Origin of the sequence: Thomasclavelia sp. (assembly GCF_047249845.1) — a bacterium.
In the GTDB taxonomy this organism is placed as follows: Bacteria; Bacillota_I; Bacilli_A; order Erysipelotrichales; family Coprobacillaceae; genus Thomasclavelia.
Map to the genome: position 1 here is coordinate 1 of NZ_JBKTWO010000007.1, position 57,671 is coordinate 57,671.

Consider the following 57,671-nt stretch of genomic DNA (forward strand, 5'->3'; position numbering starts at 1 on the left):
GTTTCAAAAAAAAGAAAATATTAAAATGAACTAAAATTAGTTTATTCTTATAAAACTTACCGGCGTAAAAGTCGGTAAGTTTTATTGTGGAATAAATTACTACATGCTGCAGATGTATAGTTAAAGGTTATCTAAATAGAAAACATTTAAAGAATCTAATTTGTTAGTTGTAAAAAGTAATGAGGGGATCAGTCTATAAAAAACAAAAAGGTTATTATATAAACATACCGTAAAGTATTTAATTTTAAACTTGTGGAAGCGTTAAAAGGTATGGTAATATCAATAATTTCTGATTAAAGCACAAGTATGAAATATAAATTTTAAAACAGGTAGTTTTGAACAAAAGGATATTTTGTGGATACAGGGAAGAGTATAAAAAGTATATTTAAAATTAGTTGGCAAAAGGATAGAAAAAATAAAGTGAAAAACTCATAATTAAATGGACTATTTAAATGGTTATATTTTTAAAATGGTTGAATAAAATTAAATTTTATATTTTTTTACTATAAAATGTAGAATTTTACTATTAAAAGTATAGTATAATAAAAGTATATTAAATAACTTGTTTTTGTCCAAATTTAAAAGTGGAAAGGGGGATAAGATTATAACTTTTGGCATTAAGATATAAAAAGAAAGGAGAAGAATATGAAAATATTTGAAATGTTTAAACATAGGCAAATAAAAACTAATTTGAAATGTATAGGATTATATTTATTAAGCTTCTTTATTACAATGAGTTGTTGTTTTGGTTTAAGCTCATCTATTTATGCAGAGGAAATAGTAAATGTAGCAAAGTATGGTACTGCTTATGCTGATTCAGAGAATACATCAATAAATTTGTTAAATGATGAAAATATTAATAATCTTTGGATTGCAGGTAGTCCCAATTGTCCAATTAATGCAGGAATTAAATTAGATGGGATTTATGATGTTAGTAGTGTTAAGATTTATTTTGAAAAGCAAAAAGATATGAATCAAAAAATTAGATTTACGCTCTCTTATTTAGATAATACAACAAATGAGTATATTGAGTTTTATCAAGGACTAAATTTTAACGCAGAAACTAATGAATATAATACAGAATTCATTTTTGGTACGCCAGTAAAAACCGATGATATAAAGGTTACTATCACAGAAAGACTTGAAGGAACAACTATTTGGCCTGCTATTTCTGAAATTGAAATCTATGCCATTGATACTATTGGAAATCATGGAGATAAAATAACTAACATTGCATTAAATAAACCAGTTGAAGTTAGTGCAGGAACTAATGGGTCTGTTATAACTGATGGACAAACTAGTGCTTTTTGGGATGGTGGTGCGGCACCATCAGAATTTATCATTGATTTAGGGACAGGACACTTTGTTTCTAAATTTAAAGCATTAACATATTATGGTGATAATAGATATTATCATTATGAAATCTACGGAAGTTTAGATGGATTAAATTATAAATTATTAGCTCAAAAAAGTAATAATAATTCTGCTACTAGTAAAGGAGAAACTTATGAATTAAGTGAAACAGCTAATATACGGTATGTACAGGTTGTGATGACATATAATTCTGCAAATCCTTCTGTACACATGAAAGAGTTTGAAGTTTGGGGATATCCTGATCCTGATTATAAGGAGCCGGAAATTACGTCTGATACAAAATATCCCGATAATATTGCATATGGAAAACCAGCAAGGTGCCATGTATCAGATAAAGGAATAGAGAAGGTGACAGATGGTTCAGATTCAACTTATTATACTGGTGAATTTTATCCAGCGGCTATTGATGTTGACTTAATGGAAGAATATGATTTAAATAAGTTAATTATTAATTTTCCTGTAAAAGAAGGTAGATATTACTATTATACAGTTTATGGAAGTAATGATTATTCTACTTTTGATGAACTTTATCAAAAAAGAGATCAGGTCTCAACAACATTTGATGGAGATATTATTGATTTATCAGTTTTAGAAGGATTAAAAAATAAGACCTATCGATTTATTCGAGTGTATTTAGAATATTGTAGTGATGCTGGAAGTGCTCGTGTTAGTGAAATTAGAGCTTTTGGGACACCAACAGGAGAAAATACAGAGCAATTACGAACAGGATCAATTGAGGATATTTTAGGAATTAAACCATTTAATGAAACTGAATATGCATCAAAAATTACAGAAAATGAAACAATTGAAAATGTTTATGGTATTATTGACCGTACTGTAGGTAGTCAGTATCGAGAGTGGTTTAGTTTTGAATTAATAGATATTTCTGAAAATGAGGATGATTTTTATGAATTATCAATGAAAGATGGAAAGATACATATAAGTGGTAATGAAGGTGTAATGCTTTCAGCAGGATTAAATTTTTACTATAAAAATTATTGTAATGTAAATATTTCTGAACAGGCAAATCAAACTAGAATGCCAGATTCTATTGTAGAGGTATTACCTGTCCGTAAAACTACTCCTTATAAAGTTCGTTATGCATTTAATTATTGTACAATGGATTATACTTTTGCATTTTTTGGAGCCGATGATTTCCAAAAAGAATATGACTGGTTAGCTTTAAATGGAGTAAACGTAGTGCTTGATCTTGCTGGTCAAGAGGCCGTTTGGATTAACTTTTTAATGAATTACAACTACTCTTTTGACGAGGCAAAAGACTGGTTATCAGGGCCATCATATTATGCTTGGCAGTTTATGGATAATCTTGAAGTATTTGGAGGTCCGGTATCTGATCGTTGGGTAACAGGACGTCTAGAGATGGCTCGTGAAAATCAGCGTTGGAAAAGATCTTTGGGTATAGATACAGTATTACAAGGTTATGCAGGAATGGTGCCGACCAATTTTGTTGATCATCAACCAGATGCTGAAATTTTAGAACAAGGTGGCTGGTGTGGATTAAATCGACCAGATATGATTCGCACTGATAGTCAACTTTATGATGAGTATGCAGCTGCTTTTTATAAAGCACAAGAATGGGCATTTGGTAATACTAGTGATTATTATGCGGCTGATCCATTTCATGAAGGTGGAATTCGCCCAAGTGATTTATCGGATGAAACAATAGCCACAGAAGTACTTGATTCATTGTTAAAATATGATCAAGATGCAGTTTGGATGGTACAAGCCTGGTGGAGTAATCCAACAAACGATTTATTAAAAGGAATGGGAGAATATCGTCAAGATCATGTGATGATTCTTGATTTGACAGGATTGGAAGCTCCTAAATGGGATAAAACAAATTATGGTAGTACAAATTTAGATGCCCCAGAATTTAATGGGACAGATTGGGTATGGTGTATGTTAGAAAATTATGGTGGTAATCCATCTATGGATGGGCAACTTGCTAAAATTGCAAAAGATATACCAAATGCATATAAAGAAGCCAAACATATGAAAGGAATAGGAATAATTGCTGAAGCACAATATGATAATCCTGTTATTTATGACTTGATTTGGGATATGGCATGGGAAACTGAACCAATTGATATTGATGACTGGTTAGATAGTTATGTGATTAGAAGATACGGTGCTGAAAGTGAAAATGCTAGAAAGGCCTGGGATCTTTTAGAGGAATCAGTATATAGAAGAAGCGGAAATACTCCATATACATTAGCACGATTACCTGAAAATGTTGGTACACAATCGGTTGGTTATAATACAGAAAAATTAGAACGTGCTTTAAAACTATTATTAGAAGATTTTGATACATTAAGCTCTAGTGAAGCATATCTTTATGACTTAACAGAAATTATGAGACAAAGTGTTAATAATTATGCTGTTGCCCAATATAATAACGTTATTAAAGCATATAACGAAAAAGATTTAGAAAGATTCCGAGTGGAAAAAGAAAAGTTCTTAAATTCTTTCGATGTATGTGATGCAGTACAAAGCACCCAAGTAGATCAACTGGTTGGAGAATGGATTGGAAAGGCAGAAGATTGGGCAGCAAATGATGATGATTTTTCTAAAAATTTATTACCAATGAATGCTAAAGCATTGATAACTACGTGGGCTGGTGCAGCTAGTGCTAGTGCTCTACCAGATTATGCATATCGTAATTATCAAGGGATGATGATAGATGTATATAAAACAAGATGGGAAACATTTTTGGATAAAGAAGAGCAATATTTGATTGATAGTACTCCAGTAGATAAACTAAATCAATCACAGTATTTTCACTTTTATTGGCAGTGGGTAATGAATACTCCTGAATATACAAGAGAAGCAAATAATTCTTCTCAGCAGGTATTTGATGTGGCTCAAAAGGTGTTGAATGATTGCTCGGTAATTGTTGAACGACCTGAAAATATAGGTAATATAGCAATTGATAAGAAAATATGGGCAAATGAAGAAAGAAATTCACCAGGTTCAGGTGGTGGATATGCATCTAATGCAAATGATGGAAATCCTGACACATATTGGGATGGTGGAGAATGGGAGACCAATGATCCATGGATTATTTTAGATTTAGGAAAATCTTATATAGTTGATAAAATAAATATTTTACCATATGTTGGAAATCGTTATTATTTATATGATCTTTTTATAAGTAATGATGGTGAAAATTGGACACAAATAGAGCACAAAACTGATCAAACAATTGGAACAGATAAAGGTGATATATACACATATGAAGATGGGTTACAGGCACGATATATAAAGTTAAGTGGTAAATATAATTCTGCTAATGAATCGTTCCATATTAAAGAAATTAGAGCCTATGGTGATGATTATTTAAATAATCTAGAAGAAAAGATTAGTGAAGCTAAAAAAATAAATCTAGAATTATATACAGAAGAAAGTGCAAGTCAGTTAATAAACGCTATTACAAAAGCAGAAATATTAATTAATAGTAGTGTAGTAACAAAGACAGAAGTAGAAAATGCTCTTCAAGAAATTAATGACGCAATTGCATCATTAGAAGAAAAACAGTTAAATAAACTAGCATTGCAAGTAGCAGTAGAAACAGCAAAAGCAGTAAGTGAAGAAACACTTAATGGTGTTGTACCAGCAGTAGCAGCAGAATTTAGAGCAGCATTAGCTGAAGCAAAAGCAATTTTAGCTGATCCAAATGCTGATCAAAATACAATTGATACTTCTTTCTATCGTTTAGCACATGCAATCCAGATGTTAGATTTCATCAAAGGTGATAAGACAGAATTAGAAGCACTGTTAAATTCACTGGAAGAATACAAAGAAGAAAACTATACAGCTGAATCATGGTCAGTACTAGAAAGTGCTAAAGAAGAAGCAGTAAAAGTAATGGAAGATGAAAATGCTTTAGAATATGAAGTAACAGAAGCAGCAAATAAGTTAAAAGATGCAATCGGACAGTTAGTACTGAAAGCAGATAAAACATTACTGCAGACAATGTATGACAAGGTAGAAGGATTAGATAAGACTAAGTATACAAGTGAATCAGTAGCGAAGTTGACAGAACCAATGGAAAAAGCAAAAGAAGTATTGGAAAATCCAAATGCAACTCAGGAAGAAATCAACAAAGCATATGAAGAACTAGTAAAAGCATACTTGGAATTAAGACTAATACCAGATAAAGGACTGTTAGAAGGATTAATCAACAAGGCAAACAGTTTAAAAGAAGCAAACTATACAGCAGCATCATGGTCAGTATTAGAGCCAGAATTAGAGAAAGCGAAAGCAGTATTGGAAAATCCAAATGCAACTCAGGAAGAAATAGAAGAAGCAGTAAAAGGATTAACAAGAGCAATGTCAGGATTAGTGGCTAATTCAACAAACCCAGAAAGTACTGTAAAACCAGGAGATACAAAGGTAAAAGCGACTAAGACAGGAGATAATGTTTTAGCAGGAGTATTTGCAGGAATAGCGATGCTAAGTATAGCGGGAATAAGTATCCTAAGAAAAAAAGACTAATTTATAAAATTAGAAGTATGAAAATCCATAAGGATAATCATACTTCTTTTAAATGTGACGTATATAACTTATTATTTTGGAAAAAATAATTTATGTATGATAATGAATTTATCGTTTTTCTTGACAATGAGTATATTTTATAATATTTTTATATCATACTATTTAGGTATGAAAAGAGGGTAAAGAATGAATGCAAATATTATGAAAATTGGGGCATTATTAATTACATTACTTTTCTTTGGTTTAATATATTTTTTAAAGGAAAGAAAAAGGGTGGATTTTGGAGTATTAACAATTTTAGCAGCTTTTTTAGGAGTTTTGGTAGGAATTTGTTTTAAAGAAAATTATGATTATATTGAAATAATAGGAATAGTTTATTCAAATCTTATAACATCAATAGTGATACCACTATTATTATTTAGTATTATTTCGAGTATAACTAATTTAAATTCATCACTTAAATTAAAAAAAATTAGTTTTAAAACAATGTTTTATTTATTGTTAAATACATTTCTAGCAAGTTTAATAACATTATTTTTTTCTGTAGTGACAAAAATAGGAAGCGGGATCAATTATGAATTATCTACTGGTTATAAAGCGGTTGAAGTACCAACGATTATAGATACAATAACTAGTTTATTTCCTAAAAATATTATTGAAAGCTGGTTAAAGGGAGAGGTAGTTCCAATTTTAGTTTTTGCAATTATAATAGCTATTTCATATAATAAATTGGCTAATAAAAATCAAAAATTAGTTGAACCATTTAAGAACTTTATTGATGCTGGCAATCATGTCTTTGGGGAAGTTGTAAATTTTGTGATTGGGTTTACACCATATGCTATTTTGGCTTTAATAGCTAGAGCAGTAGGGAAAAGTACTTTAAGTGATTTATTACCATTATTAGGAGTACTAGCTTTAGCATATTTATTAAGTATTATTCAAATATTTGTAGTTGAAAGTCTATTATTGAAGATTATTGGTAAAATAAATCCGATTAACTTTTTTAAAGGGATATGGCCAGCAGGGGTAGTCGCTTTTACTTCTCAAAGTAGTATTGGTACAATTCCTGTAACTGTTAGACAATTAGTGAAAAAAATAGGTGTAAATGAAGAAATTGCCTCGTTTGTAGCAAGTTTAGGTGCTAATTTAGGAATGCCAGGATGTGCAGGAATTTGGCCAACATTATTAGCTGTATTTGCTATTAATTTATTAGGTTTAGATTATTCAATCACTCAATATGCATTTTTAGTTGTATTATCAGTAGTAGTATCTATTGGAACAGTTGGGGTACCAGGAACTGCGACAATTACAGCTACAGCGGTATTTGCAGCTGCAGGTTTACCAATTGAGGTAATTGTATTATTAACACCAATTTCTACGATTGTAGACATGGCAAGAACTGCTACAAATGTTATTGGAGCAGCAACAGCAGCAACGTTAGTTGCTAAAACGGAAGATGAATTAGATTTAAGTGTTTATAATATAAATTCGTAATACGGATTTATATTTTTTTAATATGATTAGAATGAGTCTTAATACTGTATTAACTTTTAGTATGTTAGACTTATTGATAATAGAAGGAGGATTTGAATATGTGCTAGTCAACAGATAAACAATGTGGTTATATATCAAAAATATAATAGTACTCTTATTAATAATAGACCATTTATTTTTGATTTTGGAGAGTAGACGAATAATCCGAATTTATTTTATAATTATTTATCATAATAAGTTATATTAAATCATATATTAACGAGAGAAAGCTGAAAAATCTTCTTATATAGTTGTAAAAACATTTGATAAAGGGTTATTAATTCTATTGTAATATGATGCCTATTGTGATATATTGTAAGAAAGTTATAAGATAGAGGCGCGAATAGTTATGATATTTTTATTAGAAGATGCAAACTAGATAAAAATGGGGGAGCTTTCGCCGAAGAGGTAAATGATTGCATGCGTTTATACTCTGGGCTTATAGAGAATATCTATAAGACTGTCATTATCAATATCAATTGATAATGGTGAGCTATCATTGTTCATACATTAATTATGTTGCAATGATACTCATTGCAACTTTTTTTATAAAGGAGAAAGGCGATGGAAAGACTTATTGAGGCAGTAAGCTATGAAGAAGATATTATTCAATTAAGATTAACCAATGTACCAAAACATCCAATGGTAATTGCTAAGATTTTTACTATTTTAAGTGAATGTGATGTTAATATTGATATGATTTCACAAGTAATGATTGAAGATGCTATGCAGATAGAAATTACTTTAGATGAAGGTTATCAAAAAAATTTAAATAAAGCAATAATGCGCTTAAAAGAAGAAGTGAAACAGTTAGAAATCGCAACTAATCGAAAGTATTTTAAAATAGCGGTTGGTGGAAAATTAGTTGAAGTTACACCAGGAGCTGCTGCAAAAGTATTTACGATTTTAGGTGAAAATAACATTCATTTTTATCAAGTTACAACATCGAAAAGAACTATTTCTTTTATTGTTGATAAAAAAGATAAAAATCTTGCAATAAATAAATTAAATGAATCTTTTGGCTTAAAATTATAGGAGGAAATAATATGGCTATTTTTGAAGGAAGTGCAGTTGCACTTGTATTACCAATGCATGAAGATGGAAGTATTGATTTTGATGGTTTTAGAAGACAAGTAAAAAGAATGATTGATGGGGGAGTTAAAGCTTTGCTGGTTAATGGAACTACTGGTGAAACTGCAACTATTCATATCGACGATGAATTTAAATTATTAGATATTACACTTGAAATGGCAAAAGATAAGAACATTAAAGTTATTGCAGGTGCAGGATCAAATGATACGGCTACCGCTTTAAAGAAAGCTAAGTATGCTAAAGAAAAAGGTGCAGATGCTATTTTAGTAGTTACACCATATTATAATAAAACTAGTCAACGGGGATTAATTACACATTATACAACCATAGCTGATACAGTAGATATTCCAATGATTATTTATAATGTACCTGGAAGAACAGGAGTGAAGATAAATGTAGAAACTGTAGTAACATTAGCTAAACATAAGAATATTGTAGCTATGAAAGATGCCACAGACGATATTGCATACGCTATGGAAGTATTAGCTAAAACACAAGGTTTAGATTTTGATATGTATTCTGGATGTGATGATAATATCTTACCATTTATTTGTGCGGGAGGAAAAGGTGTTATTTCAGTATTATCAAATATTTATCCTCAACAAACTGAGAGGTTAGTTCAACTAGCGCTAAAAGGCGATTTACCAAAAGCTCAAGAACTAGCTTATGCTTTAAATCCAGTTACACGTCTTTTATTTATAGATATTAATCCAATTATGCCTAAAGCAGCTTTGGCAAGAATCGGTGTTTGTAAACCAACCTTAAGACTACCATTAATTGAAACTACTGAAGAAAATAAAAAATTATTATTTGATGCTATGGATGCATTCGAGAAGTTGGGGTTATAAAATGAAAGTAATAGTATATGGATATGGATTGATGGGTAAAAAGGTCGCAAATAAAGTAAGAAGTCAAAATGATATGGATTTGACAGCAGTTATAAGTTATGAATTTGATGAAAAAATACCTGAAAAAAGTTTTAATTCTTTAAAAGAGTGTGAAGAAAAAGCCGATGTTATCATCGACTTTTCTCACCCGAATAATTTAGATGATATTTTATCTTATGCTTTAGAAAATAAAACAAAATTAGTTATTGCAACAACAGGATATAGTTTAGAACAATTAGCTAAAATCAAAGATGCTTCAAAACAAATTCCAATTTTTCAATCTTATAATACATCTTATGGTGTACAAATGGTAACTAAGATGTTACGCCAAGTAGCTAAAGAATTCTACGAAGCAGATTACGATATTGAAATACTTGAAAAACATCATAATCAAAAAATAGATGCACCTTCAGGAACCGCTAAATTATTATATGAGGTAATTGAAGAAGAAATTGGAGAAACAACAGCAGTATATGATCGTAGTGCATTACATGAAAAGAGAACACATGATCAAGTTGGAATTCAAGCAATGCGTGGTGGAACAATTTTTGGAGAACATACAGTAATGTTTGCTGGGATAGATGAAATAATTGAAATAAAGCATACAGCATTATCAAAAGAAGTTTTTGTTCAAGGGGCTATTAGTGCAGCTTATGCATTGAAGGATAAAGAAAAAGGTCTTTATACATTAAAAACATTATATTAACTAGGGGGACTATATGGTATTACAAACAGAATTTGCACAAATAAAAAATAATAATTTATACATAGATGAAGTTAAAGCTACTGATTTAGCTGAAAAATATGGAACACCACTTTATGTTATGAGTGAAGGACATATTAGACATCAATTCAATATACTTAAAACAAAAATGATAGACAAGTATGAAAATACTTTACCTCTATTTGCTTCTAAATCATTTTCATGTTTGGCTATTTATAAAGTAGCTAAAGAATATGGGGTAGGAATTGACTGTGTTTCAGCAGGAGAAATTTCTGTAGCTCTAAAAGCTGGGTTTGATCCTAAGAAGATTTATTTTCATGGAAATAATAAACTTCCTTCTGAAATAGAATATGCTTTAAGTAATGGGGTCGAAAATTTAATTATCGATAATTTTCATGAAATTGAATTAGTTCAAGAAATAGCTCAAAAATTAAATGTTGTTGTCAATGGAGTAGTAAGAATTACACCGGGTGTATATGCGGGTGGCCATGATTATATTAGAGTTGGTGCTAAAGATACAAAATTTGGATTTAGTAGCCATGATAATACATACTTAAAAGCAATTAAGAAGGTAATTGATGCACCAAATATTAATTTTGATGGAATACATTGTCATGTTGGAAGTCAAATCGAAGATGTTCAAGCATATGTTTTAGCAATGAATAAATTTGTTGACATTTCATATGAAATATATGACATATTTGGAATTGTTATTAATAAATTGAATGCAGGTGGGGGATTTGGAATAGCATATACAAAAGCTGATAAACCTTTAGAATTTGAAACTGTTGTTGATACAATAATGGAAATTATAACTAAAGGATTTGAGGCACGAGGATTAAAAAGACCAATGGTTTTAGTTGAACCAGGGCGCTATTGTGTTGGTAATGCTGGAATAACTTTATATACTATAGGATCTTCAAAATATATAAAGGATATTCGCGATTATATTAGCGTTGATGGAGGAATGACTGATAACATTCGTTCAAGTTTATATTCAGCCACATATGATGCTATAATTGCTAATAAGGCAGAAATGCCTGCAAGTCATTTGGTTACAGTAGCAGGTAAAAACTGTGAGTCAGGAGATATATTAATAAAAGATATTATGTTGCAAGATTCTCAACCAGGAGATATATTAGCAGTTTTCTCTACTGGCGCATATCATTACTCAATGTCTTCAAATTATAATCAATTACCTAAACCGGCAGTGATATTTACATATAAAGGAAAATCAAGAGAAGTAATTAGAAGACAAACATTTGATGATTTAGTATATTATGATATTGATTCAACATATTAGGAAGCGGCAAAAGCCGCTTTTAATATTAAAAGATATTTAAATTTTATAAAAAAATCTATAAAATCTGACATATTTCTGTGTTATGATTATTTGGAAAAGGGTGATAATGTGAAAATACTAATTGTAGATGATGATCTTATTTTTGGTAAAATGTTAGAAAAAATTATTAATAAAAAATTTAATAATAAGAAGAATGAGATTGTAGTAGTAAAAAGTGTATCTGATATAGATATGAAACAAAAGTATGATTATTATTTTATTGATATTCTATTAGAAGGCGAAAATGGAATAAATTTCGGTAAAAATATAATTAGTAAAAATTATTTCGCTAAGATAATTTATATGTCATCTGAAAATAGTTTAGTTTTTGATACTTTTACAAGTAAAGTTTATTTCTTTTTACGAAAAAGTAATTTAAAAGAAGATTTAGAAAGATTATGGCTTAAAATAGAGCAAGATAGTATAAAAAATACAGATTATATTGAGGTAATTGTTGAACGACAAAGACAAATGATTTTAAAGAAAAATATTATTTATATTGAATCGAATAGAAATAAGTGTAAAATTTATATGCGGGATGATAATATATATGAAGTATATAGAACGTTAAAATCATTTTTGGGAGAATTAGATATTAATAAATATTTTCGTTTAAATAATTATACAATTATAAATCTTGAATATGTTAAAAATGTAAGTGGTAAAAAACTTACATTGATAAATGATACTACATTTGTTCTAAAAAGAAACTATGATGATTTTATCGATGCTTATCACAATAATTTTATGAAGAGGTTTAAACAATGATAATAAATTTTATAGAATCACTAATAGCATCATTTTTCTTTACTAATTATTTTGATTTAAAAATTAATAAATATTTATATTTTATGATAAATTTTATTTTAATTTCTACTGAAATAAATATAGATAATGTTTTTTATTCATATAGTATAACTTTACCTTTAGTAGTTGCTTCTACAGTGGCAGTTATTGCATATTTAACAACTAAAAATAATATTTGGGAAATAATTTTTATTTCGTACCTAGATCAACTTATTGTAGGAATATCTATAATAATGTCTTTAATGTTAGAAAATATAGTAAACAATGATACAAGAGTAATAATTGGAAAAATTTTATATCTGTTATTTGTATGTGGTATATTATTTGTTCATAAAACTAAAAATATAAGATTAAATACCCTCTATTGGAAACTATTGACAATAGTAGTTATTGTTTTTTATTTTGCTTATACAATATTATTGCAATTTTATTTAGGTATGAAATTGAATCAGAGATTAGTTTATATAACTTTGTTGTCGCTTGTTTTGTCAGTTATAGGTATAGCTGTGATAGTATACTATATATCAGAATTAGAACACAAACAACAAGAAACACAGTTTTCATTACAAAAATTAGAAATGGAACAAAGTAACTATAAGCAATTAAATAATGTTTCAAAGGAAGTTAAAATAATGAAGCATGACTTAAAACATGACTATGCATTAATAGAAAATTATTTAAGAGGGAAAAAATATTCAAAAATAAAAGAGATTGTTCAATCGAGAATGCAAGAGTTACAAGAAGTAACTACTACTATTAATAGTGGGAATGATGTAATAAATACTATCATAAATTATAAAATGATGATTGCAAATAGTAAGAATATAAAAGTTGATTATGAAATAAATGTAAGTGATAAGCAGTATATGAAAGATTATCATTTAAATGAATTACTTTCAAATCTATTAGATAATGCAATTGATAATTGTTCAAAGAGTGATCCTAAAATTAAAATATTTATTGAAGAAGATGTGTTTTTATATTTAGAAGTAATTAATCAAATTGATGAATCAGTTTTAAAAAAGAACCCAGATCTTCGTACAAATAAAAAAGGAGATAATCATGGGCATGGAATAAAAAGTGTAAAGAGGATTGTAAATGAGTATCGTGGAAGTGTTAAGTTTTTTGAAAAAGATAATAAATTTCATGTATCTATAATGATTCCAATAAATCATCCTCATTAAAAGCCGATTTGTCCCAAGTTTGTTTAAATATGTCACAAAATAATTTATTATGTAGTGCGAGGAGGTGAAATGATTGATACAAGGTATATCTAATTGGTTTTTAAAAATATATAAGAGTAAAATTAGTTTGGACTATGATGATGAAATATTCACCTATGGTATTGAAGTAATTATTACATCTTTACTTAATATATTTTTGTTGTTATTTATTGGGATAATAAGTGGTACAGTCAACCAAGCGTTAGTGTACTTTGGGAGCTATGCATTTTTACGTAAATTTATTGGTGGATATCATTGCGATACTAATTTTAAATGTATTGCATTTAACGTTTCCAAATATATAATCTTTATATGTATTTACCCGCATATAATGATTAATGAGATAATAATGATGTTAATAATTATGATTACATTACTGCTAATAATATTTAGGGCTCCCTTTGAACATAAGAATAGATTAATTAATGATAATGAAAGACCCGTTTATAAAAAATACTCACTTATAATTGCTTCAATTTATGCAGTAATTATATTATTGTCTAGTACATACAGTCGCATTTTGTCCTATGTTTTAGTTGTCATTGATTTATCGGCAATACCTTGTATTATAGAAAGTTATGGAAAAGGTTCTAAAAATGTTTAGTAAACTAGTTCTAGCTGTTTCTAGTGGAGCTGTCAGTGGCGCTTCTAGATATAGTGATTATCAACCAAAAGAATCAGAAACTTTGAAAAAGTTGAAGAAGTTTTAATTGATTGGGAGAGCTTTCTTATAATCATTTGTCTTCTCTGTTATATGGCCATATTATAATATAAAAAACCGGAAGCTAAAATTATTTTAACAACAAAGTTAATTGTGGGGAGAATAATAATGAAGATGTCAGAATAATTTTAGTAACAAAAAGCTAGATACATAAGTATTTAGCTTTTTTACTTTATATAATTAACTAGTTTTGTTGTTTGCAATGTTTTATATAAAACAATAAAAATAAGAAAACCAATAATTGTTTGCATTGTTAATCCTAATAATGCACCCCATGCAGCAGGCCAAGTAAATAAAAATGCTTCAACAATCGTATAAGCAAAAATTTGGAAAAGCCCCCCTAATACCGCACCAATAATAGGATTAAAATCTTTTTCAATCATACTGGCCATAATCCATGCCATAATGAACTTAATAAATAATGTTGGCACTATCCAGATTGTCGCACCACAAAGCAGATCAGCTAATGCACCTCCTAATGCACCAGCAATACTTCCGTTTCGTTTACCTAGTATGATCACACCCGTAAAAATCATACTATCCCCCATGTGGAAATATCCGCCTGTTGCTGGATTTGGAAATCTAATCGAAAAAGTGCCTACAAAAATTAAAGCAATCATTAAAGCAGTAAGAGCTATATTTTTTGTTTTCTTGTTTACCATATTTAACCTCCCTTTAGAATTAACAATATATTATCAAAATATTGTATATACTAAAATGGCCAAAAATGTATTATTTTATATGTACAGTTTTAATCATAATATTAAATTTTTCTTTTTGTTTTACTTAATTCTTCATGAATACCTTGCATCTTATAATCTAGATTAGAAATAGTTTTAGCACATTCAATTAATTCATCACGAACTCCATCAGGAACTTCATTATCAGCTTTATAACGTAAATGATGCTCTAAACTAGCCCAAAAGTCCATAGCAATAGTTCTAATTTGAATTTCTACAGGAATGGGTTGTACTTTTTCAGCTAAGAAAATAGGAACTTCAACTACTAAATGTAAACTACGGTAACCATTATTTTTGGGATGTTTAATATAATCTTTTTTCTTTATTAGTTTAATATCACTTTGTTTAATAAGCATATCTGCTATTTTGTAGACATCACTAACATAGTTACAAATTACTCTTACACCAGCAATATCTGTTAAATTTATAATAATAGATTCTAGTGAGACTTCTAAGCCTCTTTTTTCTAACTTACCTAAAATACTTTTCACTGATTTTAAACGGTATTCCATATGATGAATTGGATTATGATCATGTTTAACTTTAAATTCATCATCAAGAATCTCTAATTTAGTTTTTACTTCTTTGATTCCAGCCTCATATACTTGTTGTAAAGTTAAAAATTCTTGAAGTGTATCGGTTATTTCTTCATTAGCAAGCATTGGCGAAAAGGGATCACTAATAATTTCTTTTTGCATAATTCTATCAGCCATAAAAATACCTCTTTTTAATTATTTTTTGTATAACTTAATCATAGTTGGTAATAATGAACTTGAGGTGAACAGATATGAAAAAAACAATTGTTATATTATTAATTTTAATGAATGTAGTAAGTGTTGATGCTTCAAGTAATGATCCTAAATATAAAATAATTGCAAATAGCAATAATGAAACAGATATTAAAGAAATGTATAAAATAAAAGATAATTTAATTAAAGATTACCGTAATTGGATTAAAGGTGTTGATGATATAGATCAAGTATTAGCAGACCATCAAAAAGATTATAAAGCTAAATATTATAATGGTGAATATAAAATAGTATTAGGAAAAGGAAAAGGAAAAACACTAACAGGTACACTGAAAGCTAGTTATTGTACAAGCAGTAAAGAAATTAAAAAGAAATCATTTTTTGCAGAACTATTCTCTTAATTGAAAATAGTTTTTTATTTTTATAAAATCACTCGCTCATAATTAAAAGATTTTAGTCGTTTAATTAATAAATATCTGATAAAATAATACTATAAGTCATTTAATCGGAAGGGAATTGAAATTATGAAAAAAACAATAAAGGAAGCAAAATCATTTTGTTGTTATGTAGCTCATGAATATTTAGAGAATCGAAATTATGAATTATTATGTAAAATAATTGACGAAAATATTTCAATTATTGGAACAGGAGCTCATGAAATAAGTCATAATGCAAAAGAATTAATGATGGCTTTACAAGATGAGGCAGAATTGTGGGATGGAACTTTTAAAATTGAAGATGAGTGGTATCAGGTAAATGAAATTAGAGAAAATCTTTTTATTGTTTTTGGTGAAGTAAAAGCAAAACAAAATTGTAAAGATCAATTACTTTATGATTTTTCATCACGAATTACTTTTGTTCTTGAATATAAAAATGATAAATGGCAAGTCTTACATGTTCACCAATCAATGCCAGATTATAGTCAAGGAGATGATGAATTTTTTCCCCACCGAATTATTGAAGAAAGTAAGCTCCAGTTAGAAAAACAAATTGCTCAAAAGACAAAGGAATTAGAAATGTCAAATCAACAAGTACTATATAATTTAAAGCATGATTATTTAACTGGTGTTTTAAATCGTCACTATTTAGAAGAGGAACTAAAAAATAAGGTAAATGGTAATAATAAATGGGCAATTATTATTTTAGATATAGATTATTTTAAAGCGGTTAATGATAATTATGGTCACCCCTTTGGAGATCAAGTATTAATAAAGCTGGCTGAGACAATGAAAGCTAGTTTTGGAAATGTTTGTTGTGGTCGAATTGGTGGGGATGAATTTGTTGCGTTTATGCAATTTACTAATCAAGATCAAATTAAAGACTGTATAAATGGTTTTAAAAATAATTGGGATAAGGATATAGCAACTTTAAATAGTAGTAAGCCAATTACTCTAAGTATTGGAATTTCATATTATCCAGAACACGGAACGAATCATAATGAATTGTTATCTAATGCAGATAAAGCACTATATTTGAGTAAAAATAACGGACGTAATAGAATCTCTATATATAAATGTTAAACAGTTCTAGAAAGGGGACTGTTTTATGTTTAAAATAAACTGATTCGTTAATAATTTAATGTGTTAAACATATAATAAAATTAGAGGTGAAACATGTTAACAAAATTTGATGAACAAGCCCAAAAAGCAATTGTTGTAGGTGAAAGTATTGCTTTTGATTTAGGTCATAATAATGTTGGTAGTGAACATCTGTTATTATCGTTATTAAAAATAAGTGATTCAAAGTTAAAAGAATTAGTTAAGAAATATAATGTTAATGATAAGTGTATATATGAAGATATAAAAAGGTTGTTTGGGACAAATGATGATCAACCTTTTTATATGGAGTATAGTGAAGCTGTAAAAAATATTTTAGAAACTGCAGTTGAAATCACTAATGAACAAAATAAAAGTAAAGTTACTTTAAATATTTTGACGATTTCATTATTAAAAAGTGAAGAAAGTGTAGCATATGAGTTATTAAAAAAATACCAGGTGGATTTTGAAGACATTATTTATCAGTTAAATGAAAGTAGTGAGTTAGAGACTAAATTAGATCAAATTCAATCATTGGTAAACCTCAACAAAAAGGTTAAAAAGGGCGAAAAATTAATTGTTGGAAGGCAAAATGAATTAGAAAAGTTATGTATGATCTTAAGTAAGAAAGAAAAAAATAATGCACTGATTATTGGTGATGCTGGTGTAGGAAAATCTGCTTTAGTTGAAAAATTAGCGTATTTAATTAATCAAAAACAGGTTAATGATGGTTTAAAGAAAAAAATTATATATGAGTTAAGTTTATCTAGTATTGTTGCAGGAACAAAATATCGTGGTGAATTTGAAGAAAAATTAAGAAAAATAATTGATAAAGTAAAAGAAATGGATAATGTGATTATTTTTATTGATGAAATTCATAACATAATTGGAGCCGGAGGGGCAGAAGGAGCGATAGATGCAGCAAATATTTTAAAACCTTATTTAGCTAGAAAAGACCTTACAATTATTGGAGCAACTACTACTGAAGAATATTATCAGCATTTTGAAAAAGATCAGGCAATGAATCGACGCTTTAGTGTAATCACACTTAAAGAAAATACAAAAGATGAAACATTTGATATTTTAAGAGAAACTAAATTATTTTATGAACAATTTCATAAAATTGAAATTGATGATGAAGTATTAAGATATTTAGTAGATAATGTTGATCATTATATTAAAAATAGAACTTTTCCAGATAAAGCAATTGATATCTTTGATCTTGCTTGTGTAAAAACAAGATTTAAACAACAACATATTATTACTAAACAAATAGTAAAAGATGTAATTGAAGAATATACTTCTATTAAAATAAACGATAATTATGACTTCGATGAAATTAAAGTAAAATTAAACAATCAAGTAATTGGACAAAGTGAAGCGGTTGAACAAATAATTAACCAATTAAAGATAAATAAATCTTTAAGTCAACCTGCAGCAATAATGCTTTTTACGGGCAGCAGTGGAGTAGGCAAAAGTGAAATGGCAAAACAGTTAGCAAAACACTTATCAAGAAGACTAATTCGTTTAGATATGAGCGAGTATAAGGATAGTAGTAGCGTACAAAAAATTATTGGGGCAGCGCCAGGATATGTTGGCTATGATAAACCAAGTTTATTATTAGCACAGTTACAAACATATCCTAAGAGTATAATTCTATTAGATGAGATTGATAAAGCTAGTCAGGATGTTATTAATTTGTTTTTGCAAGTATTTGATGAAGGATATTTAGAAGATAGTCATAAAAGAAAAGTGTATTTCAATAATACTATTATCATTATGACTACTAATCGAGGAAGTACTAGAAGTAATCTTGGCTTTAAAAAGAACACAGTATCTAAAAAAAGTAATTATGGTTTTAGTGAGGAATTATTAGGTCGTGTAGATGAAATAATTAACTTTAAAAATCTTACTAAAACAGATTTGAAGAAAATTATTCGAAAAAATATTCATCACGAAGTTAAAGAAGAAGATATTAATAATATTTTAAAAGACTATGATACAAAACAACAAGGACGAGGTATTATTAAGAAAGCAAATAAGTATTTTCAAAGTAAAGCTAAAGCGTGATAATAAAACATAGACATATTGATAAGTCTATGTTTCTTTTATTACTTAAATTTAATAAAGAAACGAAAGCTTATAAATGCTTTCGTTTCTTTATCAGTATAATTGTTAAAAAAACAATTCCAATAACTATAGCATATTGTTTGAGATATTTACTAATTAAGATCCAATTATTACCCAATAAAATTCCTAAAAATACTAATATTGTATTCCAAATAATTGTTCCAAGTAGAGTATAAACTGAGAAACTAAAGAAGTTCATTTTGGTTATTCCTGCAGGAATCGAAATAACTGAACGGATAATAGGAACTAAACGACCTAATAAGACAGCGAAACTACTATATTTATCAAACCACTTAACTGAACGATCAAAATCATTTTCTTTAAAATGACATTTTAATAATATTATTTTGATATAATCAATTTTAATTAAATAACCCATAAAGTAAAGGATAACAGCACCTAAATATGAAGCTAGAGTTGCAACGATTATAATACCATACGGTTGCAATGAACTTATAGTAGTTAAAAAGCCGCCAAAAGTTAAGATTACTTCACATGGTATAGGAGGAAATATATTTTCAATTGTAATTAAAATGAAAATGGCTTTATATCCATATAAATTAATTAGAGCAAGGATACTTGTTAGCATTATATCCCTCTTTTCTAGATATTGGAATTATTTTATATGCAAGATATATCAAAGTATTATCAAATGGTAATAATATTATTGTTGACACTATATTGAAAAAAGTATGCATGTAGGCTATTTGCATCATATAATTAGGTGTTAAAGAGCTAATAAACTTAACAAATGGTATAAAGTAAGAAGCGCCTACAAAAACAATTGTACCAAGTACATTTATTAAAATATGAATAACTGTAAGACGTTTAGAGTTACGATCTCCATTTATAGATGCTAATAAAGCTGTAATACAAGTACCGATATTTTGACCATAAATAACATTAGTAGCCATAGCAAAGCTGATTAATCCTTTTTGATAAATTGTTTGTAATACCCCTACAGAAGCAGTTGAACTTTGAATAATAGCAGTAAATACAGTTCCGGCAATTATTGCTGTAAGGGGATTACTTAGTTTTGCAAATAGTTCAATGAAGTATGGTGAACTTTGAAGCGGGGTAAGAGCAACTGACATAGAATCCATTGCTAAAAAAATTAATCCTAAAGCCATAATGACTCTACCCAAATAAGTTAATTTATTTTTTGATAACATTAAAATTAGACCTATTCCACAAAAATAAATAGCAGATTGTCCTAAATCTAAAGCTATCATTAAACCAGTGACTGTAGTTCCAATATTAGCTCCTAAAATAATCCATGTAGCTTGATTTAAAGTAATGAGATGACTGTTCAATAATCCAATAAGAATAACAGTTGTAGCAGAAGAACTATGAATAATTGCAGTTATTGCTGTCCCTATTAATACACCAAGATATTTGTTTGATGTTAGTTTATGAAGAATATTTTTTAATTTGTTTGTTGCTAGAGTATCAAGACTTGATGACATCAGATGCATACCGTATAAAAAAACACCTAAACTCAATATAAATCCAATTATATTTTTAATAATAAAATCACATCCTTATTAATAAGTATATTAATAAATTAATAAATAATGTTTATTTTCAAGATAATCATAAGATGATACAATAAATAAAAGGATGTGAAATAATGAATTATAGTGTAGTTGTATTATGTGCTGGTAAAGGGACTAGAAGTGGGTTGAATTACAATAAAATGTTATACAGTTTTAAAGATAAAACTGTATATGAGATGACAATGGAGTTGTTTTTGAATGATAAACGTTGTAAACAAATTATTGTGGTTACCAAAAAAGAAGAAGTTAGTGAATTAAAAAAATTAATTGTATCAGATAAAATAGAATATATTTTTGGTGGTAAAGAGCGACAGGATAGTGTTTATAATGGTTTACAAGTAGTGAATCAAGATTATGTTTTAATTCATGATGGGGCTAGACCATATTTAAAAATTGAAAATGTAAATGACTTGTTGAAATGTTTAGAAAGTAATGACGCTTGTTTATTAACAGTACCTGTTAAAGATACAATAAAAATATGTCAAGATGGAAAGGTAGTAGAAACTTTACCTAGATCAATGTTGATGCAAGCCCAAACACCACAGGCTTTTAAAACTAGTTTAATTAAAGAATGTTATCAATTAGGTAAGGATAGTGGTTTTTTAGCAACGGATGATACATCGTTAGTAGAAAAATTTAAAAATACTGAGATAAGAACTGTTATGGGAAGTTACGATAATATTAAGATAACTACTCCTGATGATTTATAAAAAGACATTTTAAAGTGTCTTTTTTAATGCTATCCAACCGGTACTAAAAATAAGATGAAACTATCATTTATAGATGTTAAAATAAATAAAGATTCAGAAAGAGGGATTCAATGGAGTGGAATGAAAAACTACAACAAATTGTCGATTATATAGAAAACCATTTACAAAGAAAAGAAGAGCCTATCAATGTAGAAGAAATATCTTTAATAGCTGGGTGTTCATTTAGTTTTTTTCAAAAAGTTTTTTCCTATATGAATGGAATAAGTTTTGCTGAATATATTCGTTATAGAAAATTAACATTGGCAGGATATGATTTAAAAAGTACAGATATTAAAGTGGTTGATTTAAGTTATAAATATGGTTATGAATCACCAACATCTTTTACAAAAGCTTTTCAACAGTTTCATGGCGTTTCTCCTAAACAAGCTCGTGAAAATGATGTTGAGTTACAAGTGTATCCTAAAATGAATCTTATTGATAAGCAGAAATATACATGGAGGCTTGAAAGTAAAAAGTCATTTCGTTTAATTGGAAAAAGTATTAAAGTTTCATGTACAGATAATGTTCATCATAAAGAAATATTAAAATTTTGGAGTGATATTCAAAAGGATGGAACCTTTTTTCAATTGGTTTCAATGGATGAAGGTAATCCTAAGGGAATGTTTGGGATGTTTGGTAAATATGATAAATATTTCAATGAGATTGAGTATTCTATCATGGTAATATCTAGTCAAAAATTGTTACAGGGATTTGTTGAATATATTATTCCAGAAGTTACATGGGCTATTTTTGATTGTCGAGGCGCTATGCCTAAGGCGATTCAAAGCGGCTGGAAATTTCTGAATGAGGAATGGATAATAAAGTATCCGTTTAAACATGCTAAATGTCCAGAATTTGAATGGTATAGTAATGGAAATATATATGACCAAAATTATTTAAGTCAAATTTGGATACCAATTTTAGAAGAAAGATAAGAAGGAGAATTAGATGTGGAAGATAAATTTAAGTTATTTCTTGAATATATAGATGAAGAAAATCGAGATTTTGTCAAAGATTTAAATGATTATTTAATTAATAATAATTGTAAATGTGATATAAAGTCTGCTAAAAGTGGATATCTTGTTTCATATATTTTAAAAGATAATAAAAGGACATTAGCTTCATTTGTGATTCGTAAATCTGGAGTTAAACTACGTATTTATCCAGAAAATATTAATAAATATCAAGGGTTATTAAATACTTTACCAAATAAAATGAAAAAGGATATAAAAAAATCTTCTGTATGTAAAAGATTGGTTAATCCAAATGACTGTAATCCTAAGTGTGTTAAAGGATATAGTTTTATATTAGATGATCAGATATATCAAAAGTGTAGGTATATGGCGTTTATGCCAACTTTAAATATTGAAAATAATTTTTATATTAAACAATTTTTAGAACAGGAATTAACTTATCGAGTATAAACTTTATAGTTTATAAAACACCACGTTTGTTAATGTGGTGTTTTTAATGTATAAATTCATCGTTTGTTCTGTTTTTCAATCATATCAGCATATAAGGGGGTAACCATACCAAACCCACCATGGATCGCTAAAATTTGACCAGTGGTGAAAGCAGATTCGTCACTAGCAAAATATATAACAGCATTAGCTATTTCTTCGGGAGAAGCCATTCTTTTAATCGGAGAGTGTCTTAAAAAGAAATCTTTAAAAACAGAAGTTAAGTTATTATTTACGGCATCAGTTGCAGTCATACCAGGAAGTATGGCATTACATCGAATATTATAAGAAGCAGTTTGACCAGCAATTTCTTTAGTTAAATAATTAATCGATGCTTTTGATACACCATAAGCAATTTGGGATATATCAGGAATTATTCCACTAATTGAGCTGATATTAATAATACTTCCGCCATTTTCTTTCATATATTTAATAGCATACTGACTTGCAATAAATACACTACTGATGTTCATATTGATAATGTTAATAAAATCATCATATTTAGTATGTTCAATATTTAAATCAATTTTAGGATTTGAAGTACCAAAATTATTTACTAAAACATCAATTTTTCCTTCGCCTTTAATTACCTCATCAATCATTGTTATATAAGTTCCTTGTTTATTGGCATCATTATATACAACTTTAACATTATAACCACTATTGTTTAACTCTTGAGCTATTAAATTAGCGCGTTCTAAATTACGCGCAGCCATATATACAATCGCACCTTCTTTTGCACAGTTTTTTACGATTGCTAAACCAATCCCACGAGTGGAAGCTGTAACTAAAATAACTTTATTTTCTAAACGCATATTTTTCCTCCATATAATAATTATAGCCAGATATATTTTTTTAAACAAAACAGTGATAAAATCAAAGAAATTATTGCTTTGTTAAGGATGTTGTGCTATTATATCTTAGCATGTAAAAATATTAATTTACTTGCCTGCTTATCTTACAAGAGATAAGCCAATAGACCATAGGAGGTATAGAAATGAACAAATATGAGATTATGTTTATTGTAAAACCTGATGTTGAAGAAGATGCTAGAAATAAATTAATCGAAAGCTTTAAAGGAATTTTAACAGCTAACGATGGGACTATTGATAGCGCTGATGAATGGGGATTACGAGATTTAGCATATGAAATCGAGGATTACAAAAAAGGTTACTATGTAGTTGTAAATGCAACTTGTACACCTGCAGATGTTGCTGAGTTTGAACGTTTATCAAACATTAATACATCTATGTTACGTCATTTAACGCTTCGTAAATAGTAGGAGGCATGTTAAATGATAAATAGAGTAGTCTTAGTTGGGCGAATGACTAGAGATCCTGAGCTTAGAAGAACACCTCAGGGAGATGCTGTTACTTCATTTACTTTAGCAGTAAATCGTAACTTCACATCTAGAGATGGTCAACAACAAGCTGATTTTATTAACTGTGTTGTTTGGCGTAAACCAGCTGAGAATGTAGAAAGATATTGTTCTAAAGGAAGTTTGGTTGGAGTTGAAGGAAGAATTCAAACTCGCAGCTATGATAATGCTCAAGGACAAAAGGTATATGTAGTTGAGGTGATTTGTGATAGCGTACAGTTTTTAGAAACTAGAGCTGCTCGTGAAAGAACACAATCACAACCTCAAATGCAAATGCAGCAACCACAAAATAATGATAATTTCTATGATATGAAAACAGTAGAATTAGAAAAAGAATTTGATAATTCGCTTAATACATATGATATCATGGAAGATGATATTCAGTTTTAAAGAAAGGAGTTTTTAAAATGGCATTCAGAAAACAAAGAATGGGTAGAAAAAAAGTTTGCTACTTCACAAAAAATAACATTACTTACATTGATTATAAAGATGTTGAATTATTAAAAAGATTTGTATCAGCTAATGGAAAAATTATTCCTAGACGTGTAACAGGTACTAGTGCTAAATATCAAAGAATGTTAGCTACTGCTATTAAACGTGCTCGCCAAATGGCTTTATTACCATATGTAGGTGAATAATCTATAAACTGAACTCTCGATTTATTGGGAGTTTTTTTATGTTTATAAGATAATAATTGTGTATAAGATTAGATTAATAAAAAATATTTAAATGAGTTTATTAAATTGTTTTTTTATATAAAGTGTACAATTATATAAGAAATGAATTTAAAATCTTATAATTAGAGATGTTTTTGTAAAATGACTAGTAAAAAATAAGATTTTAATTTATAAATTATTAAAAACTAAATTATCTATAACAAAAACAACCTTTAATATGTAGGTTGTTTTTTTATCATTTAATTTAAGAGATAAATTGATAAATTTAGATATCCTGCAAAAGTTACCCATAATAAATATGGAATCATCAAATAACCGGATATTTTTTCAATTTAATAAAATAATATTGTTGTTGTTAAAATTAACAGCCATAATATTACGAGCCAAATAAACGCAATTAAATATAACTCTAAATTAAAGAAGATAATTGACCAAAAAAAGTTAAAGAAAAGCTGGATAATATATACAGTTAAAGCAGTTTGATTACGTTTATTAGATATCCAGACAAAATACGAGGCTATTCCTATTAATATATATATAATCGTCCATACTATAGGAAACAGCCATCCAGGTGGAGATAAAGAAGGTTTTTGAAGATTTTCAAATGTTATCATTTGATTTTGACTCAAAAGAGCTGAAACAACACCGACTGTAAGTGGAATAGCAATACAAATAAAGAGTTTTTTTGGTTGTATTTTCAAAAAATCACCTCTTTAATAAGGTATGATAAAAGTTAATCTTTTATGATGTTTTATATATTAAAGGAAATATTCTTTAATATTTGTTATAATGTAATTAGGAGAGGGGATAGTATATAATAATAAATATATTATTGAATAAATTTATTATATGGAGGTATATTTATGGCATTGTTTGATGATTTAAGTAAAAAGGCAGCTAAATTTACTGAGAAAACAATTGAAAAGTCTTCTGAATTAGCAGATACAGCTAAATTGAAGATTAGTATTAAAAGTGCACAATCAGATTTGGATGAACAATTTATTGAATTAGGTAAAGTTTATTATGATATGATTTGTAAAGATAATGTATTTGATGAAGATACTGCAAAAATTGTTCAAGAAATAGATATTATTAAAAGTAAAATAGTTAAATTAGAAAATGATTTAAAAAAAGTTAAAAAAGATTAAAATAAAAAACTATACTAGTTAATAAGATTATTAGTATAGCTTTTTTGTATATTACTTTATATTAGAATAAATATCTTCATATTCCTCATCAATTACATGCCAAAAATCAGCATTTTCTATACCTAGTTTTTCTGGATAAAAAATAGGGTCTTTACCAGCTTTTTTTTGTTCCATATAATCATTTAAACATTTAAATGCTATTTTACCAAGCAATAAAATCACAACAATATTCATAATAGCCATGAATCCCATTAATACATCAGCAAGATCCCAAATAGTATTAAAACTAGCCTGAGCACCCCAAAAAATAACTATAACAGTTATAATTCTAAAGATAAATAAAGCTTTTTTATTATCAATTATAAATTTAAAGTTACTTTCAGCATAACAATAATTTCCAATCAATGAAGAAAATGCAAATAGAAAAATTGATATTGTTATAAAATGAATCCCATATTCACCTACACTTGAAGAAATTGCTTGTTGAACAAATGGCATACCAGTCAATCCAGAATCAACTCCATAGCATAATAACATAAAAGCTGTGGTAGAACAAATTAACATAGTATCAATAAAAACTGAAATAGTTTGAACTAATCCTTGTTTAACGGGATGAGAAACATCAGCTGTTGCTCCTGCATTTGGTGCAGAACCCATCCCTGCTTCATTAGAGAATAATCCGCGTTTAATCCCGTGCATAACACATGAACCTGCAAATCCCCCTGCAATAGCTTTAAAATCAAATGCTTGTGTAAAGATATTATTAAAAATCAATGGTAACTTATCAATATTACTAAAAGTTATGTATAAACCTAATAGAATATATAAAATAGCCATTACAGGTACTATTTTTGAACTAATAATACCAATACGATGAACTCCTCCAAAAATAACAGCAGCGGTAGCTATTGCTAAAACAGCACCAATAATTAAAGCAACAGCTTCATTATTTGCAAAATAATATTCAACTGCACTGCTAACATTGTATGCTTGTAAGGGATTGAATCCAAATATAAAACAGGCGATTAATAAGCAGGAAAAGATTATTCCTAGCCATCTTTTACCAATTGCTTTTTCTATATAATAAGCAGGGCCTCCTCTAAATGAATCACCATCTTTTTCTTTATAAACCTGAGCCAAAGTTGATTCAACAAAAGCACTAGCTCCACCAATCAAAGCAATGATCCACATCCAAAAAATAGATCCAGCCCCACCAGCTGCTAATGCAGTTGCAACACCAGCAATATTTCCAGTTCCAACTCTAGAAGCAGTAGAAATCATTAAAGCTTGAAAAGAAGAAACACCATTATCATGATGGGATTTTTCTTTTAATAAGCGGATTCCTTCTGGTAATAGTCTGAATTGTACAAATTTACTACGAATAGTAAAATATAAACCAGCCACGATCAGTAATGCGATTAAAATATTACTATATAAAAATTCATTTAATAATCCAAGTATTTCTTGAATCGAAAACACAGATTCACATCCTTTATAATTTTATTACACAATGATAATTTATTTGTGCTACTCTATGTTATCATTTTTAATTCAAGGTGTCAAAAATTGTATTGCATTGAATACATTAAGATTATTCTAACATATTCCAACAGTGATTTAATGGACCGCTACCTTTTCCTAAATCAAGATTTGCATTTAATGCACCAGTAATATACTCTTTAGCTCTAGCAACACTATCAATCATTGAATATCCAATTGCTAAATTTGCTGCAATTGCTGAGGAAAGAGTACAGCCAGTACCATGAGTATTAGGGTTATTAATTTTTTCACTTTCTAACCATGTAATATTTCCTTGGTAATAAAGTAAGTCATCAGCCTTATTTTCAAAATGTCCACCCTTTATTAAAATATAACCATTATAAAAGGTACTTATTTTTTTTGCTGCTTCGAGCATTTTCTTTTTACTATCTATTATCATATCAGCTAGAACCTGAGCTTCAGGAATGTTAGGAGTAATAATACTAGCAAGGGGGATAAGTGATTCTTTTAAAAGTTTTAATGCACTATCTGCCAGTAATTGAGATCCACTAGTCGAGACCATAACAGGATCAACAACAATATTTTTTACAGTATATTGTTTTAGTTTTGTGACAATAGTTTTAATTAAGGAAGGACTTGAGACCATTCCGATTTTAATAGCCTCAGGATAAATATCTTCAAAAACACAATTAAATTGTTCATTTAAAAATTCGGGGGTAACTTCCATAATATCACGAACACCAGTCGTATTTTGAGCAACTAATGCAGTAATTATACTCATTCCATATACTTTATGAGCCGTCATTGTTTTTAAATCAGCTTGTATACCAGCTCCACCAGTAGGATCTGTTCCAGCAATTGTTAATACTTTTTTCATTATAGGACCTCCATATATTTTATGTTTTTAAATGTTAAGTCACTTATAGATTTAATTTTTATCCAATCTTTTAAATTACTCTGATCAGCAACACCCCAAACAATAAATCCGGCTTTTTTAGCTGTATTTATTGCATGTAAAGCATCTTCAATAACGATACATTCATTAATTTTTAAATTTAATTGTTTTGCTGCATACTTGTAAATATCAGGATTTTGTTTAGTTAGAGAAGTATCATCACATGTGATAATTTGATTAAAATAGTCTATTAATTTATGCTTTGTTAAGATTTTAATTGTTAAATCTCGTTGATTAGCAGTTAACAAACATAATTTTTTATTTAATAAGACACATTTTTTAATAAACTCTCTAACACCAGATTTTAAATTGGCTTCATTTAAATATTGATATTCGATTAAGTCTAACACTAAATTTTGAATCTCAGTCAAGCTTTCACTTAAATAGTACCTTTTTTTTATGTAGTTAATAGCTTCTTTAATTGATAACGGAGCTAAAATATTTTTTAGTTCATTATCAACAATAATACCTTTATTCTTTAAAAATGTTATAGCAGCATTTTCCCATATCTCCATAGAATCAAGGAGAGTTCCATCCATATCAATAATATATCCTTTAATCATATCCTAACATCCTTACTAGTTGATTGGTGTTAGTTATAATATCATTTGCTTTCATAATCGCAGAAACGACAGCTACACCTGCAATATTAATATTTTTTAACTTGGAAACATTATCTATAGTAATTCCTCCAATTGCAACTACAGGAATATCAATGTTGCTGCATATTTCCTGTAACTTATCTAATGTTATATTAGTTGCATCATTTTTAGTTTCAGTAGGGAATATAGCCCCAACACCTACATAGTCAGCGCCATCACGTTTAGCTTGAAGAGCCTCTTCAAGATTATGAACTGAAACACCTAAAATCTTATTAGTTCCAATTTGTTTGCGAACAATTAAAGCAGGTAAATCATCTTGACCAATATGAATACCATCACTATCCACAGCTAAAGCAACTTCAAGATTATCATTAATAATTAAAGGTATATCATATTTCTGACAAAGTTTTTTTACATCCTTAGCAATATTTATAAATTCTTCATTGGTTAAGTTTTTTTCTCGTAATTGAATAATTGTTACACCGCCTAAAATAGCTTTTTCTAGATCATCAGTAAGTTTACGACCATTAAGCCATTGGCGATCAGTAACAAGATATAATTTCAACATATCTCTATATAACTTCAATTTTAACACCTGCTTTAAATGTGTTATATTTAACAGTGCTTAAAGCATCAATTAAATAGGTTCTAAAACTACTAGTGCCTTCATCACGATCTCTAATTTTTTGACTAGCGATTTCACCACAATAACCCATCAACGCAACAGTATAAGCAGTAGTTTCTAATGGTGAGCTTTGACCAACTGCTAAAAAAGCTCCAAGAATTGAAGTAAGCATACATCCAGTTCCTGTAATTTTAGACATTGTTTCACATCCATTATATATAGCATAGGCTTTATCTTTTGATGCAATAATGTCAATAGCTCCAGTAATGGCAATAATGGCCCCTGTTTTTTGACTAAAATTTTTTGCAAATTTTATTACCTCATTAATATTATCTTTTGTAACAATGTCATTAATATTGGCATCAACTCCTTGGGTAGTGGACATATTTGTAGCTAATGCTTTTATTTCAGAAATGTTACCTCTAATTACATTAAATCTAACATTTTTTAATAATTTTTTAGCGGTATCAGTACGAAACCTGCTAGCTCCAGCACCGACTGGATCAAAAATAATAGGGTGATTTAACTGATTTGCTATCTTACCAGCTTTAATCATTGAAAAAATAGTTCGTTCATTTAAAGTACCAATATTGATTACTAATGAATTACAGATTGTTGTAATATCTTCTACTTCATTGATATCATCTGCCATAATAGGTCTCCCGTTAACTGCTAGAATAGCATTTGCACAATCATTAACAGTAACGTAATTTGTAATACAATGAACTAATGGGTTTCTTATTTTTATTTCATTTAAAATATTTTCAAACATTTTCTTCCTCACTTTCTTTTAAACAAAAAGAGAATATGCCAAAGAAACATATTCTCTATACTTTAATAAGCAGCTATGTTCCCTACGTTGGCATTATCCAAATCAGGTAATCGGTCGAAGTTCACAACTTCCTCTCAGCCTGTTTACAGACTCCCGTGATTTCTTTTATATCATAACACTATTAGAGTATTTGAGCAATATAAGTTATAAAATTGTAAAATTTGCTGATAATGATAGAAAGAATTGAATTTTTAAATGTTATAGAGTATAATTAATAGGGTTTGCGATAAAACTCAGAACGGAGCGATAGAATGAAAGAAAATTATGATGTTGTGGTTGTTGGTGCTGGTCCTGCAGGGATTATGGCATGCTACGAATTATATTTAAAACAACCAGAATTGAAAGTATTGCTTATAGATAAAGGGCAAGATGTTATGAATCGTCGTTGCCCAATTAAAGAAAAAAAAATCAAAACTTGTCCAATTATTAAAAATGGTGAACCTGGGTGTTTACCTGCTTGTTCAATTACTTCTGGTTTTGGAGGAGCAGGAGCTTATTCTGATGGGAAATTTAATATCACCAGTGAATTTGGTGGCTGGTTAACTGATTATTTATCTAATGATGAAGTTGAAGATGTTATTAGTTATGTTGATAATTTATATTTAAAGCATGGAGCAACTAAAGATATTACTGATCCTACAACAGATAAAGTTAAGGATATTGAACATCGTGGATATGCAGTTGGTTTAAAAATGCTAAGAGCTAAAGTAAGACATTTAGGAACTGAAGAAAACTTACGTATTATGACAGAAATGTCTAATGAATTAAAACAGCATATTGATGTAGCATTTAGAACAGCGGTTAAAGAAGTTGTCGTGAAAGATGGACATGCTACAGGGATAGTTTTAGAAAATGGAAATATTATAAATGCTAAAAAAATTGTTTTGGCACCTGGAAGAGATGGCTCAGCTTGGTTAACAAAGGTACTTAAACAACATGGATTAGAATTGTATAATAATCAAGTTGATATTGGAGTACGAGTTGAAACAAGTAATATAGTAATGGAAGAAATTAATAATAATTTATATGAAGGAAAGTTTATTTACAATACTAGCGTTGGGACAAAAGTAAGAACTTTTTGTTCAAATCCTTCAGGACATGTAGTAATTGAAAATCATAGTGGTACTATGCTGGCAAATGGTCACGCGTTTCATGATCCTAAATTAGGTAGCAAAAATACTAATTTTGCTCTACTAGTATCACATACTTTTAGTGAACCGTTTAATCAGCCTAATGAGTTTGCTCATGAGGTAAGTCGTTTGGCTAATAAATTATCTAATGGTAGTGTGATTGTTCAAAGATATGGTGATATTAAAAGGGGACGTAGAACTACATATAAGCGTTTAAAAGAAGGATATACAGTTCCTACATTAGCTGAGGCAGTTCCAGGTGATTTAGGACTGGTATTACCATATAATACGATGAAATCAATTATTGAGATGATCGAAGCATTAGATAATGTTACACCAGGAATTGCTAATGAACATACTTTATTATATGGAGTTGAAGCTAAATTTTACTCTGCTCGTCCTAAGGTAAAAGAAGGCTTTGAGTGTGAAATTGATGATTTATATGTAGCAGGTGATGGTGCTGGCTTAACTAGAGGGTTGGCGCAGGCTGGTGCAAACGGGATTATTGTTGCAAGACATATTATTGATTGTTTAAAATAGTAATTAATTTGTTATAATATAACTATAGCTATATATTTAAGTGATTGTTTGTGAAAGGAGAAAACGCTTTTGGTAAAGTAATTAATACTCCTAAAATTACTGCAGATAAGATTGAAATTAGTAATTATATTGATGTGATTTCTCCGACTTTAAAATCAGTTGATATCGATGTATAATAGATGATTTATTTGTAAATAGGTTATATTTTATAACCTATTTTTATTTTTTTATTGACGAGTAAATGATACTTTAGTATACTCTATTCATACTATAACAGTAGGTTAAGGAGGAGAAAGATGGATTTTGAGCTTCTAGAACTACTTAGAAATAACTTCCGTAATGGACGAATGTATTGTTCTTTATAATCTATAAATAACAAACATTAAGAAAAGAGGGAAGAAAAATGAGTAAAAAAAATTTAAGATTTGAAACAAAACAATTACATGTAGGTCAAGAAACAACTGATCCAACTGGGGCTAGAGCTGTACCAATATATCAAACGGCAGCTTATGTTTTTGATAACTGTGACCATGCCGCTTCTCGGTTTGAATTAAGTGATGCCGGTAACATTTATGGACGCTTGACTAATCCAACTGAAGATATTTTTGAACAGAGAATAGCAGCATTAGAAGGTGGAGTAGCAGCTTTAGCTCTAGCATCAGGAGCAGCAGCAGTAACTTATGCAATTGAAAATATTACCCGATCAGGTGATCATATTATTGCATCTAAACAAATTTATGGAGGAACATATAATTTATTAGCACATACTCTAACTAATTATGGAGTTAGTACAACATTTGTTGATGGTGATCAACCAGAGAATTTTAAAAATGCATTGCAAGAAAATACTAAAGCAATTTTTGTTGAATCATTAGGTAATCCTAATTCAAGTCTAATTGATGTTGAAGCAGTGAGTAAGATTGCTCATGAACATGGTATACCATTAATCGTTGATAATACATTTGGAACACCTTATTTATTCAGACCAATTGAACATGGTGCTGACATTGTGATTCATTCTGCAACAAAATTTATTGGTGGACATGGAACAACTTTAGGTGGGGTAATTATTGATTCAGGTAACTTTGATTGGACCGTTTCAGGAAAATTCCCGCAATTAAGTGAACCTGATCCTAGCTATCATGGAGCAGTATTTTCTAAGGTGGCAGGAGCAGCGGCATTTGTAACAAGAATTAGAGCAGTGGTTTTAAGAGATAAGGGTGCCAGTATATCTCCGTTTAATGCATTTCTATTATTGCAGGGATTAGAAACTTTGTCTTTAAGGGTTGAACGGCATGTTGAAAATGCTTTAAAAGTTGTTAAATATTTAAATAAACATCCAAAGGTTGCTAAAGTCAACCATCCCTCACTAAATGACAGTATTTATAATAACCTATATCAACAATATTTTCCAAATGATGCTGGTTCTATATTTACATTTGAAATAGCAGGTGATGAAGATGATGCGAAGAGGTTTATTGATAATTTAGAGATTTTTTCTCTTCTAGCAAATGTTGCAGATGCTAAATCATTAGTGATACATCCAGCATCAACTACTCATTCTCAAATGAACGAGACTGAGTTAAAGGATTCAGGAATTAAGCCTAATACAATTAGATTATCGATTGGTTTAGAGCATATTGATGATTTGATAGAAGATATAGAAAATGCTTTTAATTATATATGATCAAGTGGTTGTGCTATCTATTATAAGAATTTATGAGGTATAATGAAGCTGAGGTGATACATAATGAGTGAGCTTATAAAAATACCTTATGTTGGTAGAGCAACAGAAGCATCGTTAAAATTGATTGGTTATAATACTTTAGAATCCTTAAAAGGTGCTGATCCAGAATTAATGTATAAAAAGGAAAGTGTAATAAGAAAAAAAAGTATCGATCGTTGTCAATTATATATGTACCGTATGATAGTATACTATGCAAATACTCCTAATCCTGATCCTGATAAATTAAAATGGTGGTATTGGAAAGATTGATATTGACAAGTATGATTAGATAAGTTAAGATTACAACGATAAATAAAGGCGATGAATAGAAGAGTAGTTGTATTTGCTGCATTTTAGAGAGTCTCGGTAGGTGGAAAGAGATAATGTGGAATATAATGAAGAAAGACTAGGAGCTGTATCTAGGATATTTGAATTGATTAGATAACGTAGGCCACGTTACAGGCAAAACTATTATTTGATAGTTGTTGAGGTTAATAAGGTGACTTATTAACGAATTAGGGTGGTACCACGATACTCTCGTCCCTTTAGCGGATGAGAGTTTTTTATATTTTAGGAGGAAAAAATGGAAGAAAGAAAGTTTAGCGAACAAGAGTTAGTTCGCCGTGAAAAATTACAAGAGCTAGTAGATAAGGGAATTGATCCTTTTGGACAACGGTTTGATGTTACTGCATATTCAAAAGAAATTAAGGAAACTTACGGTGATAAGACGCATGAAGAATTAGAAGAAATGGCTGTTGAGGTTAAAGTCGCTGGAAGAATTATGACAAAGCGTCGCAAAGGGAAAGTGTGCTTCATGCATATTCAAGATCGAGATGGTCAAATCCAGTTATATGTACGTAAGGATGCAGTCGGTGAAGATGTTTATGAAATTATCAAAAAAGGTGATATTGGAGATATCGTTGGTGTAAAAGGAACCGTATTTATGACAAATACAGGGGAATGTTCTATTAAGGTTGAAGAGTATACTCATTTAACTAAGGCTTTACGTCCTTTACCAGAAAAATATCATGGATTAAGTGATGTTGAAGAACGTTATAGAAGAAGATATGTTGATTTAATCATGAATGAAGAAGCTCGTAAAATTGCTTTTGCAAGACCAAAAATAATTCGTTCTATTCAACATTATCTAGATAATCAAGGCTATGTTGAGGTAGAAACACCTGTATTAAATCCAATTTTAGGTGGTGCCAGTGCGAGACCTTTTGTTACTCATCATAATGCTTTGGATATGAATTTTTATTTACGTATTGCAACTGAATTAGGATTAAAGAGATTAATTATTGGTGGTATGGATGCGGTTTATGAAATTGGACGTTTATTCAGAAATGAAGGAATGGATAGAACACATAATCCTGAATTTACAACAATTGAAGTTTATAAAGCCTTTAGTGACCTTGAAGGGATGATGGATTTAACTGAAGGAATTATTTCAAATGCAGCTAATGAAGTTTGTGGTACATATGAGTTAGAATATAAGGGAAATAAGATTTCTTTAGCACCAGGATTTAAACGTATTTCAATGACAGATGCAATTAAAGAAAAAACAGGAATTGATTTTGCTGATCAATTAAGCTTTGATGATGCTAAGAAATTAGCAGAAGAGCATCATATTGAGGTAGAACCTCATTTTGGCTATGGTCATATTATCAATGAATTCTTTGAAAAATATGTTGAAGAAACAATTATTGAACCGACATTTGTCTATGGTCATCCAATTGAGATTTCACCACTGGCAAAGAAGAATTTAGATGATCCACGTTTTACACAACGTTTTGAATTATTTATCTGTGGTAATGAATATGCTAATGCATTTACTGAATTAAATGATCCAATTGATCAATATGAAAGATTTGCTAATCAATTGAAAGAAAAAGAATTAGGTAATGATGAAGCAAATGAAATGGATTTAGATTATGTAGAGGCTTTAGAATATGGTTTACCACCAACAGGTGGTATGGGAATGGGTATTGATAGACTTGTTATGTTGTTAACTGGGCAAGAATCTATCCGTGAAGTGATTCTATTCCCGCACATGAAAAATAAATAATTATTATACACAGTGTACTTTGTAAAATATACTGTGTTTTTTAATGATTTTTTGGTTAATATCAATTTTTTTAGACTAACATTTTAGAATAAGTACTAAGGAGTTATGTGTATAAAACATACAATTATGAATATAATAAAATTATATTAACTACAACTTGATTATGGTGAAATGAATTGCTAAATATGATATAATATTAATAGAAAATAAGCCTGAAAGGAGTGTCTTTGTATGAGTGAAGAAACGAGAAAAATCATAGATGAAGTCAATGCGACAATGCGTCTTGAGGGTATGCCTTTGACGGCTGATGACTTAGAAATGCTTAGAAGATGCTTAGAAGGAGAATCAACTTTTGATTTTGAAAGACAACGCATTTTTAAGGAGATTGCTCTTTCAAATGGATAAATATAAATATAGCTATGAGTACAGTTCTAACTACTGCTATCCAGGTTGTGATGTCTTAATTAATAAATTAAATATTAAAGATGAAACCTTTAAAAGCTATTCATAAATATTTGTTTCAAGACTTATATGATTGGGCAGGTAAAACGAGAACATCTAACATTGCAAAGAAGGATTTATTTTGTCTATCACAATTTATAGATAGTTATGCAAGTGATGTGTTTGGTAAACTTAGAAACAAAAATTATATGATTAATTCTTCATTTGATACTTTAATTGACGGATTAACATCTTTATTTGGTGATATAAATGCTCTGCATCCATTTCGTGAGGGGAATGGTCGATCACAAAGGGAATTTATAAATATGATCGCAAGAATTAATGGATATGAACTTAGTTTTGTGAGTATAACTGCAGATGATATGATTGAAGCTAGTCATATGATAAATAATGGTCACGAAGAAATGATAAGAGTTTTATTTGAAAAGAATATTCATAAAATAGATTCTAGCAAGCAAATAGATTATATTGATAAGTATGTAAAAAATAGAATATTAAAAAAACAGCTGTTAACAGTGGTTTCAAAGTAATATATTGATTTAGTTAAAAGAGAATTAAACATTCATGGTGGACGCATAAATGGACACAGTTTATGTATTTTTATAGATTATTATATGTAAAATCTATATTTTAAGGGTATAAAAAGATACATAAATACATATAAAAACATGTGTTTTAAGTTGTGTCTAAACGAAATGGATTTAGATTATGTAGAGGCATTAGAGTATGGACTACCACCAACAGGTGGTATGGGAATGGGTATTGATCGACTTGTGATGTTATTAACTGGACAAGAATCGATCCGTGAAGTGATCCTTTTCCCTCATATGAAAAACAAGTAAGATAATTACAAGTGAATAGAGATTGAAAAAGCTCGTTATAATCGTATAAATTGCGATTTTACGGGCTTTTTGCTTTGTGTGGGAAAGGAGTGATTTCAAAAAGAAAACTGTCAAAAAACTGTCAAGAATGTGAGGTGGGAAAATAAATAAAGATTGTTGCCACAGTGTGGCAACAATTCAAAACGATTAAAACAAATAAAAAATTTTCTATTCACTGCGTGGGAAATTATGATGGAAAGAATATTGAACTCATTGAGTACAATATTAGAAAGTTTTTATATGTGAGTATAAGAGTACTGAGTAAAGCACTGACTAAAGTACGTACTAAAAAAGGCTACCTTATGGTAACCTTCAACCTATGTATTTGTTATGTAAGTGATACTGTTCTAGTAACTGTACCATTCTTTACATCAAATTCAACAATATTTAAATTGAATTTTAATGGTAATTTATGACCTGCAAAAAGTCCGATAAACATTTCTATTGCTTGATTTATTTCATCAACAACAATATCAACACGTTTGAATTCATTGATTTTATCAAACATGAAGAATGGTGCTATGAAATCAGCTACAGTTCTTTGATTTAAGTTCTCTCCGTCTTTAATATTACATCTAGCATGAAATGAATCAACTAAGATTTTATTATTAGGCTCACGTTTTTTAGTAGCAATACCAGAAAAAATCATTTGCGAACCATCTAATGTAGTATATGAAGGATTAAAGATTACATTATATCCATTAAGATATAAATAACACAAGTATCTTTGATATACGGAAATTTTATTGATTTCATCAGGGGTTAATCCATCTTTTTCAGTAGGTATTATGCACAGTATTTGTTCAGCAATATCAATTGGTTGAACTTCTAATATTTCAGCTAGTTTATGTATTGTTTGCATACTTGGATTTTTAACATTATCAGCAAGTATCTTACGAATTGCGACAGTAGTCATATCTAACTTGTTTGCTAATTCATCAAGCGACATGTCTGAATTGTCTATTAAATTTTGCATAAATGTTGCATAGCTCATTATATTCACATCCTTTATATGTTGATTATAACATCATTGAAATGGAAAATAAACACCAAATTAAATAAATGCAAATAAATTGTTGCAAATAGTTTAAACTTGTTATATATTATAGTTGTAAACTAAAAGTACAAAGAATATGTGCAAATAGTTTACAGATAGGAGTGATGCTTATGATTGTATTAGAGATTGAAAATAAAAAGGTTAATTAGCCACGTCTGGTAAACTTGCTAATTAACCACCAACCGAAAGAAGAACCCTTAGGTATTTTTCTTTCATTTAGAATTATATCAAATTTTGGTTCTTCTTTCTATCATTTATGAAAGGAGATTTAAAAATGCCAAGTTATACACAAGAAGAATTATTAAAAAAAGATTTTAAAGATGTTGATAAAGGTATTTTCGGTGGGTTACTTAGAAGTGGATTGTATATTCTAGGTGCAACAAGTAAAGTCGGAAAAACAATGATTGCAACATCATTAGCCAATGCAGTAGCAACTGGTATAGAATATTTAGGAAGAGTGAATAGAAAAGGCAAGGTTATTTATTTTGATAATGATAACTATGATTTTGAAACGAAAGATCGAATACTAGCCCTAAAATTTGCTGGAACACCTAATATTAGATATGTATTTGGGGAAGATGCATCTAGTATTCGCAATATTAAAAATGAATTAAAATATGAAATAGAGGATTTAGAAAATTATATATTAGTGATTATTGATTCATTTATTGGGCTAGATGAATTTATTGAAGAAGATCAAAGTTATCAAAAATTATATCCAGTTATTAAAGACTTAAGAGATTTCATTGTAGAAAGAGGATTAGTTTGTATAATCTTACATCATACAAAGAAAGGTGAAGCAACTGGGCAAGATAAGTTAATTGGTTCTAAAGCAATGACTGGTGCAACTACTAGTACAATTATTATCAATGTAGCAACAGAGTTTTCTAAAACAGGAACACTAGAATTTATCTTAAGACATAAAAAGGATAGTATTCCAATTAAGAAAGATGTTGATGATATTAATTGGATTCTTGGAGATGATGAAGAAGATGGAACGGAGGAAATTCCAAGAAATATTTTAAACTTAATCAACGCAGTAGTTTCTAGAGAAAGCAAAGAAATTAAAGGTACAGCACAAGAAGTTGTAAATGAAACTAAAATGGAAGTCAATCCTTTTTCCTTGTTTAAGTATATAGTAAAACACAAAGAAATTCTTGAACAAAATTATATTCACTTTGAAAAGGGTAAGTCAGGAAAAAGATTTATTTTAGTTCGATACGAAGGAAAAACGTATGATTTGGGACAGTTGGACAGTTGCGAACGTATATGCTTTAAAGTGTCCGAAGTGTCCATTGAACAGATTAAAATTCAAGATTAAAAAATCAAAAGCAACACCAAAAAAATATGGTGTAGCAAGTTATACCAAAATGCGTGGCTTTTGGAAACTTGCCCTGCTGGGAGCTTTTGTTTTAAGGAGTGTGATGTAAATGGCGCACGTTGAAAAGTATATGCGAAGTGATATTACAGGTCTAGCCATTCATTATGAACGTCGAGATGGACATCAGTTATCCAATGAAGATATTGATATGAGTAGAAAATATTTGAATTATAATCTGGCAAGTGAATTACAGCCTTTAACATCAGAGCAATTTATTAAGCAACGACTAAGTGAAGTGAAACATATCAATCGTAAAGATATAAAAGTGATGGTAGATTGGATTGTCACTTTACCAAAGAATGTACTTGAACAAGATGAAGATCATTTCTTTGAATTCACTTATGAATTTTTAAAAGAAAGATATGGTGTTAAAAATGTAGTTGGTGCATGGGTACACAAAGATGAGAAAACACCACATATTCATTTTAGTTTCGTTCCTGTCAGTGAAATTGATGGAGTTGAAAAACTAAATTGCAAAACAATAATTTGTAGATCTGAATTGAAGAAGTTTCATCCAGCACTACAACAATATTTAAAAGAGAAACTTGGATATACACCAGAAATTCTAAATGAAGCAACAATCAATGGAAACAGAACGGTTAAAGAATTAAAACAACATGAAGATTTAAACTTCAAAAAGAGTATAGCGAATATCACAAATCATATCAAAGCAAGTCAAGAAGTAGTTACACAAGCAGAGAAGATTGACTTTGAGGCATCAGGATTATTGGAAAAAACAAAATCATTAAAGAAAAGTAATGAAGTGATTGATGAGTTTAAATATCAAAATAAAGTATTACAAGCAGATAATATATCTTTAGGTCAATTGGTTGTTGTTCAAAAAGAACAACTTGATAGTTATCGTAAAATGCCTTTGGCGAAACAGTTAAAAGAGAAAGAGCAAGTAATTGATAATTTGTATTCGTCTATTGATTCACTTGAAAAAGAGATTGATGATTATAAATATGATAATTATAAACTTAGAGAAAACAATCATATAGCGACTAATAAGATTGATAAATTAAAACAAGAAAAACATCTGTTTGAAACATTTATTGAGATGGTCGGTTTATCAAAGGTATTTGAAACTTTCAAAAGAAAGTATATTGCGAATGATTATCAAATAGATATTCATGATTTAAAAGATATTTGCGAGAGGGCAGTTTTCAAAGTGAAAAAAGTATTTGAAACCATCTCAAAGTAAATTGATTTCTTAAATAAAAATAATAAAGAACATGATGAAGTCATCATTCATCATAAGAGAAACGAAGAACATTTACGTTAGGAGGTTTATTGTATGACGGATTTAAGAATGTATACACAAGAAGAAGTGGCAGAAATGTTGCACACACATATTGGTACGATTACCACATTAAGAGAAATTGGTATTCTACCTGCAATTAGAACTGGTAAGAATTACATGATTACCAAAGAAAGTATTATGGAGTTTCAAAAGAATTATGCTGGATTAGATGTTTCTAATCGTGTAAAAGCAATTGAAGCTTATAGATTAGTGAAAAACAGATTGGAGGCTTAATATATGTCGATTCGTAAAAGACCAAGTAAGAAAGCATTGTCGGGGTACACTTATCAAGTGTACTTCCCATATGTTGATTCTATGGGAATTCATAGAGAATATTTTAAAGGTAGATTTACTACAAAGAAAGATGCACAAACTCATGAAGCAATTAAGCGAAAAGAGTTTATGGATTATGGTGATGTGTTAGCAAATAGAGAAATTACTTTTAATGAAGTATTTGAGGAATATATGGAAGTGGAAGGTGTTGCGAAATATGCTCATTCAACAAAACTTTATTATCAGAATACCTATAAGAAACACATCAAAAATACAATTGGTATGTGCAAATTAAGAATGTTGAAATATAAAGATATCCAGAAATATTTTAACGATTTAAAAGTTGGTTTAAGTACAGCAAAAAACATTAAAAAAGTATTTCACGTAACTTTTAAGTATGGTTTGCGTGCTGATTATATAAGAGAAAATCCTATGTCTTATGTACAGTTGCACATTGTACCAACCGAAAATGAAGAAAAGGAAACAATTGTGATTACAAAAGAACAGTTAGATGAAATGTTACAAAAGATTATTGTAGTAAATAAACATACTCGTGATTTTGATTACACACAGTTTAATTATTACGCATATGCAGTTGCTTTATTTATCGGTTGGTATACTGGACTTAGAATTAGTGAAACCTTAGGGTTAAAGAAAAGTAACTTTGATTTAGAAAATAATACGATTAAGATTGAAAGAAGATTGCAGTATCATGGTGTACGAAAGAAAGATTTACATGATACAAAGAGATTGAAATCAAAGAAAGCAAATGCAATCTTGCCTATGGCAGAAAAGTTAAAAGAAGGTTTGAAGATTTGGTTTGAGAAAAATCCATATGACAATGTAATTTGTGATATTCATGGTAATAAGATTTTACCAGCCTCTATGAATTATCGTATCAAATGTGTTGCAGTTGAAATGGGTATCCCAGAATTTAATTATCACTGTTTACGTCATACTTTTTCTACAGCGTTAGCAGATAATGATATTCGACCAAGAGTAAGAATGGAACTTGTTAGACATTCAAATATTGATTTAACTGAGAGAGTTTATACGCATGTGAAAGAATCAAGCAAAGTAGAAGCGATTGAAAATGTGTTTGGAAAGGAAGGTATGTAGTTATGAGTAAAATTGAATATAGCAAGGTTGGGGATTATTATATCCCTAACCTTAAAGTAAAACCTAGAAGAAATATATCATTAGGTAAATATGGAAGAATGAGATTAAATTATTTAAAAGAACATGAGAGAGCGCATTACAATGCTCTCTTGATGAATAATGAATTATATGATCATTTAATTGAGATGGATAAACAAGCGTATGAAATGCACGATAGACTTGTTGAAGAGTATAAAGAAAAATGGGGAATTACTGAAGAATTAAAACAAACGAATCAAATGGAATGGGTTAGACAGATGAATTTGATAAAAAGAATAATTGAACAAATTGTGTATGATGCTCTTATTATGAAGTAAAAATTACTCCCCATGAAACGTGGGGAGTAGTTTATTTAGATAAAACAAAAATATATTCATGAGCTAAGAGATAAAAATAAAGATTTTGTATTTTGTTTTGCCAGTATTTTGTTGAACTACAATTATGTTGTTCCTTGATTATAATCTCTTTTAAAGTGAAGCCATTATTTAAGAAAACTTGCATTGTATTAAAACCTAAAGGTATAACATTCCCATTTTTTCTAATATCGCCAATCATAAAAGAACAATTATGACCTTGTTTTAAAACACGATATAATTCTTTACTCACTTTATCCATATGTAATAAAAAATCTTTATAATCTAGTAATGATAAATCGTTCTCAAGATTTTTACTATATTTGATTATATTTGCATAAGGTGGATGAGTACAGATGAAGTCTATTGAATTATCTTTGAGCATAGTCATTTTTTTAGCATCACATTGATATAATTCGATTTTAGAAGAATTATGACAATCAAAATGTAATCGTTTTTTAGAAATATTGAGAGCATCATTGTTAATATCTATTCCAATAGCATTTCTATTTAATAATTTTGCTTCAATAAGTGTTGTTCCTGAACCTGCAAAACAATCTAGTATAAGGTCATTTTGTTTGGTATATTTAAGAATTAAATTTTTAGGAATATGAGGAGACCAATTTCCTCTATAATCACCTTTGTGTGTAGCCCAATTTCCTCGATCAGGAAAACTCCATATAGTAGTATTTTGTAATTCGTATGTTTTCATATAAAACCCCTCCTACTATATATATACGTAGAAAAATGTAAATTTCCTTTAAAAAAATACAAAAAGATTTAATTTTCTTTAGTTGAGTTTATTTTTCCCTGAAAAAATTCGTTTTTATTTAGTTTTACCTGAGAATATGATAAAATAGCCATGATATAGGAAGGAGTGTTTTTAATGGCAAATCAGAAAAATTTAGTATTAAGTCCAGTTTTAAAATGGGTCGGTGGCAAAAGACAGCTATTGAATGATATAATTCCTATGATACCTAAAAATTGTTCAACTTATGTTGAACCGTTTATTGGAGGAGGGGCTGTATTATTTGAATTACAACCCAAGAAAGCGATAATAAATGATTTTAATAGTGAGTTAATTAATGTTTATACAGTTATCAGGGATTACCCTGAAGAACTAATCAAAGAATTACAATTTCACAAAGATAATAATACATCAGAACACTTTTATGCAGTTAGAGAATATGATAGAAAACCAGAACTTTTTTCTCAAATGACAGCAGTACAAAAAGCAGCAAGAGTTATTTATTTGAATAAAACTTGTTATAATGGCTTGTATAGAGTGAATTCTGCTGGACAGTTTAATTCTCCATATGGGAAGTACAAAAATCCAAATATAGTGAATGAAACGGTCATTAGAGCGATGTCAAAGTATTTCAATGAAAATAATATTGTCATTAAAAATGAAGATTTTAAAGAAGCATTAAAAGGATTGAGAAGAGGTGCATTTGTTTATTTAGATCCACCATACATGCCAATATCTAGTTCATCTTCATTTACAGGTTATACTGAAAATGGTTTTAATGAAGACAAACAAAGAGAATTAAAAGAATTATGCGATAAATTAGATAAAAAAGGTATAAAATTCTTACAATCAAATTCTGATTGTGAATTCATACGAGAGTTATATAGTAGTTATAGAATAAAAACTATTAAAGCGAAAAGAGCTATTAATAGTAAAGGGAATTCTAGAGGAGAAATAAATGAGGTGTTGATATACAATTATGAGTAAGAATAAGGATTTATCAGTAGATGAAGCTTGGGAAAAGTTATTAGAAAAATATGACATTGTAAAGAAAATAGAAGAAGATGGGATATTTCATATTGAGGCTTCACAAATAAAAGAATTTAAAGAGCCGAGATTAATGTCAAAATGGGATAGTTCAGAACAATTGCCTTCTGCTTTGAAACGCAATAAAATCAATATCTTGCCTAACAGTAGACGTTCTTATGTATTAGGAGATTTTCTTTTGTACCAAGATATTCCTGAACTAGAAGAACATGTAACAAAAATGACTGCAGTGGAATTACCAGAATATGAAAGTATAGATATTAACAATATTACATCTGAAGCTAATGCGATTAATGTATTAATATTATCAAAAATATTAGATGACTTTTTGGGTACTGATGAGAATGTTGGTACATTTAATGGACGTATGGGTACAGGTACATTTAATTTCAATGTTAATACTGTGAGAGGATCGAAACAACATATTCTAGTCAATAACGCTCAATGTGAAATAGATGGTGGATTTGAAAATTCAGAGTCAATAGTAATTATGGAAGCCAAAAATGTAGTTCATCCTGATTTTCACGTTAGACAACTTTATTATCCATATAGATTATGGAAAACTAAAGTTAACAAACCGATTAGACTTGTTTTCTCAATATATTCAAATAAAATTTATCGTTTATTTGAATATGAATTTACTGATATAAACGATTATTCATCAATTAAATTGATTAAGAATAAAAACTATTCTCTTCAAGATACAGAAATTACATTAGAAGAACTAATTGAAGTTAGAAATGCTACACCAATAAAGTTTGATGATAATCAAGAAGATAAGAGTTTACCTCCATTTGTTCAAGCGGATTCATTTGATAGAATAATTTCTTTATTAGAGAATATGAATGATAATCCAATGAATGATGAAGAAATAGCAGAGTTAATGCATTTTGGTTCTAATTTAAGTAACGGAAAACCAGTTTTCAGACAATCTCAATATTATTACAATGCAGGAAAGTATTTAGGATTATTTGAAAAGATTCGTACTGAAGAAAATGAAGTGAAATCAGTTTTAACATCTTTAGGTAAAAAAATTTATAAAATGCAATATAAAGAAAGGCAATTAAAGTTAGTTTCTTTAATTTTAGAACATCAGGTATTTGCTGATTTCTTTGATGAGATTATTGCGAATTTTGGTGAATTACCTGAAAACAAGGATATTCAAGAAAGAATGAGAGAATTAAATGTTTGCAACGAAGGACAGATTGCTAGAAGGTCACAATCTGTAAGATGTTGGTTGAAGTGGATTTTCAATTTAATTAGATTATCATAAAAGGAGGTAATTTAGTGAGCTTTTTGAATAATTTTCAATCTGAATTAATTTCTCAAACATCAATAGTTCATTATATTGAATTTCAATTTGAACAAGAATTAAACAAAGTAAGAAGATATCTTAATGTTGAAATTAAAGATGAGCTTTATAATAATAATTCAAATTATATGAAGTTGATTCTTTCAACTTGTGATGAGTTATTAAGTCGAAATTCTAAATCTTATGTTGCAGAGAAAGAGTTACCTGCTATCGCTAGAAATGTTGATGTTAGAGAACCTATAGGTGAAGTGATTGAATATTGCATTGAAACCTTGGAAGACGGAGGAGAATTAGGAGTTGCTGAGTTAAAACAAGAATTAGATAAAATAAACAAAGAAAATGATGAAGATTATTGTTACTATGATTTTACAGAACAGCAGATAGAAGAAATGATTGATTCTGCATACATTATTAAAGATTATAGAAAAAATTATGAATTGAAAGAGCGAGATGAAATGATCAATTCATTTAAAACTAGTATTAAACTTGTAGATAATTCATCATTATCAAATATATTTAGACAATCTTTTATAAATATTTTTTCGATTTTTGATGCTTATGTATTTGAATATATAGAAGAATTCTTTTGTGCTTATCCAAAAGAATTAAGCCTATTTTTAGAGGTGAAAAATAACGAAAAAATTAAATTTACTTTAGACGAAGTAGTAGATTTTGAAGATATAGAAAATCTAAAAAACGAGATGATACATAAGCAACTTGCAGGTAGATACTTGAGCGAATTAATAAATAAATTAAAAAAATATAGACCTTCTCTATTTACAGGTGTTGAATATCCAGTGTTAATGGAAATGATCGAACGTAGAAATATTCATTTACATAATAAGGGAATTGTGGATGAAAAATATTGTAGTTTTTTTAATATATATCATTTTTGTGATGGAGAATACGCATTTATTGATGATAAATATTTATTCAATATAGTTTTTAATACATTATCTCAATTTACCAAAAACATGGAAAAAGAGTTGAATATTGATAATGTAAAATGATGATTTAAAAAATTATTTTCTATTAAGAGAGTAATTTTTTTATTAATTTATTGACAATATAACGAAATATCGTTATTGTGATAATGCGATATCCGGAATATCGAATTATATATAAGTCTGTTAATATTATGGTGTTAACTAGACAGAAAAGAGGTAAATATGTTAGAAAAAACAATGGTGGTAAAAGATAGTTCGTTTAGAAAGTTGGACGATCCATTTGAAAATGGAAAATCAAGAAAATACGTGTTTTATGTAAAGGTTGATGATGTAGCTGAAGGAATTCCAATGACAACAAATCCAAGAGATCAGAAATTGACATCAAATGTAGCAAAAGCGATTACTGACTCTTTGACAAGCAACGATGGATATTTTCATTTGAAAAATAGAGGTATTGTTGTATCTGCACAAAAAGTGAATTATAATAATAAAACCGGAAAGGTTACTATTTATTTTGAGAATACACAATATCATGGGAATATAGATGGAGGACATACTTATAAAATTGTATGTGATCACAAAGGTGAAAATCTAGACCAATATGTTCAATTCGAGATAATGACAGGGGTAGAAGATATAATTGAAAATCTTGCTGAAGCAAGAAATACGTCTGTTCAAGTAGATGAAAAATCAATGGCAGAATTAGCTCAAAAATTTGATCCTATAAAAGAAGCTTTAGAAGGCATGCCTTTTTATAGAAGAATTGCATTTAGACAAAATCAAAGTTCAGTTGATGAGGAAACAGGACGAAATGAAAAAATGATTGATGCACGAGAGGTAGTCGCTATTATAAATATGTTTAATGTTGATAAATTTACTGGTAGCAATCATCCGATTCAAGCCTATTCGTCAAAAGCAAAAATGTTAAGTATCTATTTATCTGATGTAGAATCATATAGAAAATATGTAAATATCATTCCAGATATTTTTGATTTATACGATGGAATTGAACAAGAGTTTGCAAAGGCATATAATGAAGCTGGAGGAAAATATGGTAGAAAGAAATATTCTGGATTCAAAGATGGAAATGTAATTGCAAAAAGTAAATTTGGATTACATGAGTTACAATACAAGATTCCAGATGGAATAATGTATCCAGTAGTTGCTGCATTTAGATCGTTAGTTAAATTTAACGAAAGTACAGGAAAATATGAGTGGAATTCAGGGGTAAATCCTCTAAAAATCTGGGACAAATGTAAAACAGAATTAGCTAGCAAGGTGATGAGTTTTGCTTCTTCAATTGGAGATAATCCAAATGCAGTAGGAAAAGATCAAAATGTGTGGGATTTAGCATATATGACAGTGCTTTTAAATAAAAGCAATTAATTTTGTATCAATAAGTAAAGAGAATAATTAATTGAATGGAGGGATATTCTTGACATATGAAATTAAATTAAAGGTAAAGGATTTGATTGATGAAAAAGGAATGACACAAAAGACTTTGGCACAACTATCAGGCATTCGAGAATCAACAATTAGTGATATAGTACGAGGTACAAGAACAGTTATAAATTTTGAACATTTGTCAAAAATAGCGGAAGCCTTGAAAGTAAATGATATTAGAGAACTTATTGATTTTAAATAGTAAGTATTGAAAATGAACAAATATGAATAGTAAAATATATTGGAATAACTGTCAAAAAGCTGTCAATTTTCTTTTAAATGGTATACAATAAGGATACACAAATGAAAATATTAAGTATTTAAGGGATATTATTGAACTGCTTATTTTCCTAGATAACGATACTTTTTCAATCTCATATGAATAATAAGTAGAACCTCATACAACCTATGTACAATACGCATACAACCGAAAAAGTACGATTTAATCAATGCTTTTAGCCGTATACAACCAGTATAGAGTCGCATATAAAAATCATTGATTTTGCCGTGAAAATGAATTTTTTTCGTGAATTTCCGTAAAAATTACGTGAAAAGTAAGCAGATTTCTTTGATGATATCTGCTTTTTATTGTGAAACAAAAACCACGTGCTATGCGCGTGGTAACAATAAAGCTTTAGCGTCTGGGTAAAAAACCTCCTCGTGATATAATAATTGTAGCCTGGCAGCTGCAAATAAAATAACGAGGAGGTTAGTCTATGAAAGACACAAAAAGTTTATCACATACATCATATAGATGTAAATATCATATTGTAATAGTACCAAAATTTAGAAGGATGGTAATATACAATAAATTAAGACATGATATAAGATTAATTATAAAGACCTTAATTGAAAGAAAACCGGGAGTAGAGCTGATAGAAGGAGAGTTATGTCCTGATCATATTCACCTTCTATTAGAAATACCACCAAAGTATTCTGTGGCGGAGTTCATGGGATACCTGAAAAGCAAGTCAACGCTTATGATATTTGATCGTCATGCAAGTATGAAATATAAATATGGAAATCGAAAATTTTGGGCAAGAGGCTATTTTGTAGATACAGTAGGAAAGAACGAGAAGACAGTGAGAGAATATATTCAAAATCAGTTAGCGGAAGATAAGTTGAGTGATCAAATGAGTATGGAAGAATTTATTGACCCGTTCACAGGAGAACCAGTGGAAGGGTACAAGAAAAAGAAAAAAAAGTAAAAGACCCTTTGAGGGTCAGTGAGTAAATGACGTTGCGGTTGTCAAGGCGTTCAGTGGTCGAATGACTAGCGCAACAGCATGCCCTTACAGGGTGAGTGCATACCACGTCTTTTAGGCGTGGTTATGATTTTGATAAATAATTTGAAGAATAGATTTAATTGTTGGTATAAATTTTCTATGATAAAATAACGATAGAAAGAATTTTATAAACCAGCTAATAAAGATCAAGTATTTTTTTGAAATAATCAATCAGTTTTCTAAGGCATAACGAAAAGACCATAAAAATATGAGTATTATATGTTTTAATGTTTTATGTATCGCCTTGTTTTGATTCACTTAATATTTTTGATACGCGTGAATGATATATCCTTAGAAATTTATTATAGGCAGCTATCATGGATACTCTATACGGCTTTCCTTCTGCACGTTTCTTTAAAAAAATTGGCATACAGTGTCATCAGTCAAAAAACTTTGGTGCTTGTTTATAGAATCCAATAATTCATATCCTATTTTTCTTAATGTTGAAGAACTACGTTTTGATATATGACGTTTAGTGCCTGTGAATTGACCAGTTTGATAGGGTGGCGCATCTATATCAGCATATGCTACCATCGAGGATCTTTGATTTCTGCAATAAGTCTTGGAGCTAGAGTTTCTCCCACACCACCCATCGAAAGAACCATGCTGTATTCAGGCATGGTCTTGGCTAAATCTCTCATTTGGTTTAAAATGATAAAGAGAGAAGAATCAATTTCTCTTAAAACTATTACTGCCTCTTGGACAAGCATTTTTGTTGATGTTAAGTGAGATGGTAATGTGGGGATACTTGTTTGAGATATGAAATAGAGCTAGCGGGCTTCATTTTCATTTTGACGGTATCCTTTTTTCTTTAACCAGTTAAGATACTTCTTAATGAATACTTTCTCGGAACTCTTTGTAGTATTATCACAACGCCAATAGTCAAAAATGAAGTCACATAGCTTATCTTTGCCATTATAGCAATTCAAATCATCGATTGAGTGCTTGTATTTTTTAGGAGAAAGAAGGATTTCACTATAAGACTTTATAGCACAAATGGTACACTTTTCTTTAGCTACATCAACACCAATACTAATCATAAAAAACACCTCCTTAAGTGTAGATTATAGTGGATCCCACTTACTACAACTCATTTTCGTTGGTGACACGTAAGCTTCTATGTAATATAAAAGTCACAACCTGCTTAATCGAATAGAGATAATAAGGGACTGGGTGACTGTTTATAGACGGAAGTATATGAAATATTCCAATTAGAATTGCGTCAAACCACTATATCCCTTATTATATAAGTAAGTGTAGATGAATATAACTAACATCTACATCTATATAGTACGAAATTATAATTTGAGGAGGAGGTATAATGAGCAAGAGAGTGATTCATATATATGGAGCATCTGGTTCTGGAACCTCAACTATTGGCAAATATATATCTGTTAAATGGAATTACTATTTTATGGATACTGATGATTACTTTTGGCAAGAAACCAATCCACCTTATACGAAAAAAAGAGATGTTTCAGAAAGATTATCTATGATGAGAAAAGATATAAATGAACATGAAAAAATTGTTATAGCAGGTTCCCTTGTTGATTGGGGAGATGAGTTAATTCCCTTATTTTCATTAGCTATTCGAGTAGAAACTGATACGAACATAAGAATTGAAAGATTAGTGAGGCGAGAACAAGTACATTTTGGAAACAGAATTGATATAGGCGGAGATATGTATGAAAATCATCAAAAATTTTTAAACTGGGCGACGGCATATGATAATGGCGGTATAGATATGAGAAGTAAAGCAAAGCATGATGAATGGCAAAAAAAATTAGGTTGTAAGTGTATTTTATTAGATGGAAGTTTGCCATTAGAGGAAAACTTCCAAATTATTCAAAGTTATATATAAATCGGAATTTGTCGAGAAGGTATTGATAATGAACGGAAAAGATGTACGTGTCGGTGTGAGCCTGCTGGTCAATGACATGGAAAATATGGTTCAATTTTATAGAGATATACTAGGTTTTCAAACTCAATGGAGTGGTGGACCTTTTGCGGATTTTGAAACCGCAAGTGGAGAACTGTCCTTATTTATGTATAGCAGGAAAGAATTTGTAAAGACAATAAGAGAAGACTATATATTTCCAAAGGGTATCAATCAGACATTTGAAATCGCCCTTTGGCTATCCAATTTTGCTGAGGTAGATTTGGAATATGAGCGTCTGTCAAAGTTGGGTGTGCAGTTTCCTATAGGAGAACCTATCACTTATACTTTCGGTATCCGCAATTTTTACGTAGCTGATCCAGAGGGGAATTTGCTTGAAATTGGAAGTACAAGTGAAACATAGGCTAGAAACTCTACAAATTCCAGTTTATCTGAAAAGAAAATTATAATTTATGGGGGTGATAAGAATGTATAAAACGGAATTAGTAGAAGATATTTCAGTAGGAAATGTGACGAATAAAATAGATGAGAAAATAGCCGAAATGGAAAAGAGAGGTTATCGACTGATTACTATGTCTTTTTTAGGAACGCAAAGAGCAGTCTTAGTTTTTAAAAAAGGATTAAAAGGAAGTATGCTATAAAATAAGTGATTGAAGATATCTAAGTTTTAAAGCACAATATGAGGGTTATTGATCCTAAAGTAACTATGATATTCGAGAATATTATGTATAAAATAAAGTAAAGAAAGAGAAATGGAGGCATTATTTAATAGAAGGAATTATCCTTCATTACAAGAAATTTTTGATAGTTTATATTACTATTATCAAGAAGGTAATCGATTATTAGAATTTGCCAATAGTAAAGACAAAGGAATTGCTTACAAAGAAGCAAAGCTGCTTAGAAATCAAATACATGAAGAGTATCATGAATTAAATCTTATGGCTAATTTTAAATTCTATAGTAAAAAGAAGTTATTATCAAAGCTATATCATGAATATAAAAAGGCAATATCTGATATGAATAAATTTGCAGGTAACTTAAGCTATAAGAATCTAAATAGTTATTTATATGATGTTTATGATTATGTTGCTATAGGATTGTTTAGTTGTAAAAGTAGATTTGAGAGTAACAACGTCACTACAAATGATTTTTTATGTATTAGATATTAAAGAAAAATTGCTCATAAAGGAGAAACGTTTGAAGCATGTAAAGATATCATTGTCAAAGAATCTGAAAAAAGCGGAGTATATGGGCTAACTACTATCAAGTGATATTTGAAAAAGAAGTTGATTATATTAGGAAAAGAGAGACTTTCATGAGAAGAGCCAGAAAAGAAGAATTAGAAGAAATAGCTACTTTTATAGTTGAACGCTTTGAAGGATTAGAGCAATTTATGTTTTTGTATAAAGATTTTGAAAATGCAAAATCAGTCATGAAAAAAGTTACAATTTCAGAATTAAATCTATATTTTGATAAAGGAGATATATTGATTGAAGATGCTGGTGGGCTTCATGCTGTTATTGTAGCTATTAAATCTACTAAATTTACATTTCTCAACATATTATTAAATTCACTTAAAACACAACTCTATTTGAGTGAACTGTCTAAAAGTGATTTAGTTATTTTAAAAGAGAAAATGAAACTTCAAAATAAGCTTCATAATAGAAAATGGTTTAAAAGATATTGCAAAGACTGTTATTATATTACACAGATTGCTATATCAAAAGAAAAAAAGGGTAGTGGTTTATTTCGAAAGGTAATTACTCCAATCCTTGAGGAGTGTCAAAAGAACGACATATGTGTTGTCTTAGAAACCTTCACAGAAAGTAATGTATCTCTTTATGAATATTTTGGTTTTAAATTAGTTGAGATTCATACAAATGATTGTGTTCCTCTTACGGAGTATTGTATGATAAAAGAAAATTAATGAATTCTTGTTTATTAAACTTGAAAATTTGAATTTGTGAGGTTAAGCTGTTTGATTGAAATAAAAGAAATTCGTAAAAATGATTATAAAAAAGTACAAAAATTTGCAATTCAAGGAATGCATTTAGATTGGTATATGGAATTGAATCGTGCAACAAAAGTTTATGGTGCTTATGTTAATGATATTTTGTGGGCGTTTTGATGGCTGAAATGAAGAATGGACCGAAATGCTATTACAGCTTATCAAAAGCAGTTTGTGTGAAGATATTTGATTGGCTTCAACATCTCGTCGCAGGAAAAGGTGTTGGAGAATAGATACAGCAAATAAAGAAATGCTTTCGTCATTTTGTGAAAAGCAAAAAACTGATGGAGAAATAGTTTTTTTGCTATTGACTTAGGATGTAAAATTAAAGGAGCTGGTACAACTTTACTGTCTGTGTTTGAAGTGGGAAAAATGAATTATCTTTATACAGAAAGTGCTTGTAAATATAAGATTTATAAACACCGAGGATTTACAAGGTCAGAAGCAAGGAAAGCTGATGTGGATAAAGTAAAGAAAGATGGAATGTCATATATTATAGCAACGCATGACAAAAATAATTTGAGAAGTGTGAGTGTTATGAAAAAATAGGTATGAAATATTGTTATTCCTATGAAGAGCAATGGCAGCCAAAAGATTTTTTTGTCATATTTTGAATGTATCAGCTTAACTTTGATAGTAATACTGATTTTGTATAAAAAAATATTGGAATGATCCGATAATCATTTTGTTGAGGAATTATAATTTTGCTTTATAAATCTGCTAATAAAAATAACTAGAAAATTAATATATCAACTCTAGCAAATCAATTAAACAAGGCTAAATATTTTATGCTTATAGTAAATAATGATACTCATAATAACACATGAATAGACTTTATGAATGGATTAAAAGTGCAGAGTTTGAATTTATAGATATGTATACAATACCTATAGAATAAAAGGAAGGCAAAGCATATATGAAAATTGAAAGATTATTATCTATTATCATACTATTGTTAGACAAACAAATTATTTCTGCAAACACATTAGCTAAAAACTTTGAAGTATCAAAAAGGACAATATACCGTGATATTGAAACATTAGAATATGCGGGATTTCCAATTATCTCATATCCTGGGATTAATGGGGGTTTTGGACTACTTGATACTTTTAAAATACACTCATTTACGTTTAGTGATTATGAAAAACAAAAAATAATGAACGCTTTGCAAGTACAAGAACAGTTATTACCATTCCAAGAGTCAACATCTAATATTCATAGTAAATTAAAAGTAATTCATGATATACCTGTTAAAATTCCCAATATGACATTGACTTCTGCTACTTTACATAATCCAATTGTAGAAAAACAAACAAACGCAAAGTTAAAAGAACTATATTCTGCACTGACAAATCATCAAAAAGTAAAGGTTACATATATTACAGCCAATGGAGATTTTTCAAATAGAATCATTCTTCCTCAAGAATTAGTATTACAAAATGGCAGTTGGTATCTCAAAGCCTATTGTGAATTAAGAAAAGACATTCGCTTGTTTAAAATTACAAGAATTCGTAAACTTGAAGTATTGCAAATATTTTTTGATGTTGATATCCCGTCTTCTGAAAGAAAAAATGATGTAGAAATAGAAATCCAATTATCTTTTACAAAAAGATCATTAGGAAAACTGTATGATTTCTTTTTAGATGAGCAAATGAAGATTGATGAAAATAATGTATTTGTAAATTTTAAGTATTCAAAAAATCATAATATTATTCCATTTCTACTGATGTTTGGAAGTGAGGTTAAAGTAATTTATCCAGAATATGTAAAAAAACAACATATTCAATGGGTCGAAAAGATGCAAAAAATCTACTAAGTTAAAATCACTGACATAATGGTGTCAACATTTCCATGATAAGATAAGAACAGGTGTGTAAATATCTAAATATAAAATCAAGGAGAGTAATCATGGAAAAAATAATTATTAAAGGTAAAAGAATAAGGACAAATAATACAACGCTAGAAGGAGTCATGGATTTATGGCAAGAAATCACAACCTTACAACTATCAGGAGATATATATGCTATCTATTCGAATTATGAGTCAAATTATTCAGGAGATTATGATTTGCTAATAGGGAGTGAATCATGTGATTTACCTGACTCTATTGAACTTGCTAATTGTCAGTATATAGAGATTCCGGTAGATGGGAATTCTATTGAAAATGTAGGTAAAACTTGGCAGAAAATCTGGTCAAATACTGAGATTGAAGCGAAACGTACATACCAAACTGACTTTGAAAAATATGGTCAGGATGGTAGTATTATGATATATCTATCAATTAAGTAAATATAAAAAACTCCATTGTTGAATTAGACATTGGAGTTTTTTAGTAAGGTTATAAATATTAGATTTGATTTAATTACTAGCAATTGATACAGTTTTTAAAATAATAATTTTTAACTTAGTAGTATAAATTATGTAGTAGAAAGAGTTGTTTTTATATCATATTTTAATTAGCTTTTTTAACTACAGATGTTTTTGGCACATATCTTTATTTCATTTTCATAGACTTTAAAGTTCTTTTGAAATAATATATAGAATATCTGAAGATAACTAAAAATGATATAAATCTATTTTTTGTATTTTATAGATGCTGCTTTTGGTTATAAAAATCTCTAAAATTATAAAGTAGTTATTTTTTATAATTTAAAAAGTTTGCTATATGATAATAAAGTTATTCTTCTAAGACTAGTATCGTATCTAGCTTTCAATACAGTATGTATAAAGAGGGATTGTCTTTATAAATAAATTATAATTTAGAAACAAGAGGGGGAGATTGAAATTAAAAACCATAAAGAACAGCTGAACATTTTAAAAGACATTTGTAATAGTATTACAGAAACTGATAAATTTATATGAAGTTTTAAAATATTTTATACATAAATGATTAAGGAAGTTTGTTTTAGCGGATTTATCTATTGATATCTGTTACAAAAGTATTTCAACATGCAGATGTCTAAAATTAGAATGATATAGGTGGTACAGCAAGGAGTGTTTAAGCCAAATATGAATTCCAATTATCAACTAAGAAAAAACTAGGAGGAGAAAAAATGAATGTACCATTTTATATAGAAAAAAGAGAGCTTTCGAGTTGTAGGTTATCTAATCAAAAAGGTGAAGGAAAAAGGGCGATTCCAGAACATTGGTCTTATATACAAAAAAATAAACTTGAAGAATTATTATTTGCATTAACAAATTATGATCCTTATGGATTATTAGGAATAAATATCTATAATACTGATTTCTCAGACTCTAAAAAATTTGAGTATATAAAAGCTGTTGCAAGAAATTTGATTTAGTTGATGACCTTGTGAGTATATCCTTACAGCAATGACTTAGGCAGTATTTCTATGTACTAAGGAAACGATTGGTAAAACAGGAGCACAGGCGATTATAAAATGGTTACCTAAAAAACTACTAAATAAAGGTTATATTACTGGTAAAATGAAATCTGAAGCACCAGATATTGAGCATTATGGAAAGGTGGAGATGTTGAAGTATGGATAGCAGTAAAAAAGAAATAAAATTAGTAGTTATTTATGATAAATAAGAAAATCTAATTTTTTACATTATGAATTATTCAAACAAGGATGTATAATAGAAATCAAACAGGCTAAAAGTGGTTTTATGATTGCCTATTTAATTAATAAAAAGGCAACAAACTATGTATTTTATAAGAAATTCTAGTTCATATTTATGGAATCCGTATTAAGGAATACGAAAGTAAGTTGCTGGCTGAAATGATTCATATAACTTATATGGTATATTTAAAAGTATGACTTTATATTGAAAAA

The 57,671-nt window shown here is 29.0% G+C and carries 61 protein-coding genes, 2 pseudogenes, 2 riboswitches and 1 other annotated feature; of the genes and pseudogenes, 49 read left to right on the forward strand and 14 right to left on the reverse strand.

The features are described 5' to 3' along the window. Positions 1-645 precede the first annotated feature (645 nt). The 10 genes from ACLR9T_RS02780 (at position 646) to ACLR9T_RS02825 (ending at position 14,207) form a co-directional block, all read left to right on the forward strand. On the forward strand, positions 646-5,889 hold the full coding sequence (locus ACLR9T_RS02780) for an alpha-N-acetylglucosaminidase TIM-barrel domain-containing protein (protein WP_413108012.1): 5,244 nt from the start codon (positions 646-648) through the stop codon (positions 5,887-5,889). A gap of 186 nt (positions 5,890-6,075) precedes the next feature. Further along, on the forward strand, positions 6,076-7,383 hold the full coding sequence (locus ACLR9T_RS02785; RefSeq protein ID WP_413108013.1) for a dicarboxylate/amino acid:cation symporter: 1,308 nt from the start codon (positions 6,076-6,078) through the stop codon (positions 7,381-7,383). 363 nt (positions 7,384-7,746) lie between these two features. Next, a riboswitch (Lysine riboswitch) is annotated at positions 7,747-7,926 on the forward strand. 60 nt (positions 7,927-7,986) lie between these two features. Further along, a complete protein-coding gene (locus ACLR9T_RS02790; protein ID WP_413108014.1) occupies positions 7,987-8,457 on the forward strand; it encodes an ACT domain-containing protein in 471 nt (156 codons plus the stop codon). A gap of 11 nt (positions 8,458-8,468) precedes the next feature. Then, positions 8,469-9,362, forward strand: coding sequence for a 4-hydroxy-tetrahydrodipicolinate synthase (gene dapA, locus ACLR9T_RS02795; protein ID WP_413108015.1), 894 nt, complete (start codon positions 8,469-8,471; stop codon positions 9,360-9,362). Between the two features lies 1 nt (position 9,363). Beyond that, entirely contained in the window at positions 9,364-10,107 is a 744-nt protein-coding gene (gene dapB, locus ACLR9T_RS02800; RefSeq protein ID WP_413108016.1) for a 4-hydroxy-tetrahydrodipicolinate reductase, read from the forward strand. Between the two features lie 13 nt (positions 10,108-10,120). After that, positions 10,121-11,428 (forward strand): diaminopimelate decarboxylase, encoded by a 1,308-nt coding sequence (lysA, locus tag ACLR9T_RS02805; RefSeq protein WP_413108017.1) that lies wholly within the window; start codon positions 10,121-10,123, stop codon positions 11,426-11,428. 108 nt (positions 11,429-11,536) lie between these two features. Further along, positions 11,537-12,235, forward strand: coding sequence for a LytR/AlgR family response regulator transcription factor (locus ACLR9T_RS02810; protein ID WP_413108018.1), 699 nt, complete (start codon positions 11,537-11,539; stop codon positions 12,233-12,235). Continuing rightward, positions 12,232-13,458, forward strand: coding sequence for a sensor histidine kinase (locus ACLR9T_RS02815; protein WP_413108019.1), 1,227 nt, complete (start codon positions 12,232-12,234; stop codon positions 13,456-13,458). Before ACLR9T_RS02810 ends, ACLR9T_RS02815 begins: the two co-directional genes overlap by 4 nt. Before the next feature lie 73 nt (positions 13,459-13,531). Beyond that, complete coding sequence (locus tag ACLR9T_RS02820) at positions 13,532-14,101, forward strand: accessory gene regulator B family protein (RefSeq protein ID WP_413108020.1); 570 nt, start codon at positions 13,532-13,534, stop codon at positions 14,099-14,101. Next, positions 14,094-14,207 carry an AgrD family cyclic lactone autoinducer peptide gene (locus ACLR9T_RS02825; RefSeq protein ID WP_172472399.1) on the forward strand — a complete coding sequence of 38 codons (114 nt, stop codon included), beginning with the start codon at positions 14,094-14,096 and terminating at the stop codon, positions 14,205-14,207. The genes ACLR9T_RS02820 and ACLR9T_RS02825 overlap by 8 nt, the downstream gene beginning before the upstream one ends. Positions 14,208-14,385: 178 nt before the next feature. Here the strand turns inward: ACLR9T_RS02825 and ACLR9T_RS02830 are convergent, their stop codons facing one another. Together ACLR9T_RS02830 and ACLR9T_RS02835 are read right to left on the reverse strand one after the other, a co-directional pair. Then, positions 14,386-14,880: an ECF transporter S component gene (locus tag ACLR9T_RS02830; protein ID WP_413108021.1), complete on the reverse strand. Its 495-nt coding sequence runs from the start codon at positions 14,878-14,880 to the stop codon at positions 14,386-14,388. Between the two features lie 101 nt (positions 14,881-14,981). Next, entirely contained in the window at positions 14,982-15,671 is a 690-nt protein-coding gene (locus ACLR9T_RS02835; protein ID WP_413108022.1) for a GTP pyrophosphokinase family protein, read from the reverse strand. Positions 15,672-15,745: 74 nt separating this feature from the next. Between ACLR9T_RS02835 and ACLR9T_RS02840 the strand changes: the two genes are divergently transcribed. The 3 genes from ACLR9T_RS02840 (at position 15,746) to ACLR9T_RS02850 (ending at position 19,312) form a co-directional block, all read left to right on the forward strand. Continuing rightward, positions 15,746-16,108, forward strand: a complete 363-nt coding sequence (locus ACLR9T_RS02840) for a hypothetical protein (protein WP_413108023.1) — start codon at positions 15,746-15,748, stop codon at positions 16,106-16,108. A 123-nt stretch (positions 16,109-16,231) separates the two neighbouring features. Continuing rightward, on the forward strand, positions 16,232-17,227 hold the full coding sequence (locus ACLR9T_RS02845; RefSeq protein ID WP_413108024.1) for a diguanylate cyclase domain-containing protein: 996 nt from the start codon (positions 16,232-16,234) through the stop codon (positions 17,225-17,227). A 93-nt stretch (positions 17,228-17,320) separates the two neighbouring features. Next, on the forward strand, positions 17,321-19,312 hold the full coding sequence (locus ACLR9T_RS02850) for an AAA family ATPase (RefSeq protein ID WP_413108025.1): 1,992 nt from the start codon (positions 17,321-17,323) through the stop codon (positions 19,310-19,312). A 70-nt stretch (positions 19,313-19,382) separates the two neighbouring features. On the opposite strand, the gene ACLR9T_RS02855 is transcribed toward ACLR9T_RS02850, so the two are convergent. Both ACLR9T_RS02855 and ACLR9T_RS02860 read right to left on the reverse strand, forming a co-directional pair. Continuing rightward, positions 19,383-19,961: a DedA family protein gene (locus ACLR9T_RS02855; protein WP_413108026.1), complete on the reverse strand. Its 579-nt coding sequence runs from the start codon at positions 19,959-19,961 to the stop codon at positions 19,383-19,385. Beyond that, positions 19,933-20,901: a Na/Pi cotransporter family protein gene (locus ACLR9T_RS02860; RefSeq protein WP_413108097.1), complete on the reverse strand. Its 969-nt coding sequence runs from the start codon at positions 20,899-20,901 to the stop codon at positions 19,933-19,935. The genes ACLR9T_RS02855 and ACLR9T_RS02860 overlap by 29 nt, the downstream gene beginning before the upstream one ends. A 101-nt stretch (positions 20,902-21,002) precedes the next feature. Here ACLR9T_RS02860 and ispD point away from each other — a divergent pair, with 101 nt between their 5' ends. From ispD to ACLR9T_RS02875, 3 genes are all read left to right on the forward strand, one after another. Next, positions 21,003-21,638 (forward strand): 2-C-methyl-D-erythritol 4-phosphate cytidylyltransferase, encoded by a 636-nt coding sequence (gene ispD, locus ACLR9T_RS02865; protein ID WP_413108027.1) that lies wholly within the window; start codon positions 21,003-21,005, stop codon positions 21,636-21,638. Positions 21,639-21,748: 110 nt separating this feature from the next. Continuing rightward, positions 21,749-22,612, forward strand: coding sequence for an AraC family transcriptional regulator (locus tag ACLR9T_RS02870; protein WP_413108028.1), 864 nt, complete (start codon positions 21,749-21,751; stop codon positions 22,610-22,612). Positions 22,613-22,627: 15 nt separating this feature from the next. Then, on the forward strand, positions 22,628-23,101 hold the full coding sequence (locus tag ACLR9T_RS02875; protein WP_413108029.1) for a hypothetical protein: 474 nt from the start codon (positions 22,628-22,630) through the stop codon (positions 23,099-23,101). Between the two features lie 56 nt (positions 23,102-23,157). Here the strand turns inward: ACLR9T_RS02875 and ACLR9T_RS02880 are convergent, their stop codons facing one another. After that, positions 23,158-23,952, reverse strand: coding sequence for an SDR family NAD(P)-dependent oxidoreductase (locus ACLR9T_RS02880; RefSeq protein ID WP_413108030.1), 795 nt, complete (start codon positions 23,950-23,952; stop codon positions 23,158-23,160). Positions 23,953-24,134: 182 nt separating this feature from the next. On the opposite strand from ACLR9T_RS02880, the gene rpsF reads away from it, so the two are divergent. Genes rpsF through rpsR form a run of 3 tightly spaced genes read left to right on the forward strand, consistent with a single transcriptional unit; the run spans position 24,135 to position 25,153 of the window. Continuing rightward, positions 24,135-24,416, forward strand: coding sequence for a 30S ribosomal protein S6 (rpsF, locus tag ACLR9T_RS02885; RefSeq protein WP_413108031.1), 282 nt, complete (start codon positions 24,135-24,137; stop codon positions 24,414-24,416). Between the two features lie 15 nt (positions 24,417-24,431). Next, the gene (gene ssb, locus ACLR9T_RS02890) at positions 24,432-24,905 is read left to right on the forward strand and encodes a single-stranded DNA-binding protein (protein WP_413108032.1); all 474 of its coding nucleotides are present in this window, start codon (positions 24,432-24,434) and stop codon (positions 24,903-24,905) included. Between the two features lie 17 nt (positions 24,906-24,922). Continuing rightward, a complete protein-coding gene (gene rpsR / locus ACLR9T_RS02895; RefSeq protein WP_278631951.1) occupies positions 24,923-25,153 on the forward strand; it encodes a 30S ribosomal protein S18 in 231 nt (76 codons plus the stop codon). Between the two features lie 278 nt (positions 25,154-25,431). Here rpsR and ACLR9T_RS02900 read toward each other — a convergent pair. Beyond that, positions 25,432-25,893 (reverse strand): annotated as a pseudogene (locus tag ACLR9T_RS02900) (TspO/MBR family protein). Between the two features lie 162 nt (positions 25,894-26,055). On the opposite strand from ACLR9T_RS02900, the gene ACLR9T_RS02905 reads away from it, so the two are divergent. Next, positions 26,056-26,340, forward strand: coding sequence for a hypothetical protein (locus tag ACLR9T_RS02905; RefSeq protein WP_413108033.1), 285 nt, complete (start codon positions 26,056-26,058; stop codon positions 26,338-26,340). Between the two features lie 51 nt (positions 26,341-26,391). Here the strand turns inward: ACLR9T_RS02905 and ACLR9T_RS02910 are convergent, their stop codons facing one another. The 5 genes from ACLR9T_RS02910 to thiM form a co-directional block, all read right to left on the reverse strand. Next, a complete protein-coding gene (locus ACLR9T_RS02910; RefSeq protein WP_413108034.1) occupies positions 26,392-27,819 on the reverse strand; it encodes an alanine/glycine:cation symporter family protein in 1,428 nt (475 codons plus the stop codon). A 112-nt stretch (positions 27,820-27,931) separates the two neighbouring features. Continuing rightward, entirely contained in the window at positions 27,932-28,717 is a 786-nt protein-coding gene (thiD, locus tag ACLR9T_RS02915; protein ID WP_413108035.1) for a bifunctional hydroxymethylpyrimidine kinase/phosphomethylpyrimidine kinase, read from the reverse strand. Next, positions 28,717-29,358 (reverse strand): HAD family hydrolase, encoded by a 642-nt coding sequence (locus tag ACLR9T_RS02920; protein WP_413108036.1) that lies wholly within the window; start codon positions 29,356-29,358, stop codon positions 28,717-28,719. The genes thiD and ACLR9T_RS02920 overlap by 1 nt, the downstream gene beginning before the upstream one ends. Then, positions 29,351-29,983 (reverse strand): thiamine phosphate synthase, encoded by a 633-nt coding sequence (gene thiE / locus ACLR9T_RS02925; RefSeq protein ID WP_413108037.1) that lies wholly within the window; start codon positions 29,981-29,983, stop codon positions 29,351-29,353. Before thiE ends, ACLR9T_RS02920 begins: the two co-directional genes overlap by 8 nt. Next, the gene (gene thiM / locus ACLR9T_RS02930; protein ID WP_413108038.1) at positions 29,970-30,794 is read right to left on the reverse strand and encodes a hydroxyethylthiazole kinase; all 825 of its coding nucleotides are present in this window, start codon (positions 30,792-30,794) and stop codon (positions 29,970-29,972) included. The genes thiE and thiM overlap by 14 nt, the downstream gene beginning before the upstream one ends. A gap of 61 nt (positions 30,795-30,855) precedes the next feature. After that, positions 30,856-30,961: riboswitch (TPP riboswitch) on the reverse strand. Between the two features lie 144 nt (positions 30,962-31,105). Between thiM and ACLR9T_RS02935 the strand changes: the two genes are divergently transcribed. From ACLR9T_RS02935 to ACLR9T_RS02970, 8 genes and pseudogenes are all read left to right on the forward strand, one after another. Further along, the gene (locus ACLR9T_RS02935) at positions 31,106-32,524 is read left to right on the forward strand and encodes an NAD(P)/FAD-dependent oxidoreductase (protein WP_413108039.1); all 1,419 of its coding nucleotides are present in this window, start codon (positions 31,106-31,108) and stop codon (positions 32,522-32,524) included. A gap of 50 nt (positions 32,525-32,574) precedes the next feature. Beyond that, a complete protein-coding gene (locus tag ACLR9T_RS02940; RefSeq protein WP_413108040.1) occupies positions 32,575-32,700 on the forward strand; it encodes a hypothetical protein in 126 nt (41 codons plus the stop codon). Between the two features lie 227 nt (positions 32,701-32,927). Further along, the gene (locus ACLR9T_RS02945; protein WP_413108041.1) at positions 32,928-34,211 is read left to right on the forward strand and encodes an O-acetylhomoserine aminocarboxypropyltransferase/cysteine synthase family protein; all 1,284 of its coding nucleotides are present in this window, start codon (positions 32,928-32,930) and stop codon (positions 34,209-34,211) included. A gap of 63 nt (positions 34,212-34,274) precedes the next feature. Beyond that, on the forward strand, positions 34,275-34,520 hold the full coding sequence (locus ACLR9T_RS02950; RefSeq protein ID WP_413108042.1) for a helix-hairpin-helix domain-containing protein: 246 nt from the start codon (positions 34,275-34,277) through the stop codon (positions 34,518-34,520). A 42-nt stretch (positions 34,521-34,562) separates the two neighbouring features. Further along, positions 34,563-34,798, forward strand: a binding site (T-box leader). Between the two features lie 35 nt (positions 34,799-34,833). Next, complete coding sequence (lysS, locus tag ACLR9T_RS02955) at positions 34,834-36,318, forward strand: lysine--tRNA ligase (RefSeq protein WP_413108043.1); 1,485 nt, start codon at positions 34,834-34,836, stop codon at positions 36,316-36,318. Between the two features lie 231 nt (positions 36,319-36,549). After that, positions 36,550-36,723: an antitoxin VbhA family protein gene (locus ACLR9T_RS02960; RefSeq protein WP_413108044.1), complete on the forward strand. Its 174-nt coding sequence runs from the start codon at positions 36,550-36,552 to the stop codon at positions 36,721-36,723. 80 nt (positions 36,724-36,803) lie between these two features. Further along, entirely contained in the window at positions 36,804-37,310 is a 507-nt protein-coding gene (locus tag ACLR9T_RS02965; protein WP_413108045.1) for a Fic/DOC family protein, read from the forward strand. Between the two features lie 159 nt (positions 37,311-37,469). Beyond that, positions 37,470-37,622: pseudogene (locus ACLR9T_RS02970) on the forward strand (amino acid--tRNA ligase-related protein); the annotation flags it as partial. A 367-nt stretch (positions 37,623-37,989) separates the two neighbouring features. Here ACLR9T_RS02970 and ACLR9T_RS02975 read toward each other — a convergent pair. Next, entirely contained in the window at positions 37,990-38,655 is a 666-nt protein-coding gene (locus ACLR9T_RS02975) for a helix-turn-helix domain-containing protein (protein WP_413108046.1), read from the reverse strand. A 337-nt stretch (positions 38,656-38,992) separates the two neighbouring features. Here ACLR9T_RS02975 and ACLR9T_RS02980 point away from each other — a divergent pair, with 337 nt between their 5' ends. From ACLR9T_RS02980 to ACLR9T_RS03000, 5 genes are all read left to right on the forward strand, one after another. Further along, entirely contained in the window at positions 38,993-40,039 is a 1,047-nt protein-coding gene (locus tag ACLR9T_RS02980) for an AAA family ATPase (RefSeq protein ID WP_413108047.1), read from the forward strand. A gap of 109 nt (positions 40,040-40,148) precedes the next feature. Beyond that, complete coding sequence (gene mobV, locus ACLR9T_RS02985) at positions 40,149-41,303, forward strand: MobV family relaxase (protein ID WP_413108048.1); 1,155 nt, start codon at positions 40,149-40,151, stop codon at positions 41,301-41,303. Positions 41,304-41,396: 93 nt separating this feature from the next. Next, complete coding sequence (locus ACLR9T_RS02990; protein WP_029482233.1) at positions 41,397-41,636, forward strand: helix-turn-helix domain-containing protein; 240 nt, start codon at positions 41,397-41,399, stop codon at positions 41,634-41,636. 3 nt (positions 41,637-41,639) lie between these two features. Next, positions 41,640-42,794: a tyrosine-type recombinase/integrase gene (locus tag ACLR9T_RS02995; protein WP_413108049.1), complete on the forward strand. Its 1,155-nt coding sequence runs from the start codon at positions 41,640-41,642 to the stop codon at positions 42,792-42,794. Between the two features lie 2 nt (positions 42,795-42,796). Then, positions 42,797-43,150, forward strand: coding sequence for a TnpV protein (locus ACLR9T_RS03000; RefSeq protein WP_413108050.1), 354 nt, complete (start codon positions 42,797-42,799; stop codon positions 43,148-43,150). Between the two features lie 31 nt (positions 43,151-43,181). On the opposite strand, the gene ACLR9T_RS03005 is transcribed toward ACLR9T_RS03000, so the two are convergent. Then, a complete protein-coding gene (locus tag ACLR9T_RS03005) occupies positions 43,182-43,898 on the reverse strand; it encodes a TRM11 family SAM-dependent methyltransferase (protein ID WP_413108051.1) in 717 nt (238 codons plus the stop codon). Between the two features lie 174 nt (positions 43,899-44,072). Here ACLR9T_RS03005 and ACLR9T_RS03010 point away from each other — a divergent pair, with 174 nt between their 5' ends. The 6 genes from ACLR9T_RS03010 (at position 44,073) to tnpA (ending at position 49,891) form a co-directional block, all read left to right on the forward strand. Next, positions 44,073-44,921, forward strand: coding sequence for a DNA adenine methylase (locus ACLR9T_RS03010; protein WP_413108052.1), 849 nt, complete (start codon positions 44,073-44,075; stop codon positions 44,919-44,921). Next, entirely contained in the window at positions 44,914-46,254 is a 1,341-nt protein-coding gene (locus tag ACLR9T_RS03015; protein WP_413108053.1) for a type II restriction enzyme, read from the forward strand. Before ACLR9T_RS03010 ends, ACLR9T_RS03015 begins: the two co-directional genes overlap by 8 nt. Positions 46,255-46,268: 14 nt before the next feature. After that, positions 46,269-47,303 carry a hypothetical protein gene (locus ACLR9T_RS03020; RefSeq protein WP_413108054.1) on the forward strand — a complete coding sequence of 345 codons (1,035 nt, stop codon included), beginning with the start codon at positions 46,269-46,271 and terminating at the stop codon, positions 47,301-47,303. 159 nt (positions 47,304-47,462) lie between these two features. After that, positions 47,463-48,626, forward strand: a complete 1,164-nt coding sequence (locus ACLR9T_RS03025; RefSeq protein ID WP_029482247.1) for an AIPR family protein — start codon at positions 47,463-47,465, stop codon at positions 48,624-48,626. Positions 48,627-48,675: 49 nt separating this feature from the next. Then, complete coding sequence (locus ACLR9T_RS03030) at positions 48,676-48,885, forward strand: helix-turn-helix domain-containing protein (RefSeq protein WP_029482249.1); 210 nt, start codon at positions 48,676-48,678, stop codon at positions 48,883-48,885. A gap of 514 nt (positions 48,886-49,399) precedes the next feature. Continuing rightward, positions 49,400-49,891 carry an IS200/IS605 family transposase gene (gene tnpA / locus ACLR9T_RS03035; RefSeq protein ID WP_413108055.1) on the forward strand — a complete coding sequence of 164 codons (492 nt, stop codon included), beginning with the start codon at positions 49,400-49,402 and terminating at the stop codon, positions 49,889-49,891. 848 nt (positions 49,892-50,739) lie between these two features. On the opposite strand, the gene ACLR9T_RS03040 is transcribed toward tnpA, so the two are convergent. Continuing rightward, positions 50,740-51,009, reverse strand: coding sequence for a hypothetical protein (locus ACLR9T_RS03040; RefSeq protein WP_413108056.1), 270 nt, complete (start codon positions 51,007-51,009; stop codon positions 50,740-50,742). Between the two features lie 281 nt (positions 51,010-51,290). Here ACLR9T_RS03040 and ACLR9T_RS03045 point away from each other — a divergent pair, with 281 nt between their 5' ends. From ACLR9T_RS03045 to ACLR9T_RS03090, 10 genes are all read left to right on the forward strand, one after another. Then, on the forward strand, positions 51,291-51,830 hold the full coding sequence (locus ACLR9T_RS03045) for an AAA family ATPase (protein WP_413108057.1): 540 nt from the start codon (positions 51,291-51,293) through the stop codon (positions 51,828-51,830). A gap of 28 nt (positions 51,831-51,858) precedes the next feature. Further along, complete coding sequence (locus tag ACLR9T_RS03050; RefSeq protein WP_413108058.1) at positions 51,859-52,269, forward strand: VOC family protein; 411 nt, start codon at positions 51,859-51,861, stop codon at positions 52,267-52,269. Positions 52,270-52,333: 64 nt separating this feature from the next. Then, positions 52,334-52,507 carry a hypothetical protein gene (locus ACLR9T_RS03055; protein ID WP_413108059.1) on the forward strand — a complete coding sequence of 58 codons (174 nt, stop codon included), beginning with the start codon at positions 52,334-52,336 and terminating at the stop codon, positions 52,505-52,507. A gap of 111 nt (positions 52,508-52,618) precedes the next feature. Next, positions 52,619-53,035 carry a hypothetical protein gene (locus tag ACLR9T_RS03060; protein WP_413108060.1) on the forward strand — a complete coding sequence of 139 codons (417 nt, stop codon included), beginning with the start codon at positions 52,619-52,621 and terminating at the stop codon, positions 53,033-53,035. Positions 53,036-53,181: 146 nt separating this feature from the next. Continuing rightward, positions 53,182-53,793, forward strand: a complete 612-nt coding sequence (locus tag ACLR9T_RS03065; protein ID WP_413108061.1) for a hypothetical protein — start codon at positions 53,182-53,184, stop codon at positions 53,791-53,793. A gap of 51 nt (positions 53,794-53,844) precedes the next feature. Further along, positions 53,845-53,994, forward strand: coding sequence for a hypothetical protein (locus ACLR9T_RS03070; protein WP_413108062.1), 150 nt, complete (start codon positions 53,845-53,847; stop codon positions 53,992-53,994). A 252-nt stretch (positions 53,995-54,246) separates the two neighbouring features. Continuing rightward, the gene (locus ACLR9T_RS03075; RefSeq protein ID WP_413108063.1) at positions 54,247-54,423 is read left to right on the forward strand and encodes a hypothetical protein; all 177 of its coding nucleotides are present in this window, start codon (positions 54,247-54,249) and stop codon (positions 54,421-54,423) included. 367 nt (positions 54,424-54,790) lie between these two features. Beyond that, a complete protein-coding gene (locus tag ACLR9T_RS03080) occupies positions 54,791-55,690 on the forward strand; it encodes a helix-turn-helix transcriptional regulator (protein WP_413108064.1) in 900 nt (299 codons plus the stop codon). Between the two features lie 92 nt (positions 55,691-55,782). Continuing rightward, positions 55,783-56,163 carry a GyrI-like domain-containing protein gene (locus ACLR9T_RS03085; RefSeq protein WP_413108065.1) on the forward strand — a complete coding sequence of 127 codons (381 nt, stop codon included), beginning with the start codon at positions 55,783-55,785 and terminating at the stop codon, positions 56,161-56,163. A 764-nt stretch (positions 56,164-56,927) separates the two neighbouring features. After that, a complete protein-coding gene (locus ACLR9T_RS03090; RefSeq protein ID WP_413108066.1) occupies positions 56,928-57,176 on the forward strand; it encodes a hypothetical protein in 249 nt (82 codons plus the stop codon). The last annotated feature ends 495 nt before the right edge of the window (positions 57,177-57,671 follow it).

What these genes read in the sequence shown, in the direction of transcription:
- ACLR9T_RS02780 (WP_413108012.1), top strand. Translation starts at nt 646, where the DNA reads ATGAAAATATTTGAAATGTTTAAACATAGGCAAATAAAAACTAATTTG.
- ACLR9T_RS02785 (WP_413108013.1), top strand. Translation starts at nt 6,076, where the DNA reads ATGAATGCAAATATTATGAAAATTGGGGCATTATTAATTACATTACTT.
- ACLR9T_RS02790 (WP_413108014.1), top strand. Translation starts at nt 7,987, where the DNA reads ATGGAAAGACTTATTGAGGCAGTAAGCTATGAAGAAGATATTATTCAA.
- dapA (WP_413108015.1), top strand. Translation starts at nt 8,469, where the DNA reads ATGGCTATTTTTGAAGGAAGTGCAGTTGCACTTGTATTACCAATGCAT.
- dapB (WP_413108016.1), top strand. Translation starts at nt 9,364, where the DNA reads ATGAAAGTAATAGTATATGGATATGGATTGATGGGTAAAAAGGTCGCA.
- lysA (WP_413108017.1), top strand. Translation starts at nt 10,121, where the DNA reads ATGGTATTACAAACAGAATTTGCACAAATAAAAAATAATAATTTATAC.
- ACLR9T_RS02815 (WP_413108019.1), top strand. Translation starts at nt 12,232, where the DNA reads ATGATAATAAATTTTATAGAATCACTAATAGCATCATTTTTCTTTACT.
- ACLR9T_RS02825 (WP_172472399.1), top strand. Translation starts at nt 14,094, where the DNA reads ATGTTTAGTAAACTAGTTCTAGCTGTTTCTAGTGGAGCTGTCAGTGGC.
- ACLR9T_RS02830 (WP_413108021.1), bottom strand. Translation starts at nt 14,880, where the DNA reads ATGGTAAACAAGAAAACAAAAAATATAGCTCTTACTGCTTTAATGATT.
- ACLR9T_RS02835 (WP_413108022.1), bottom strand. Translation starts at nt 15,671, where the DNA reads ATGGCTGATAGAATTATGCAAAAAGAAATTATTAGTGATCCCTTTTCG.
- ACLR9T_RS02840 (WP_413108023.1), top strand. Translation starts at nt 15,746, where the DNA reads ATGAAAAAAACAATTGTTATATTATTAATTTTAATGAATGTAGTAAGT.
- ACLR9T_RS02845 (WP_413108024.1), top strand. Translation starts at nt 16,232, where the DNA reads ATGAAAAAAACAATAAAGGAAGCAAAATCATTTTGTTGTTATGTAGCT.
- ACLR9T_RS02850 (WP_413108025.1), top strand. Translation starts at nt 17,321, where the DNA reads ATGTTAACAAAATTTGATGAACAAGCCCAAAAAGCAATTGTTGTAGGT.
- ACLR9T_RS02855 (WP_413108026.1), bottom strand. Translation starts at nt 19,961, where the DNA reads ATGCTAACAAGTATCCTTGCTCTAATTAATTTATATGGATATAAAGCC.
- ispD (WP_413108027.1), top strand. Translation starts at nt 21,003, where the DNA reads ATGAATTATAGTGTAGTTGTATTATGTGCTGGTAAAGGGACTAGAAGT.
- ACLR9T_RS02870 (WP_413108028.1), top strand. Translation starts at nt 21,749, where the DNA reads ATGGAGTGGAATGAAAAACTACAACAAATTGTCGATTATATAGAAAAC.
- ACLR9T_RS02880 (WP_413108030.1), bottom strand. Translation starts at nt 23,952, where the DNA reads ATGCGTTTAGAAAATAAAGTTATTTTAGTTACAGCTTCCACTCGTGGG.
- rpsF (WP_413108031.1), top strand. Translation starts at nt 24,135, where the DNA reads ATGAACAAATATGAGATTATGTTTATTGTAAAACCTGATGTTGAAGAA.
- ssb (WP_413108032.1), top strand. Translation starts at nt 24,432, where the DNA reads ATGATAAATAGAGTAGTCTTAGTTGGGCGAATGACTAGAGATCCTGAG.
- rpsR (WP_278631951.1), top strand. Translation starts at nt 24,923, where the DNA reads ATGGCATTCAGAAAACAAAGAATGGGTAGAAAAAAAGTTTGCTACTTC.
- ACLR9T_RS02905 (WP_413108033.1), top strand. Translation starts at nt 26,056, where the DNA reads ATGGCATTGTTTGATGATTTAAGTAAAAAGGCAGCTAAATTTACTGAG.
- thiD (WP_413108035.1), bottom strand. Translation starts at nt 28,717, where the DNA reads ATGAAAAAAGTATTAACAATTGCTGGAACAGATCCTACTGGTGGAGCT.
- ACLR9T_RS02920 (WP_413108036.1), bottom strand. Translation starts at nt 29,358, where the DNA reads ATGATTAAAGGATATATTATTGATATGGATGGAACTCTCCTTGATTCT.
- thiM (WP_413108038.1), bottom strand. Translation starts at nt 30,794, where the DNA reads ATGTTTGAAAATATTTTAAATGAAATAAAAATAAGAAACCCATTAGTT.
- ACLR9T_RS02935 (WP_413108039.1), top strand. Translation starts at nt 31,106, where the DNA reads ATGAAAGAAAATTATGATGTTGTGGTTGTTGGTGCTGGTCCTGCAGGG.
- ACLR9T_RS02945 (WP_413108041.1), top strand. Translation starts at nt 32,928, where the DNA reads ATGAGTAAAAAAAATTTAAGATTTGAAACAAAACAATTACATGTAGGT.
- ACLR9T_RS02950 (WP_413108042.1), top strand. Translation starts at nt 34,275, where the DNA reads ATGAGTGAGCTTATAAAAATACCTTATGTTGGTAGAGCAACAGAAGCA.
- lysS (WP_413108043.1), top strand. Translation starts at nt 34,834, where the DNA reads ATGGAAGAAAGAAAGTTTAGCGAACAAGAGTTAGTTCGCCGTGAAAAA.
- ACLR9T_RS02960 (WP_413108044.1), top strand. Translation starts at nt 36,550, where the DNA reads ATGAGTGAAGAAACGAGAAAAATCATAGATGAAGTCAATGCGACAATG.
- ACLR9T_RS02965 (WP_413108045.1), top strand. Translation starts at nt 36,804, where the DNA reads ATGAAACCTTTAAAAGCTATTCATAAATATTTGTTTCAAGACTTATAT.
- ACLR9T_RS02975 (WP_413108046.1), bottom strand. Translation starts at nt 38,655, where the DNA reads ATGAGCTATGCAACATTTATGCAAAATTTAATAGACAATTCAGACATG.
- ACLR9T_RS02980 (WP_413108047.1), top strand. Translation starts at nt 38,993, where the DNA reads ATGCCAAGTTATACACAAGAAGAATTATTAAAAAAAGATTTTAAAGAT.
- mobV (WP_413108048.1), top strand. Translation starts at nt 40,149, where the DNA reads ATGGCGCACGTTGAAAAGTATATGCGAAGTGATATTACAGGTCTAGCC.
- ACLR9T_RS02990 (WP_029482233.1), top strand. Translation starts at nt 41,397, where the DNA reads ATGACGGATTTAAGAATGTATACACAAGAAGAAGTGGCAGAAATGTTG.
- ACLR9T_RS02995 (WP_413108049.1), top strand. Translation starts at nt 41,640, where the DNA reads ATGTCGATTCGTAAAAGACCAAGTAAGAAAGCATTGTCGGGGTACACT.
- ACLR9T_RS03000 (WP_413108050.1), top strand. Translation starts at nt 42,797, where the DNA reads ATGAGTAAAATTGAATATAGCAAGGTTGGGGATTATTATATCCCTAAC.
- ACLR9T_RS03005 (WP_413108051.1), bottom strand. Translation starts at nt 43,898, where the DNA reads ATGAAAACATACGAATTACAAAATACTACTATATGGAGTTTTCCTGAT.
- ACLR9T_RS03010 (WP_413108052.1), top strand. Translation starts at nt 44,073, where the DNA reads ATGGCAAATCAGAAAAATTTAGTATTAAGTCCAGTTTTAAAATGGGTC.
- ACLR9T_RS03015 (WP_413108053.1), top strand. Translation starts at nt 44,914, where the DNA reads ATGAGTAAGAATAAGGATTTATCAGTAGATGAAGCTTGGGAAAAGTTA.
- ACLR9T_RS03025 (WP_029482247.1), top strand. Translation starts at nt 47,463, where the DNA reads ATGTTAGAAAAAACAATGGTGGTAAAAGATAGTTCGTTTAGAAAGTTG.
- tnpA (WP_413108055.1), top strand. Translation starts at nt 49,400, where the DNA reads ATGAAAGACACAAAAAGTTTATCACATACATCATATAGATGTAAATAT.
- ACLR9T_RS03040 (WP_413108056.1), bottom strand. Translation starts at nt 51,009, where the DNA reads ATGATTAGTATTGGTGTTGATGTAGCTAAAGAAAAGTGTACCATTTGT.
- ACLR9T_RS03045 (WP_413108057.1), top strand. Translation starts at nt 51,291, where the DNA reads ATGAGCAAGAGAGTGATTCATATATATGGAGCATCTGGTTCTGGAACC.
- ACLR9T_RS03050 (WP_413108058.1), top strand. Translation starts at nt 51,859, where the DNA reads ATGAACGGAAAAGATGTACGTGTCGGTGTGAGCCTGCTGGTCAATGAC.
- ACLR9T_RS03055 (WP_413108059.1), top strand. Translation starts at nt 52,334, where the DNA reads ATGTATAAAACGGAATTAGTAGAAGATATTTCAGTAGGAAATGTGACG.
- ACLR9T_RS03060 (WP_413108060.1), top strand. Translation starts at nt 52,619, where the DNA reads ATGGAGGCATTATTTAATAGAAGGAATTATCCTTCATTACAAGAAATT.
- ACLR9T_RS03065 (WP_413108061.1), top strand. Translation starts at nt 53,182, where the DNA reads ATGAGAAGAGCCAGAAAAGAAGAATTAGAAGAAATAGCTACTTTTATA.
- ACLR9T_RS03075 (WP_413108063.1), top strand. Translation starts at nt 54,247, where the DNA reads ATGAATTATCTTTATACAGAAAGTGCTTGTAAATATAAGATTTATAAA.
- ACLR9T_RS03080 (WP_413108064.1), top strand. Translation starts at nt 54,791, where the DNA reads ATGAAAATTGAAAGATTATTATCTATTATCATACTATTGTTAGACAAA.
- ACLR9T_RS03085 (WP_413108065.1), top strand. Translation starts at nt 55,783, where the DNA reads ATGGAAAAAATAATTATTAAAGGTAAAAGAATAAGGACAAATAATACA.
- ACLR9T_RS03090 (WP_413108066.1), top strand. Translation starts at nt 56,928, where the DNA reads ATGAATGTACCATTTTATATAGAAAAAAGAGAGCTTTCGAGTTGTAGG.